The organism is Nonomuraea jiangxiensis (genome assembly GCF_900099965.1).
Lineage (GTDB): Bacteria > Actinomycetota > Actinomycetes > Streptosporangiales > Streptosporangiaceae > Nonomuraea > Nonomuraea jiangxiensis.
In genome coordinates, this window is record NZ_FNDJ01000007.1 from 210,338 (window position 1) to 266,911 (window position 56,574).

Below are 56,574 nucleotides of genomic sequence, written 5' to 3' on the forward strand. Positions count from 1 at the left end.
TGAAGCCGATCCTGCCGGTCTTCAGGAACGCCTTCGAGGAGCTTGAGGGCTGGGTCAGCTGAGGTAGCGGTGCTTGCCCGCGCGCGCCAGGCGTACCAGGTGGCGCGCGCCGGGCAGCCGCCGGCCGATGCGGTGCAGCACGCTGTCCCGGCCCAGCGGCGAGCGCCGCCGCCTGGGGTCCACGGCGGCGGCGGGACGCGCCTGGCCCCTGCCCCTGCGCACGTCCAGCGAGAACCGCAGCCCGACCTCCTCGTCGGTCGTGCGCAGCGACGGCAGCCAGCCACCGGAGCCCAGGTGGTCGCCGCCCGCCTCCAGCCGCCTGACCGGCACCTTGGCCACGAGCTGCCCGGCGAGCCGGCCCGGCACCCCGGCCTCGACCAGCGCGGGCGCGGACACCTCCCGGCGCCACCGCCGTCCGGCGCCGCGCAGCACCAGCTCCAGCGGCGGCCCGCCGCTCGGCGGCACGTACGGCACCGGCAGCACCACGTACAGGTACCCGTCGAGCTGCTTGACCATGACCCCCGGCGAGACCAGCGCGATCGACTCCGAGAACGAGCGCGGCTCGATGGCCAGGCCGAGCTCACCGTCGTCGCTCCAGCACGGCAGCACCAGGCGCGTCTTGGGCCGCTGGGCCAGCACACCCAGGCAGTTGAGCGGGCCCTCGGGCCGGCCGACCCGGCTCCTGGCCTGGTTGGCACCGCCGAACATGCGTACGTGCACCTCCCACTGGCCCTGCTCCAGCGGCCCGCCGAACGCGGCGGTCGCCACGTCCACCCGGGACTCGGCGTTGATCAGCACCCGGGCGCGGTCGTCGCCGTCAGCCACGCGCTCCACCCGCTGGGTCAGCGGCAGGAAGTGGATGACACCGGTCTCCATGTGCCGCACGTAGAGCTCGATACGGGCCCGCTCGACCGCCTCCGTGACGTCGGTGACCTCGTCTGCCAGCGACTCGGTGTCGATCGAGCGCGGCGGGATCCAGTGCAGACGGTCGCCGTCCATCCGGTAGTGGTCGGGGGTGCCGTCGCCCGACATCACCTCCACGGTCAGCCCGAGCACCAGGATGTGGGCGTCCCAGCGCACCTCGGTGAGCTCGGCGCGCAGCCCGGCGCGCTTGGTGGAGTTCGCCAGGAGCACGATCTGGTCCAGGCGGCCCGCGCGGACGTACGCGGCCACCACCCGCAGCTGGACGGGCAGGTAGCGGTCGAGCCGCTCGGGGAACCGCTCGGAGACGAGCTTCTGCACGACCCGGAAGTGCATGCCGCGATCGACGGAGGAGTCGGCGAACCTGGTGGTCACCAGCGGGCGCAGGACGGCCGTGCGGAACCAGTAGCCATACAGGCGGTCGCGCTGGCGTCCCTCGCCGATGAAGGCGTCGATGTCGTCGAGGAGTGACCGCAGCTCCTTCGCCATCGCCCGCGGCTCCTCGGTGCCCGGCCGCTCGCCGAGGTGGCAGCAGACATGCTCGGCCAGCACGGCGACGACCTTGGCGTGCAGGTAGGCGCGCAGCACGAATGCCTGCTCGGCCATCCGCCCGCCGGACACCGCGAAGCCGAGGTCGTGCTCCTCCAGGAAAGCGCGGCGGTAGAGCTGCTGCGGGACGAGCACGGTGAGCAGGCGGTCGCGCAGGACGTCGGCGCGGGGGACGCTGCGCTCGAAGGCGGTCATCGGCGGCCCGGAGTCCCGGATCAGCCGGCCGACCAGCACGTCCGCGTCGGTCTCCACGGCGCGCTCGTGCATGCGTTCGAGCGCGTCCTTCTCCAGGCGGTCGCCCTGGTCGAGGAAGTAGACGTAGTCCCCGGTGGCCGCCGCCAGGCCCACGTTGCGGCCGCGCATCGGCGAGCCCGTGTGCGGCAGGTGCAACGCGCGTACGTTGTCGCGGACGGAGGCGATCGCGTCGAGGCGGTCCCCGATCCCGTCGGTGGACCCGTCGTTCACGAAGATCACTTCGTAGTCGCCCGCGGGCATCGTCTGCTCCAGTGTGGAGCGCATGCACGCGTCGGCGGTGCCACCCGGATTGTGGACATTGACGATCACACTGACCTTCACACCCATGCGGCCAGCGTGCGCCCGCATATCGCAAAGGGCGCGGCGGCTTGCCGATTGGAGAAGGAAAGTTGACCTGTTAGTACCAGCCCACCGACTGTGAGTGGCCCCAGGCGCCGCAGGGGGTGCCGTAGCGGCCCTTGATGTAGCCGAGGCCCCACTTGATCTGGGTGGCGGCGTTGGTCTGCCAGTCGCTTCCCGCGCTGGCCATCTTGCTGCCGGGCAGGGACTGCGGGATGCCGTACGCGCCGGAGTAGCGGTTCATCGCCCGCTCGTTCCAGCCGCTCTCCTTCGTCCAGAGGGCCTCCAGGCAGCCCCACTGGTCGCCGCCCCATCCCATGCCGGCGAGCATGGCCTTGGCGGTGGCCTTGTTGCTGCCCGGCGAGGGGTTGCTGCCCGGCGGGAAGTTGGCCGCGGGGAACCCGTCGCCGCCCGGCGCCTGCTTGGGGACGACCCAGCTCAGCTTGTCCTTGCCGTCGCCCTCGCGGTTCTCCTTCAGCCGGTCGGCGCGGTAGGCCTGCTCGGCGGCGTTCTTGAGCTGGTCGGTCTTCGGGTCCGGCGCGGACAGGTCGCCGCCGGCCAGCATGCCGAGCTCCTGCATGGTGAAGGCGTGGCTGGGCGGCTTGTTGGCGTTCTCCACGGCGCGGTAGGCGACGTATCCGCCGCCGCCGAAGACGACCACCAGCGACACGACGGCGATGAGAACGCGTTTCGGGGTGAAACGCGAGGGCCGGCGCCGCACGGGGACTTCGTCCCGTGGGGGGCGCTCGCGCGTCTGCTGGCGTGGGCTCACGATCCATGAGCTTGCCCTGTCATGGGGGGTGGTCCGCAACCGAAACGCGGTAATCGCTTTACGCTGGTTTGGCTAACCAGCAGGTTAGCGTGGCCTTTCGAACGTTATGTGACATTGATCACACGAGGTGGGCTCCCTCTTCGTGCCCCCGCCGGCCGAAGGGAAGCCCCCTTCAGGCTCCCTTGCGATCTTTGTGACCACATCTGGACCATGTCACAGTTTGGTGACTTAGTTCGGGCAATCAGGACATGGAATAATAATGTGCGCGTGGCTGGCATCCTTCTTGTTGAAGACGACCCCTCGGTCCGTACGGCTCTAGAGCTGGCGCTGACCCGGCAGGGGCATTCAGTCACCTCATATGCGACCGGCGAGGAGGCCCTCGACCACATCCGGGCGCGCCGCCCGGAGATCGCCATCCTGGACGTCATGCTCCCCGGGATCGACGGGGTGGAGGTGTGCCGCCGCGTGCGCAAGCTGGACCAGCTTCCCGTCATCCTGCTCACGGCCCGCGGCGACGACCTGGACGTGGTGGTCGGGCTGGAGGCCGGCGCCGACGACTACGTGGTCAAACCGGTCGAGCCGCGGGTCCTGGACGCGCGCATCCGCGCCGTGCTGCGCCGGGCCGAGTCCGCCGCCTCCGACCGCATCACCTTCGGCGACCTCGTGATCGACCGGGGCGCGCTCAAGGTCACGCTGGCCGGCAAGGAGATCCACCTGACGCCGACCGAGCTGCGGCTGCTACTGGAGCTGGTCCGCCACCCCGGCCAGGTGCTCAACCGCCGCTACCTGCTGCGCGTGGTGTGGGACCACACGCACATCGCGGACTCGCGGCTGGTGGACGCCTGCGTGCAGCGGATCAGGGCCAAGATCGAGCCGCGTCCCGCCGAACCCGTGTTCATCCACACCGTGCGGGGATTCGGCTACCGATTCAGCCCGCCATGATACCGCTGCCCACCGGGTTGCGGGCCCGGCTCGTCTTCACCTTCACCCTCGTCGCCGTGGCCGCCTCGACGCTGGTCGCCACCATCGGCTTCGAGCTGGCGAAGACGGCGCTCGTGACCCGTACCGAGACCTCCTCCCTCAACCTGGTGACCAGGGAGCTGTCCGCCATCAACTTCCCGGTCGGCAGGCTCGCGCCCGGGGAGGCGCCGCCGACGACCAAGGAGCTCCAGCGGGTGGCCAACTCGCTGTACGGGCCGGGCCGCGGGGTGCTCGTCGAATACCACGAACTGCTCGCCAGCGACGGCCCGATGACGATGAGCGACGTGCCCAACGAGCTGTACGGCCGGGCCAAGCAGAGCGTCGTCACCCAGCGCAAGATCATCCGAAACGAGCTCTGGCTCATCGTCGGCACCGAGGTCTACCGGAAGTCCGGCGCCGTGGCCGAGGCCACGGGACTGCGGGCGTTCGTCTTCTTCCCGATGCGCGACGACGAGCAGCAGCTCGCCACGCTCAGGAGCAGGTTCGTCCAGGGCGGCGTGGCGATCGTCCTGATCGCCCTGGTCGTGGCGCTGCTGTCGGCCCGCCGGGTGCTGCTGCCGGTCAGACGGCTGAGCGCGGCCGCGCAGGCGCTCGGCCAGGGCAGGCTCGACACCCGCCTGCCCGTCCACGGCCAGGACGAGCTGGCCGAACTGACCGCCAGGTTCAACGACGCGGCGGCGGCGCTGGAGCTGAGCGTGTCCGAGCTGCGCTCGCTGGAGGCCATGTCACGCAGGTTCGTGGCCGACGTCTCGCACGAGCTGCGTACGCCGCTGACCGCGATGACGGCCGTGGCCGACATGCTCTACGAGGAGGCCAACCGGCTGCCCGAAGCGCCCGCGGAGGCCGTACGGCTGGTGCTGCGCGAGATCGTCCGCCTGCGCGAGCTGGTCGAGCACCTCATCGAGATCAGCCGTTTCGACGCGGGCACGGCCACGCTCAACATGGAGCCGGTGAACGTGGCCGATGCCATCCAGGACTGCCTGGAGGTCCGCGGCTGGAGTGACGAGGTGACCGTGCACGCCTCCCAGGGCCTGACCGCCAACCTGGACCCGAGGAGGTTCGACGTGATCGTGGCCAACCTCGTCGGCAACGCCCTCAAGCACGGCAGTCCCCCGGTGCTGGTCAACGCCAGGGGCACGGAGAACGGACTGGAGGTCAAGGTGCGCGACCACGGCAAGGGCATCCCGCGCGACGCGCTGGCGCACGTCTTCGACCGCTTCTTCAAGGCCGGCGCGGGCCGGGCCCGCAGCCAGGGCAGCGGGCTGGGCCTGGCCATCGCCAGGGCCAACGTCCACCTGCACGGCGGCACGATCTCCGTACGGCAGCAGAACCCCGGCACCCTGTTCACCGTCTGGCTGCCGCACTCATGAGAACCGTCCGCGCCCTGGCGATCGTTGCCCTGCTGGCCGTGGCGGGCTGCGGCATCTCGCCCACCGACGTACAGGACCGGAACAACGCCCCCACGATCACGATCCCGCCGCCGTCGAAGACCTTCTTCCTGATCAAGAACGGCAGGCTCTCCCTGGAGCCGGCCGACGTCGAGAACGACACCGTGGGCAGCCTGCTGGGAGCGCTGTTCGCGGCCTCGGCGCAGCCGCTCGGCGACCGGGACACCGCGTTGCGCGGCTTCACGTACATCGGGATCAAGGACTCGGTCAACCCGGTGACGCGCGACGAGATCCCGCTCCCGCGTACGTTGACGCTGACCGTCTACCTCAGGGGTGAGGGCACCCTGAGCAAGCTCGCCAAGGCCCAGATCGTCTGCACGGCTCAGCAGGACGTGGTGTTCGAGCAGGTCGAGATCGTCCGGGAGAACGAGGGCCGCCCCTCCGAGTCGGAGGGGCGGTTCACCTGTGGCGAGCTCAAACCTACATCGTGATGTCCTCCAGCATCTCCGTCACGAGGGCGGCGATCGGGGAGCGCTCGGAGCGGGTCAGCGTGACGTGCGCGAAGAGGGGGTGACCCTTCAGCTTCTCCACCACCGCCACCACGCCGTCATGCCGGCCGACCCGCAGGTTGTCGCGCTGTGCCACGTCGTGGGTGAGCACGACCCGGGAGTTGGCCCCGATCCGGCTCAGCACGGTCAGCAGCACGCCGCGCTCCAGCGACTGCGCCTCGTCCACGATCACGAAGGCGTCGTGCAGCGATCGGCCGCGGATGTGCGTCAGCGGGAGCACCTCCAGCATGCCCCGGTCGAGCACCTCCTCGATCACCTCGGGTGAGGTGATCGCGCCCAGCGTGTCGTAGACCGCCTGCGCCCACGGGCCCATCTTCTCGCCCTCGGTGCCCGGCAGGTAGCCGAGCTCCTGGCCACCCACGGCGTAGATGGGGCGGAAGACGATGACCTTGCGGTGCTGGCGGCGCTCCAGGACGGCCTCCAGGCCCGCGCACAGCGCCAGCGCCGACTTGCCGGTGCCGGCCCTGCCCCCGAGCGAGACGATGCCGATCTCTGGGTCCATGAGCAGGTCGAGCGCGATGCGCTGCTCCGCGGAGCGGCCGTGCAGCCCGAACACCTCACGGTCGCCGCGGACCAGCCGCACCGACTTGTCGGGCTGCACCCTGCCGAGCGCCGAGCCCTTGGCCGACAGCAGCCGCAGACCAGTGTGCGCCGGCAGGTCCCTGGCCTCCTCGAAATCAGCGGTGCCCTGGTCGAAGAGCGTCTCGACGTCCTCGGCGGTCACCTGCACCTCTGCCATCCCCGTCCAGCCGGACTCATCGACCAGCTCGGCGCGGTATTCCTCCGCGGTCAGGCCGATCGAGGCCGCCTTGACGCGCAACGGCAGGTCCTTGGACACCAGGACGACGTCGCACCCCTCGGCGGCCAGCGAGCGGGCCACGCTGAGGATGCGGGTGTCGTTGTCACCCAGGCGGAAACCCACAGGCAGGATGGACGGATCGCTGTGATTGAGCTCAACCCTGATCGTGCCATCCCCCGTCGGCATCTGCTCGTCCAGTCTGCCGTACTGGATGCGCAGGTCGTCGAGGTAGCGCAGGGCCTTCCTCGCGAAGTAACCGAGCTCGGGATGGTGCCGCTTTCCTTCCAACTCCGTGATGACCACGATGGGAAGGACGACGTCGTGCTCAGCGAATCTCGTCATGGCCGCCGGGTCGGCGAGCAGGACGGAGGTGTCCAGCACGTACGTTCGCTTGGTCGGCTTGGTCGAAGGGTTGCTCGAGGACACTGCCACACGTTCTCCCCCGGGTGCCCGATGGTGCGGCACCCTGCAGACGAGGCGGGAATCGGACCGGACCCGCGTCCCCGACCACGAACTGCCGGCGGTGCCGGGGACCGGCCCCCCTCGGCAGGTCTTGGTGCAAGGGCGGACCCTTTCCGAAATGTCCACCCTGTGGGCGGACATTTCCAACGTTACGTCCTGAATACCCAGATGTCGCGTCAGGAACCGTAACGTCGGTGTCTCGCAGCGTAGTCACGCAGCGCTCGAAGGAAGTCCACCCTGCGGAAGTCCGGCCAGTAGGCCTCGTGGAAGTAGAACTCGGAATGAGCGCTCTGCCACAGCATGAAACCCGACAAGCGCTGCTCGCCCGAGGTCCGGATGAGAAGATCCGGGTCAGGCTGGCCGCGAGTATAGAGATGCTCCGCGATGTGCTCGACATCGAGCACCTCAACGAGGTCCTCGATGCTGGCCCCCATGCTCGCTTGCTCTTGAAGCAGTGAGCGCACCGCATCGGCAATCTCACGCCTTCCTCCATACCCAACTGCAACGTTCACAATCAGGCCAGGACGGTGTGATGAAGCTTCCTTTGCGTTTTTAAGGACATTCGCCGTTCTATCCGGCAGTAGATCAAGCGCGCCGACCGGGCTGATCCGCCAGCCCTCGGCCACCAGCTCCTGCGTCACGTCCTCGATGATGCGCAGCAGCGGCTCCAGCTCCTCGCGCGGGCGGTTGAGGTTGTCGTTGGACAACATCCAGACCGTCACGACCTCGACGCCGGTCTCGCGGCACCAGCTGAGCAGCTCGGAGATCTTGTCCGCGCCTTTGCGGTGCCCGGAGGCCACGTCGCGCATGCCCATGGCGCGCGCCCAGCGGCGATTGCCGTCGATGATGACCCCGACATGCCGGGGGATGCTGTCCTTCGACAGCTTGGCCTCCAGCCGGTGCTCGTACAGCCGGTAGACCAGATCGCGCAGGCCCACGAAGCGCCTCCCCACAGCGGTGCTGTGCCTTTGGTCGAATGACCCAATAGGCAATTATCACCGCGATTCGCCCGTGCCTGCTCCCTCTCCCGGATTCCTGGCCAGTTCTCTACCTTCCAGACACCCCTCGGCCTCGTGTACGAGACCTCGCATGAACATGGACAACTCCGCCGACGTCAGCACCGCCCGCATGCCCACGCCCGTACTGCCCCACGCCTCCACATAGGCCCGCCTGATCAGCCGCCACCGGCGGGAACCCGGCTGCCAGACGGGGATGGTCCGCAACTGGCAGCGCAGCTCGCCCCCGCCCACCAGCCCGGTCCGCGTGCGGTAGCGGAACGAGAACAGCTCGCCGTCCGGCTCCTCGTCGGGGAACCTGTCGTCGGGATCGGTCCATCGCCTGGCCGCTCCCCGGCCCTGGCGAGCCTCGTCGACGCCGCGCGCCAGGCGGGCCAGCAGCCAGCCGCACCGCTCCCCGACGCTCCCGTACGGGGTGCCGTCGCGGTGCAGCTCAAGGGTTATCTCGTAGGGCATGCCGACACTGTCCGTGCACGCGACAGGCGTGACGGTCAGACAAGACCCATCGACACAACGTAGCTGCCCCACTTTCCACACCGTTTCCGGACCTAAAGTGGGTTAAACACCCCTATGTCGGGGGTCGCCAGCCGTGTTCTTGCCAGCCGGGGGGCTGGTGCCATTCGGTCCAGCCGTACCCCGTGCGCCCGTCCTCGGCCTCGAACCGGCACATCGCCCTGGGGAACTCGGCCACCGCGCCCTCGGCGGACGTCAGCGTCACGGGGGCGAAGGCGAGCGGCCGCACCCGCGTGGCGAGCCCGGGGAAGCGCAGCACCGTCTCGACCGGGCGGTCCCCGTCGAACTCGGTCGCCGCCGAGAAGTCCGCGACGTGCTCCAGCTCACCGCCCGGCGGCACCCGGAACGCGGGCCAGGGCAGGGCCACCCCCAGGTTGGCCTGCATGCCGTGCAGCTGCGTGCCGTCCGCCAGCCGGCCGCTGCTCCACAGCCAGGAGATCGACCACCAGTCGCGTACGCCCCAGCTGTGGTCGCGCTCGCCGTGCCCGTGGAAGGCCCCGCGGAAGCCCAGGCCCTCGATCGTGCCGTTGACCTCGCAGGGGACCTCGTAACGCGGGGTCAGGGCGTAGCCGTAGACGCCGCCGCTCGTACGCCATTCGAGGTCCAGCGACAGGCCGGCGGAGGACAGGCGCACGCGCGCCGAACCGAACGGCTCGGGCGTGTGGCAGGAGGCCGTGTAGCCGTCGCCCGCCACCACCAGGCCGGGGCCGGGCAGCGGGGCCTCGTGGTCGATCACCTCGGCCCGGCGGCCGTCCCCGGTCACCAGGCAGGCCCAGTACCAGGCCCGCTTCCAGTTCGGATAGAGGCCGAGCCGGACGTAGCCGCCCAGCTCGCCGTCCTCGGACACGAAGTCGAAGTAGTGGGACTCGTTCCACAACGGCTCGCCGCCGGGCTTGTGCGCCTGCTCGTCCTCCTGGCTCAGTGGCCAGTCACCCATGTTGACGATCCGCATCCTGCCTCCCAAGCGCTTGCTACGATCAGCTTAGGGCAGGAAGCGGGACCACCAGCGGGGCCTGCGGGGCGGATCCGGCAGGCGTCCGCGCTCGCGCAACCAGGCGGCGAAGTCGTCGGCGTCGGTGCGGTAGCCGGGCGCCGGGGCGGTGCGGGCCCGGGCGTAGGCGGCGAACTCCGCGGCCAGGTCGGCGCCCGCCGCGGCGGCGACGTCCGGGCGGATCCTGGCCACTATGCCGCGCCGCTTGGAGACCAGGCTCGCCGCCTGCGCCCTCATCCGCTCGGGATCGAACCCCGCCGGCGGCTCGGCTCCCCCGACCAGGGCGGCGACCACCCGCCCCTGCGCCTCGGCCAGCCACCGCTGGGCCACGGCCAGCTCCACCGCCTCGTCCGCCGCCTGGTCCGTAGCCGCCTCCCCTGTCCTGTCCGGCCCCTCGTCCGCCGTCCTCTGCGGTGCCTCGTCGGACGTCCTCCGGGTCACCGGGGGATCTCCGCTCCCACCCGGTGCATCGCGGCCCGGATCCGTGACAGCTCGGTCGCCAGAGCGGCGTCGCTCGGGTACTCGTCGTCCCACTCCAGCAGCACGCCCGAAGGACTGACCCGGGCGCACAGCTCGCTGAGCACGTCGAGGACCGCCTGCGGCGCCGCGGTGGTGTGCGTGTCGTGCCAGATGCCGTGGTGCTCGTATCCTCCGGCCACGTGCACGTACGCCAGGTGCTCCAGCGGCAGCGTGTCGAGCGCCGCCACCGCCGACAGGCCCAGGTTGAACTGGTTGGTGTAGAGGTTGGCCACGTCGATCAGCAACATGACCCCCGTACGCTCCACCAGCTCGGCGAGGAACTCGGCCTCGGTCAGCTCGTCGTCCGGCCAGCCGAAGATGGCGGCGACGTTCTCCAGGGCCAGCGGGACGGGCAGGGAGTCCTGCGCCCGGCGTACGTTCTCCGTGATGACCCGCAGCGACCAGCGCGTGCGGGGCACCGGCAGCAGGTGCCCCGCCTCCATGCCGCCGCCCCTGACGAACGCCAGGTGCTCGCTGACCAGCGGCGAGTCCAGCGCCTGCGCGCAGGCGGCCAGGTGGGCGAGCCGGTCCGCCGAGGGCCGCTCGGCGCCCCCGACCCCGAGCGACACCCCGTGCGGAACCACCGGCAGCCCCCGGGCACGCAGCACCCGTAAGGACTCGGGCAAGTCGGCGGGCCTGACGTTCTCGGCGACCACCTCAAGGAAGTCGACCCCGGCCATGCGCTCGATCGTCAGGTCGAGCTCGGCCCGCCAGCCGATGCCCACCCCGAGATCCGGCAGGTCACGCTTGGAACCCGACATGTCAGCCTCCACCGCCGCCACACCCGCCTCCACCGCCGCACGAGCTCGACCCGCCGCCGCACGAGGACAGACCGCCCTCGTACCTGCTCGACGTGCCGGCGCAGCTGTAGGAGGTCACACCGGCACCGCAGGAGGACGAGCTGCTCCCAGAGGACGAGCCGCCCCTGGAGTACGCGGACCGCCGCCGGCTCGGACTAGCGGGAGCGCCGACCCCGAGAAGTTCGGCCCGCAGGCCCGGATTGCGCAGCTCGTCCAGCCCGTAGAGGGCCATGGCCACCGGAAGGTCGGCGTCGCCCCGGAGGGTCGCCCGCCTGGCCGCGTCCAGCACCTCCTGACCCAGCGGTGTCAGCGGCCCCCGCCCGGCACGACGGTTCCACCAGGCCCCCACCGCGGTGGTCACCATCGTGCCCACGAAGACGAGCATGGCCGGCAGCAGCAGCAGGCGCTCGCCGCCCAACACGAGCAGCACCACGGAGCCGGCCGCCCCGGCGAATGACGCGATCGCCAGCGCCCCCAGCCAGGTGCCCAGCCGCTCGGCCCGGGCGAGGGCGCCGTCCGCCGGGATCATGCCGGTCCTCGCGAGATACTGCTCGATCGTCTCCACGGCCAGGCTCCTGGCGACCATGCGCCTGAGCGAGCCCGCCGCCATGCCGGAGTGGGTGGCGACCGTGCCCAGCACCGTCTCCTCGACGGGCTCGCGCGACCTCCTGGCCCCCTCGACGTGGTGCACGCGGCCCCCGCGTGCCACCCGGATGTCCCCAGAGTTCGCCAGCAACCCCACCGCTGTGTCCGCCACCCGGTCCGCACCGCCCGCCAGATAGGCCAGCTCGTAGCGGCCGGGGGCGCGAAGGCGGGAGTGTCGCGTGACCGCGCGGGTGGCGGCGTGCTCGCGTTTGATCGCTCGTGCGGTGACGGCGGCCCCCGCCGCCAGGACCACTGAAAGAATCAGCAGGAACAGGTCCATGAAACGGCCTCCCCTCGTGCGGTCGTTCAGGCTGGATGCCGGAATGACGCCTTGAGGGAGAGCGTAAATAGTCCGTTACCCGGACAGCGGGTTTCGCTCGATTAGCTCACGCACAAGTCATGTTCCCTGTGCGGTACGGCGCTGTACCGCACAGGGGTCCTCCGCTCAGCCGAGGCGGTCGACCAGGGCGTTGTACTCCTCCCACAGCCGCTTCGGCAGGTGGGAGCCGAACTTCTCGAAGTGGGCCGGGATCAGCGCGGCCTCCTCGCGCCACACCTCGCGGTCCACGCTGAGCAGCGTGCGCAGGTCCTCGTCGGACAGGTCGAGCCCCTCGGTGTCGAGGTCGTCCGGCAGCAGGCCGATCGGCGAGGGCACGGCCTTGGCGGTCCCGTTGAGCCGCTCGACGATCCACTTGAGCACGCGGCTGTTCTCGCCGAAGCCGGGCCAGATGAACTGGCCGTCGGCGTTCTTGCGGAACCAGTTGACGTAGTAGATGCGGGGCAGCCGGGCACCCTCGCGGCGGCCGATGTCGAGCCAGTGGCCGAAGTAGTCGCCCATGTTGTAGCCGCAGAACGGCAGCATGGCGAACGGGTCGTGGCGCAGCTCGCCCACCTTGCCCTCGGCGGCGGCGGTCTTCTCGGAGGCGACGTTGGCTCCGAGAAAGACGCCGTGCTCCCAGCTCAGCGACTCCGTCACCAGAGGTACGGCGGTCGCGCGGCGGCCGCCGAACAAGATCGCTGAGATGGGCACGCCCTTGGGGTCCTGCCACTCGGGTGCGATGGTGGGGCACTGGGCGGCGGGTGTGGTGAAGCGGGCGTTCGGGTGGGCGGCCGGCTCGTCGCTGTCAGGCGTCCACGAGCGGCCCTTCCAGTCGGTCAGGTGGGCCGGCGGCTCCTCGGTCAGCCCCTCCCACCACACGTCGCCGTCGTCGGTCAGGGCGACGTTGGTGAAGATGCTGTTGCCCCAGAGAGTTTTGATCGCGTTGGCGTTGGTCACCTGGCCGGTGCCGGGCGCGACGCCGAAGAAGCCGGCCTCCGGGTTGATCGCGTAGAGGCGGCCGTCGTCGCCGAAGCGCATCCAGGCGATGTCGTCGCCGATGGTCTCGACCTTCCAGCCCGGGATCGTGGGCTGGAGCATCGCCAGGTTGGTCTTCCCGCAGGCGCTCGGGAAGGCCGCGGCGACGTAACGGGTCTCGCCGTCCGGCGGGGTGAGCTTGAGGATCAGCATGTGCTCGGCCATCCAGCCCTCGTCGCGGGCCATGACGCTGGCGATGCGCAGGGCGTAGCACTTCTTGCCGAGCAGCGCGTTGCCGCCGTAGCCCGAGCCGTAGGACCAGATCTCGCGGGTCTCGGGGAAGTGGCTGATGTACTTGGTCGAGCTGCACGGCCAGGCCACGTCGTCCTGGCCGGGCTCCAGCGGCGCCCCGACGGAGTGCACGGCCTTGACGAACTCTCCGCGCTCCTCGATGAGGCGCAGTGCCCGGTCGCCCATCCGCGTCATGACGCGCATGGACACGGCCACGTACGCCGAGTCGGTGATCTCGACGCCGAGCTGCGAGATCTCGCCGCCCAGCGGGCCCATGCAGAACGGCACGACGTACATCGTGCGGCCGCGCATACAGCCCTTGAACAGCTCGCCGAAGGTCTGGCGCATCTCGACCGGCGGGATCCAGTTGTTGGTGGGCCCGGCGTCCTCCTGGCGCTCCGAGCAGATGAACGTACGGTCCTCGACCCTGGCCACGTCGCTGGGATCGGACTTCGCGTAGAAGCTGTTGGGCCGGGCGGCCAGGCGCGTGAGCGTGCCCTGCTCCACGAGGAGGTTGGTCAGACGCGTCCACTCCTCCTCCGACCCGTCGCACCACTCGATCCGGTCAGGCTGGGTCAGGGCTGCGATCTCCTTCACCCACGCAGCCAATTCTCTATTGCTGGTCGGCGCGGGGACTTCCACGGAAACGGACACGACTGCGACTCCTCCACTCTCTCAGGGCCCAGTCATCATTAACGACGAAGCGGCGTGAAAGCCAATTGGCATAGACCTGTTGGCATGGCCGTCGCCGCAGGCAGCGGCCCTGACGATTGGGGGAGCCTACCCAAGCCGAGCGGTTTTAAAAGAATGAATTCCGCGCAGTGGTCCAGTCCAATACCGCTGGTCTAAACCAATTTCCCCAGTGGTTTAGTCCATTCGTCGCGCCGTTTCCGCTGCGTGGTCTCAGGAATGGACGTCGGGGCCCTCCGAGCGGACTCTGTCGACGTGCTGGAGAGCATCCCGCAGGTCGGCGAGCCACGTGTCGGTGTTCTTCCCGACGAGGCGGACGCACCAGGCGAGGGCGTCGCTGCGACTCCTGGCCACGCCGGCGGCCACGAGCGTGTCGAGGACCTGGCGCTCCGCCTGCCGCAGCCGGGTCATCACGGGCACGGAGAGTGTGGTGAACATCACAGTATGGCCACCACAGACGACACCCCACGACACCTTCTGCCGGAACTTGTGCTCGGCCTCCCTGGCGATCTCGATGCGCCGCTCGCGCGTCTCCTCCCTGAACCGCCGGGCCAGCCCTTCGACCATGGCGGCCCGCTCGGCCTCCGGGACGTCCTCCGACAGGTCGGGCAGCGTGCCGAGCACCGCGATCTCCTCGCGGTCCCTGACGATCTCCGGCGCGCCGGTGAACCACCCCTCGGGCAGCCGGCCGGCGAACCACCCATGCACCTGTGCCGTCGTATCATCTATTGCCATGTAATTATGATTACACGGTTGCGCGCCCAATGCACTCTCCAGATCAGTGCGCTGTGCGCGAAAAGCCGGCCGGTCAGCGGACTCGGGCGGCGGCTATCGGGCTCACCCGGACGACTCCGGCCAGATTGCGGGTGTAGACCGAGGAGATTTTGACCACGTCTCCGGTACGTGGGGCCTGGATCATTTTCCCGTTGCCCCAGTAAATCGCCACGTGCGAGATGTAATCCGGATTTGTCGGGTCAAGGCGCCAGAAGATCAGATCGCCGGGCTGGGCGTGCGCCAGGTCGACCTGCGGGCCGGTCACCCACTGCTGGTGCGTCACCCGGGGCATCCGCACCCCGGCCTGGGCGTAAGCCCACTGGACCAGCCCCGAGCAGTCGAAGGTGTCGGGGCCCTCGGCGCCCCACACGTACGGTCTGCCGAGCTTGGAGGCGGCGGCCTTGAGCGCGGTCGTGATCTGCTCGGCCGTCATGAACGAGCCCGAGGGCCAGTTCTGCGTGGCCTTCTGGGCGGGCGGCAGCACCGGGTTGATCGTGGCCACCTGCGTGCCCTTGGGCAGGTTCTTCAGGATGAGCCCGCGCAGCTTCGCGGAGTCGGTCTTGGGGGCGCTGATGATGAGCGCGTTGTCGTGCGGCAGGCCCAGCCTGCGGCCGACGTCCCTGGACACCAGGGCGTCCACGGCGCCGAACCCGGTGGTGGCGTACGCGCCGATCCGCAGCGGCCCGGCCGGGCCGTTCACCTGCCGGTGCAGGCTCAGCCCGCCGTCGTTGCCCAGCACGAACGAGACCGCCACGTCACCGGCCGCGACGTTGTGCCACAGCGCGTCGGACGAGGCGGTCACCTTGGGTGTGAAGGCGCGGAAGGTGGAGGGATTGACGGCCAGCGTCTGCACCCGCTTGCCGTCGAGCGTGATGGACGCGGCGTCGGCCAGCTCCAGCGCCCGCACGCCGCGGAGCTTGGCGACCTTCTGTAAGAGCTCGTTGGTGAACGGCCTGGTCGTGAGCACGAACAGGTTGGGCTTGTGCAACTGGCCCAGCGGCGCCACCGGCTGGAGGGTCGCGCCCGGCTGCTGGACGGCTCCGGCAGGTTGCTGGACGGTCCCGGCCGGCTGCTGCTGCCGCTGGTCCGCCATCAGCGTCTGGCGGGTCACCGGCTGATCGCCGCGCCCCGCCACCGGCAGCGCCCCCTTCTCCACCTCCGCCAGCAGCAGCACGTCCGCGGTCAGCACCGCGACCAGCAGCACCACGATGAACGGCACCAGCTTGTACGTGTTACGCCGCTTACGAGACTGGACGAGGAAGCTCAGGTCCTGCCGGATTCCGGACCCATGCGAAAAATCCGCCGGGCCGACGTGGGCCCGGCGGTCGTGGTCCAGGGGGCTCAGTTCCCGATGTACGGGACTGCCTCGAGGATCTCGACGGTGTTCTGGCGCCCGTTCGGCAGGGAGTAGGTCGCCTTCTCCCCGATCTTCTTCCCGTTGATCGCCGACCCGAGGGGGGACTTCGGCGAGTAGACGTCGATGGGGGCGCCGCTCTCCTCACGGGAGGCGAGCAGGAAGGTGACCTCGTCGTCGTCGCCGACGAACCGGATCGTCACTGTCATGCCGGGACCCACCACACCCTCGGCCTTGGGTGCCTCTCCCACCTGGGCGTTGTCGAGGATCTGCCGAAGGTGGAAGATGCGGGCTTCCATCTTGCCCTGCTCGTCCTTGGCGGCGTGGTATCCGCCGTTTTCACGCAGGTCGCCCTCTTCGCGGGCGGCCTCGATCTTCTTGGCGATGTCGACGCGCCCGGGGCCAGAGAGATACTCGTACTCCGCCTTCAGACGGTCGTACGCCTCCTGCGTCAGCCATGTGACGTTCTCATCACGAGAGTCGGCCACGGGTTCTCCTTGCTTGCCTAGGGGGCCCTGTGATCACTTGGGGTTGCGCCAGGTTGAATTGCGAAAGGCTAACAAGTTAACCGCTCCAACGCTTCCCCAAATGTCTCACTATACGAGATTGCAGTACTGGACGTGGACGGAAGTGGCCTCGCCACTCGTGTCGAGGCTTTCCTTGAGCTGCTTACTACCCTCACCTGGCGGGATTCTTACTTCCTTGCTGCCCACTTCCGCGTGATTGACGTCGAGCGCCCTGATCCGGCAGACGGCCACCCTATCGTCCGGCTTGTACACCTCGAAAGTGATCTCAGCCTGGCTCGGGCTGTTCACCTGGAACGTCACTACCTGTGACGGCACCTCCGCGCCGCCCGCCGTCATCGACCACATCACGTAGCCCCAGCCGCCGGCGATGATGGCCACCAGCACGCCGATCACGACGTGCACGACCAGCCGACCACCTCGCCTGGGACGGTCGGGGAAGTCGTCGGGTGTGCCGAGAACGGGCCCGTTCTCGGCATCTCTGGTGACCATGGCGGAATCTCCCTGCACTCCCTCGGCGTTATCCGAGACAATTGTCGCTCGCGGGGGGAGTGCCCTCGCGACCGCCCAGCAGAAACTAACCTCTCTGGGCGACTGACTGGTCCAATGAGGAGAGCTCTCCCGTGAGTGCACCGCTGAGACTGATGGCCGTCCACGCCCATCCCGATGACGAGTCGAGCAAGGGCGCCGCCACAATGGCGCGCTACGTGCGCGAAGGCGTGGAAGTGCTGGTGTGTACGTGTACGGGCGGTGAACGCGGATCAGTGCTCAACCCCAAGATGGACCGGCCTGAGATCGTCGCCAACATCGGCGAGGTGCGCAGGGCCGAGATGTCGCGGGCGCGCGAGATCCTCGGCGTCGAGCAGCGTTTCCTGGGATTCGTCGACTCCGGCCTGCCGGAGAGCGAGGAGGAGGAGCTGCCCGAGGGCTGCTTCGCCGTGCAGAAGCTCGAGGACGCCGCTGCGCCGCTGGTGGCGGCCGTACGCGAGTTCAGGCCGCACGTCATCATCACCTACGACGACGACGGCGGCTACCCGCACCCCGACCACATCATGACCAACAAGGTCTCCGTGGAGGCCTTCGAGGCGGCCGGCGACCCCGACCGCTACCCGGGCACCGGCGACCCCTGGCAGCCGCTGAAGCTCTACTACCACATGGGCTTCACCAAGGAGCGTTTCGAAGCCCTCCACGAGGCCATGAACTCGCGCGGCCTCGGCTCCCCCTACTCCGACTGGATCGCCCGCTGGGAGGACCGACCCGCCAAGTGGCCGGTGACCACGCGGGTGCCCTGCGGCGACTACTTCCAGATCCGCGACGACGCGCTGCTCGCCCACGCCACCCAGGTGGACCCGGAGGGCTTCTGGTTCGTCTGCCCGCGCGAGCTGCAGCAGGAGATCTGGCCGACGGAGGACTACCACCTGGCGCGCTCGCTGGTGGACACCGAGCTGCCGGAGGACGACCTGTTCACCGGCATCCACGCCGAGGACGTCTCACCGGCCTGTCACTGACGGCGGGGCCTTTGCCCGCCGCTGACCCGGACCCGCCTCACCCGCCGCCGGCAGGGATCGCGTTTACCCGCCGATGGCAGGACCGCTCCCACCCCCACCTGCCACTGGCAGGACCACCACCCCCTGGTGGCAGACTGGAGGGGTGACAGTTCTAGCAGCGGGTGAAGTCAGTCCGGGTCTGCTCGGCTTCGTGGTGGTGGCCCTGCTGGGCCTGGCGCTGTTCGTCCTGATCAAGTCGATGAACAAGCAGATGTCGAAGATTCAGGTGCCGCACGAAAGCGACCAGGACAACAAGAAGGCTGATGTAGATGCCGATTGAAATAGTCGACAACTCGACCGAAAACCGCTTCGAGATCCTCGTCGACGGCAAGGTCGCCGGGTTCGCCGACTATCGCCTGTTGCCCACCAAGATCGCTTTCACGCACACCGAGGTGCTGCCCGCGTACGAAGGGCAGGGCCTGGCGAGCCGGTTGGTCGAATACGCGCTCCAGGCCAGCGACGACACCGGGCTGGGCGTCGTGCCGCTCTGCCCCTACGTGAAGAAGTACATCGAGCGGCACCCCGAGTTCCAGCACCTGGTGGACGACTCCTCAGTCCGCGGGAGTTGACCAGGCGCGTTCGAGCGCCTTCGGCAGCCCCCACCAGCCCAGCGGGGTGAGCACCTCGTCCCCGTCCACGATGCCGAGATGGCCCCACAGGCTCACCACCGGCGTGAACAGCCCTTCCGTGGCGACCAGGTCGTCGGTGTCCGACTCGTCGACGTAGATGTCCTCCGACTCGGCGATCAGCCGGGCCATGCGCTCCGGCGAGGCCAGCACCCCGGGTCCCAGCCGGGCCAGCGCCGTCACCCCGGCCAGCCAGTCGGCGTACTGGATCGCGCAGAGGTTGGCCAGCGTCGCGTCCTCCACGCTCAGCTCCCCGTCGAGGTCGGTGAACTCCTCCAGCAGGTCGCCGTCCTCCGACAGGTCCGAGACGGGCCCCGCCACGCCCGCCGCCACCGCCAGCCACAACTCCTGGTCGTCGTCGGGGAGCGGCCGGTCCTCGAAGCCTGCGCAGGCCCGCAGCACGTTGCCGGGGTAGTCGGGCAGGGCGAGCAGCTCGCGCAGGCGCGTGGCGGCCACCTCAAGCTCGCCCAGGGGCAGGTCGGGCTGCTTGGGCAGGCCCGCGATGATGCGCCGCAGCTCCGAGAGCGCGAACGCCTCCTCCTCGTCCCAGGCCGCGAACGGCTCCTCGTCCTGCTCGTCGGTGACCGCGAAGCGGGGCACCCTGCCGTCCGGCAGCGGCATGGAGAGCCAGCGCTCCTGCAACTCCTCGTACGCGCTGCGGGCGGCGGCGTCCCCGGTCACCAGCGCGTCGGGGTCGATCTCCCCGGCCCGGACGCGCTCCTCCAGGTAGGCGACCAGCCGCCCGAACATCTCGGCGGCCACGGGCCCGCGCTCGTCCTCCTCCGGCCAGACGAAGTAGCTGGGTGTCAGCAGGATCGGCTCGGTGCCGGTGGACTCGATCCAGCGCTGCACGTCGCCGACCGTGGCCAGGCCCGCCTCGATCAGGCCGAGCGTCGCCTTGGCCGAGTCCCAGAACGCCGGGGAGAGCGGGTTGCCCGCCGCGATCATCGCCCGCCGCAGGTCGGGCAGCGCCACGAGCGCCACCCCCGACGGCACGGCCAGCAGAGCGCGTGCCACGTCCCTGCGCGTGAGCGCGGTCGCCGGGCGTCCGGCATGAGTGCAGACGAAGTCCCTATCCACGGTACGTAACCTACGCCGTCCGGCGTCGGCGAGTCAGCCGCGGCCCGCCCGTGCCCCGGCGGTCTAGGGTGAAAGGGGAGGTCCCGATGAACCGCTTGAAAGACGCCACGAGCCCCTATCTGCTGCAGCACGCGGCAAATCCGGTCGACTGGCACCCGTGGGGCGAGGAGGCGTTCGCGGAGGCCCGCCGGCGTGACGTACCGCTCCTGATCAGCGTGGGCTACTCGGCGTGTCACTGGTGCCACGTCATGGCCCACGAGAGCTTCGAGGACGCCGAGACCGCGCGGCTCATGAACGAGCACTTCGTCAACGTGAAGGTCGACCGCGAGGAGCGGCCCGACGTGGACGCCGTCTACATGGGCGCCACGCAGGCCATGACGCGGCAGGGCGGCTGGCCGATGACGGTGTTCGCGACGCCCGAGGGCCATCCGTTCTTCTGCGGCACCTACTTCCCGCGCCCGCACTTCCAGCGCCTGCTCAGCGAGGTCCACAAGGTGTGGACGGGCGACCGGGAGTCCGTGGTGCGGCAGGGCGCCGAGGTGGTGAAGGCGCTCAACGCCGCCACCACGCTGCCCGCCGGGGCTCTGCCGGACGCGGACACCCTGGCGACGGCCGTGCGGAATCTGCGGAGCTCCTACGACGCGGCCAACGGCGGGTTCGGCGGGGCGCCCAAGTTCCCGCCGTCCATGGTGCTGGAGTTCCTGCTGCGTTCCGGCGAGCGCGAGATGAGCGGGCACACGCTGGCGGCGATGGCCCGCGGCGGCATGTACGACCAGCTCGGCGGCGGGTTCGCCCGCTACAGCGTGGACGCGGAATGGGTCGTGCCGCACTTCGAGAAGATGCTCTACGACAACGCCCTGCTGCTGCGCGTCTACACGCACTGGTGGAAGGCCGGCGGCGGCGACCTGGCGCGGCGGGTCGCCCTGGAGACGGCCGACTGGCTGCTGCGGGAGATGCGCACGCCCGAGGGCGGGTTCGCCTCGGCGCTCGACGCCGACAGCGAGGGCGTGGAGGGCAAGTTCTACGTCTGGACGCCCGAGGAGCTGGACCGGGTGCTCGGCCCGGACGACGGGCGGTGGGCGGCGGAGCTGTTCGAGGTGACCGGCACCTTCGAGCACGGCACGTCCGTGCTCCAGCTCCCGCGCGACCCCGACGACCCCGAGCGCTACCGCGCCGTACGCGAGCGCCTGCTCGCCGCCAGGGAGCGCCGTGTACGCCCGGGACGCGACGACAAGGTCGTGGCCTCCTGGACCGGGCTGGCCATCGCCGCGCTGGCGGAGACCGGCGTGGTGTTCGAGCGGCCCGACCTGGTGGCGGCGGCCACGGCGGCGGCCGAGCTGCTCGCGGACACCCATCTGGCGGACGGCAGGCTGCTGCGCACCTCGCGGGACGGCCGGGCGGGCCCGAACGCCGGGGTGCTCGACGACTACGCCAACGTGGCCGAGGGACTGATCTCCCTCTACGGCGTCACCGGCGAGGCCGGCTGGCTGCGGCTGGCGGGCACGCTGCTGGACGCCGTGCTCGACCGGTTCGCCGACGGGGCGGGGGGCTTCTACGACACGGCCGACGACGCCGAGCGGCTCTTCCAGCGGCCCCAGGACGCCACGGACAACGCCACCCCCTCCGGCCAGTACGCGGCCGCGGGCGCGCTGCTCTCCTACGGTGCGCTGACCGGCTCGGCACGCCACCGGGAGGCCGCCCACGCCGCGCTCGGCACGGTGTCCGTGCTGGCCACCGGGCATGCCCGGTTCGCGGGCTGGGGCCTGGCGGTGGCGCGGGCGGCGCTGGCGGGGCCGGTCGAGGTGGCCGTCGTGGGCCCGGCCGGCGACGCGCGCACGACCGAGCTGCACCGGACCGCGCTGCTGGCCGACGTGCCCGGCCTGGTGGTGGCGCTCGACTCGGGGGACGGCCACGCGCCGCGCACCGGTGATCCCCTGGTGCCAGGGGAGGCGTTCCCGAGCCTGCTCGAAGGACGCGGCCTGGTCGGCGGGGCGCCCGCCGCCTACGTGTGCCGGAACTTCGCCTGCCGCATGCCCGTCACCACCGCCGAGGAGCTGAGGGCCGAACTGGCCGGGTGACCCCGGACAGGACCACGCGGAAACGGCCGCTCATTCAGGCGCCGTCACTCGAACCCGGAGCGGCCGGTGCCGTCACTGCCGCGGCCGCCCCGGGCCGGCCCCTGGTCGGGCCCCCGGCCGGAGTCCGAGGGCGGCGGCTGCTGCTGGTCGGGGACCTCCACCATCGGCTGCTCGCTCTCCTGCGGCCGGTCCTCGGACCGGTCATCAGGCCGGCCGGAGTTCGGCACGTCCGTCGAGGGCTGGTCGGTGTACGGAGGCTCGGTGACGTCGGGCTCCTGCGTCCCCCAGTCGTCCGGGTACGCCGACGGCGACTGCTCCACGTCGGCCACGTCCCGGTCCCGCTCCGGCGAGGAGTAGCCGCTGTCGTAGCCGTAGTACTCGGACGGCTCGGGGAACTCCTCGACCGGCTTGCCCGCCATCGCCTCGGTCATGAACTCCCGCCAGATCTCCGCGGGCAACTGGCCGCCGAACTGCGTGCCGTACCCGGGGATCGTGACCGTCGCGTTGTCGTCGCGGAACATGTCCACCGCCACCGCGAGCTGCGGTGTGAACCCGTTGAACCAGACCGACGCCGACTCGTCCGTGGTGCCCGTCTTGCCGGCCACCGGCCGGTCGTAGAGCCGGGCGGCGGTGCCGGTGCCGTATTTGACGACCTGCTCCATCGCGTAGGTGGTGTCCGCGGCGGCCTGCTCGTTGACCACCCGCGTGGAGGCCGGGTCGACCACCTGCTTGCGACCGGCGCCGTCAGTGACCGAGCGCACCACGTGGGCCTCCATGTGCACGCCCTTGTTGGCGAAGGTGGCGAAGCCGGAGGCGTTCTGGACGGCGCTGACGGAGGCCACGCCGAGCGGGAAGGAGGCGGCGTTCTGGTGCTGCTGGAGCTGGCCGGCGGGGATGCCGGCGGCCTCGGCGGTCTCGGCGACCTTGTCCAGGCCGACCTTCTGACCGAGGTCCACGAAGGCGGTGTTGACGGAGTTCTCGGTGGCCGTGACCAGGTCGATCTCGCCGTACGAGCGGTCGCTGTCGTTGGGGATGGGCTTGTCCGCCGAGGCGACCTTCAGCGGCGAGTTGCCGTTCACCCGGGTGGACAGGTCGAAGCCGTTGTTGAGCGCCGCGGCCAGCGTGTACGGCTTGAATGTCGACCCGGCCTGGACCTTGGCCGAGAACGCGCTGTCGTAGTAGGCCGACTGCGAGGGACGGCCCCCGTAGAAGGCCACGACCTCGCCGGTGGCGGGATCGACGGCCGCCAGCCCGGTGCGTACCTTCTCCGGCGTGGACTTCGGCAGCACGTCCTTGACGGCCCGCGCGGCGGCGTCCATGAGCTTCTTGTCGAACGTGGTGACGACCTTGAGCCCGCCGCCGTTGATGTCCTCGTCGCTGTAACCGCGCCGGTTGAGCTCGGCGGTCACCTGCTCCAGCATGTAGCGCGACTGGCCCTTGAGCTCGAACGGCTTCTTCGGCGTCTTGAGCTCGGGGAAGTGCTGGGCCGCCACCTGCGCGGGGGTCAGCGCGCCGGTCTGCCCCATGGCGTTGATCACCGCCTGCCAGCGGTATTGGACCGCCGCCAGGTCCGAGCCCTTGGGGTCGGCGAACCGGCTCGGCTGCTGGATCACCGAGGCCAGGTAGGCGCCCTCGGCCACGGTCAGGTCTCCGATGTCCTTGCCGAAGTAGGCGCGGGCGGCGGACTGGACGCCGTTGGCGCCGCGGCCGAAGTAGATCGTGTTGAGGTACTGCTCCAGCACCCAGTCCTTCGACTTGGACTGGTCGACCTTCATCGAGATGAGGATCTCCTTGAACTTGCGGGTGATGGAACGTTCCTGGCTCAGGCCGCTGTAGTAGTTGCGCACGAGTTGCTGGGTGATCGTGGAGCCACCCTGGAGCTGCTGGCCGGTGATGGTCGACCACAGGGCCCGCGCGGTGCCCTTGAGTGAGACGCCGGCGTCCTGGTAGAAGGAGCGGTTCTCGGCCGCGATGACGGCGTCGCGCACGTGCTTGGGCACCTGGGACAGCGCCACGTTCTTGCGGTCGACGCCCTTGCGCGCCAGCACGGTCTTGCCGTCCCGGTAATAGATCACCGAGCCTTGTGCGGTCGCCTGTTTCTGGGTCGTGTCAGGAATAGGAGTGATGGCCCATGCGATGGCGAAAAGCCCGACCAGTACCAGGATCCCGGCACCAAAAGAAATCAGTAGAAGTCGAAGTATTCGCCGTTTTCGCACCATGTTTGCACCACCGATCCGCACCCTCGACCCCCTAGCCAAGCGTCGCCCAACCCCCGCAAGCTGGGCGAATGCCAAGGGTAAACGATCGACAATGGTGCCTCGTCCCTCAGGCGATAGTACGGCTTAGCGCGTCCCCCGACGTGGTACATCGGCCACCAATGGCAACACACGGTAGGGAACCGGAGTGTCGAGGGCGATGATCGAATTTGTCCTGCGCACACCCGGAACTTCGACGATCTGGTCAATAACCCGTTGCAGATCGGCATTTGTGCGAGCCACCACCCGGCAGAGCAGATCGCTGTCGCCGGTGATCGTGTGCACCTCCAGCACCTCGGGAATGAGGGCCAGCCGATCGGCCACCGGGTCGTGCCCGGCGACCTGCCTGATCTCCAGGGTGACGAACGCGGTGACGTCGTAGCCGAGCGCCTCCGGCGACACGTCGGGGCCGAACCCGGTGACCACTCCCCGGTCGAGCAGCCGGTCGAGCCTGGCTTGGACCGTGCCACGGGCCACGCCGAGCCGGCGCGAGCATTCGAGCACACCCAGCCTGGGCTCGGCGGTCAGGAGGGCGATGAGCCGGGCGTCCAGGTCGTCGATCGTCATGCTGTACAGATTTACCCGAGATTTCGCTGATCAGCTAGGCAATATGTCTACTCAGCCAGGTAGCTGTTGCGCAACTCGTCCAGATAAATCGAGAGTTGGTGCTATGAGTGATGTCTTTCCAGTCAATGGCATGGACGCCGTGGTGTTCGCCGTGGGCAACGCCAGGCAGGCAGCGCACTACTACTCGACCGCGTTCGGCATGCGGCTGGTGGCCTATCGCGGTCCCGAGACCGGCACCCGCGACGAGGTCGGATATGTCCTCACGTCGGGCAGTGCCACCTTCGAGTTCCGGGCCTCGGTCCGCCCGGGCACCGAGCTGGCCCGGCATGTCGCCGAGCACGGTGACGGGGTGATCGACCTGGCCATCCAGGTGCCCGACGTGGAGGCGGCCCACTCCCACGCCGTCGCGCACGGGGCGCGGGAGCTGGCGGAGCCGTACACGCTGGAGGACGAGCACGGCAAGGTGCAGCTCGCGGCCATCGCCACCTACGGCCAGACGCGGCACACGCTGGTCGACAGGACCAACTACCACGGCCCCTACCTGCCCGGTTACGTGGCCGCGGAGCCGCTGGTGGCGCCGCCCGCGACGCGGACCGGACGGCTGTTCCAGGCCATCGACCACTGCGTCGGCAACGTCGAGCTGGGCAGGATGGACGAGTGGGTGAAGTTCTACCGGGACGTGATGGGCTTCACGAACATGGCGGAGTTCATCGGCGACGACATCGCGACCGAGTACTCGGCGCTCATGTCCAAGGTCGTGGCCGACGGGACGCGCAAGGTCAAGTTCCCGCTCAACGAGCCGGCCGTCAGCCGCAGGAAGTCGCAGATCGACGAATACCTGGAGTTCTACGGCGGTCCGGGGGTCCAGCACATAGCGCTGGCCACCAACGACATCCTCACGACGGTCGACCACATGCGGGCGGCCGGGGTGCGGTTCCTGGACACGCCCGACTCGTACTATGACGACCCCGAGCTGCGGGAGCGCATCGGCGAGGTGCGGGCGCCGATCGAGGAGCTGAAGAGGCGCAAGATCCTGGTGGACCGGGACGAGGACGGCTACCTGCTGCAGATCTTCACCCAGCCGGTGCAGGACCGGCCGACGGTCTTCTTCGAGCTGATCGAGCGGCACGGCTCGCTCGGGTTCGGCAAGGGCAACTTCAAGGCGCTGTTCGAGGCGATCGAGCGGGAGCAGGAACGCAGGGGCAACCTTTAGTTTGTCGTTACCAGGCGGTGGTGATCAGGATTTCATGGGATCGCCGCCACCGGGGCTGGCGGGGCGCTGGCGGCGGTTGTTCGCCGGCGCTCTCGACTGGCTCATCATCAACCTGCTCTCCACACCCTTCGGCTGGACGACCTGGCAGGCCGCCTGGGACACCGGCAGAGGCTTCTGGGACGGCTACACGGTGCAGCACGTCTTCACGGCCGGGCTGGTGGGATTCCTGTACTTCTGGCTGCTGCACTCCTTCTGGAACGGCCAGACGCCGGGCAAGAAGGTGTTCGGCATTAGAGTGGTGCAGGACAACGGGGCGAAAATAGAGGCGGGGCAGACCGCGGTCAGGCAGGCCGTGGCCAGCGTGTTCCAGTGGCTGTGCGGTTTCGGCCTCCTGCTGGACGTCGGGTGGATGATCTTCGACCCCCGCAAACAGTGCCTGCACGACAAGGCGGCCAGGACGGTCGTCGTCTACGCCTGACCCAGCGTAATATCCTGGTCACGAATCGAAGGGGGCTGCAACGCCGATGCGTTCCAACAGGCGCGGGATGGCAGTGGTGGCGGCGCTGATCAGCGTGCTGGCCTGTGCGCCCGCCGGCGGCCTCGCGGTCCCCGCCGAGGCCCGTCCCGGCGCGGCCGGCATCGGCGACGCCGACTTCCCCACCGACGGCAACGGCGGCTACGACGTGGCCCACTACGACCTGGCGGTCGACTACACCCCCGCGACCAGGCGGCTCGACGGCGTGACCACCATCCAGGCCGCCGCCACCCACGACCTGTCCAGCTTCAACCTCGACCTGGCAGGGCTCGACGTGGGCGGCGTCACCGTGGACGGCTCCCCGGCGAAGTTCGCCCACAAGGGCGACGAGCTGACCGTGACGCCCTCAGAGGCGATCCCGGACACGAGCCGCTTCACCGTCAAGGTCACCTACTCCGGGGTGCCCGCACCGGCCAAAGATCGGGCCAACCTGGGCTCCTACGGCTTCATGGCCACCTCCGACGGCGCGTTCGTGGCCTCCGAGCCCGACGGCTCCAAGACCTGGTTCCCCAACAACGACCACCCCTCCGACAAGGCCACCTTCGACTTCACGATCACCGTGCCCGCCGGGGTGACGGCGCTGGCCAACGGCGAGCAGGTCGGGCAGCCCAAGACCGCCGGGGGCAGGACCACGTTCAGGTGGCGTGAGAGCCACCCGATGGCGACCTATCTCGCGACCGCCACGCTCGGCAGGTTCGAGCTGCGCCAGGGCAGGACGCCCGGTGGCGTGGTCAACCTGGCCGCCGTCGACCCGGCCTTCAAGGGCTCGCTCGACAAGCTCTACCGGACCTCCGCCGAGGTGACCGACTACTGGTCGACGGTCTTCGGCCCCTATCCGTTCTCCTCGACCGGCGGCGTGATCGACGACTACACGGCCGGCTACGCGCTGGAAAACCAGACCAAGCCGCTCTACGGCGGCTTCGACCCCGACGCGACCATCATCGCGCACGAGCTGGCCCACCAGTGGTTCGGCGACAGCCTGACGATCAACCGGTGGAAGGACCTCTGGCTCAACGAGGGCTTCGCCACCTACGCGGAGTGGCTCTGGTCGGAGCACAAGGGCACGCGGACCACCGACGCGATCTTCAACGACTATCACGGCCGCCCGGCCACCGATCCGATGTGGACCTACCCGCCGGGCCAGGCCAGGCCGCACGACCTGTTCAACCAGTCGGTCTACGTGCGCGGCGCCATGACGCTGCACGCCCTGCGCGAGGCCGTGGGCGACGAGACCTTCTTCCTGCTGATCAGGACGTGGGCCGCCGAGCACCGCTACGGCAACGTCACCACGGAGCAGTTCATCGACCTCGCCCAGCGGCTGTCCGGCCGAGACCTGCGGCCGCTCTTCGACGCCTGGCTCTTCCAGCCCCGCCGTCCCGCGTAGGCCGCGCTCGGGCGCCCCGGCGTGTCAGTGGGCGCCCGCGGCGCTGGAGAACACCAGCACCGAGGCCGTGAACCCGTGCACGTGGTTGTGGCCCGCCACCGGACCGACCTCCCCGGCCGCGAAGAAGCCCGCGATGCCGATGGGGCCGAGGGTGTCCCGCAGCGCGATCGGGTCGTGGTCCGCCGTGCCGAACATGGCCGAGCCCCGCCCGTTGCAGGAGAACAGCAGCGCCCCCTCCACCTTGCCGAGCTCCTCGCGGTGGGCGTCGAGCAGGTCGTACAGGTCCTCGTCCGCGGTGGCCGCGTCGCGCACCTGGAACCGTACGGTCCTGCCGACCTCCACGATGTCGCCGATGGCCACGGCCTCGCGTTCGGGGTCGATACCGATGACTCCCCTGATGAGGAAGTCGCCGCGTTCGTGGCGTTCGGCATATTCGTCCATGGCCAGGCCGATCTGCAGGCCGGAGGCGACCAGCTCGCGGTCGTCCTCGTCCAGCTCGCTGACGATGTCCTCCAGCCGGGCCAGCGCGGGTTGCCCGGCCAGCTCCAGCAGCAGGTTCTGCTCGGCGGCCGTGACCACCATGCTGGGGCCGATCGGCCGGCAGCCCTGGCTGACCACAGTGCTGATCTTGATCGGGCCGCTGATCAGTACGCCGATCGCTCCCTCGGTGTAGATCTCGCCGTCGGCGAACAGCCGTACGGAGCCCCGCCCCTGCAATCCGTTGGCCAGCCCGCCGATCAGCGGCAGGTCACCGAGCACGTCCACCGAGCGCTCGACGAACGCGTCGGTCGGGAACGAGTACGGGTCGGCGAGCAGGATCGCCACATGGTCGTCACCTCCGCGCTCCGGAAGCCCCACCACCACGAACCTGTCCTCCGCCGCCAGCGTCTCCAGCGCGAACGTGGTCAGCCGAGCCCCGTCCAGGGTCGCCGCCCAAGCGCTCACGGCAGGCGTCAACTCCACACCCTGCCCGTCGCCGATCACCCCCGTGGCGCTGCACCCGATCACGTGCGCCTCGGGCGCGATCCTCATCGCCGCCTGACCGGCCTTGGCGACGTCCTCGGGATCGTCGCCGCAGATGAAGAAGCAGACCAGGTCGGCTTGGCCGCTGAGCCTCGACAGTGCCCGGCCGACGGCGTTCTGTGCGGCCTCCACCAGGTCGGAACCCACGGCGAGGCCGTCGGAGAAGCGGCTTGTCATCAAGGCCACGCGTCTCGCCTCCCTCGACATGTCCAAGTTCCCTAGGCCCGATTCTCCCCCGTAAAGGGACAAGCACGCACACGAACCGTCACGCAATCGTCAAGATCCGAAATCTCCGCCAGGTGCGAAACTCTCTGCCACATTTCCCTCAGGGGACGTAGTCTCGATCCCGTGCATCAGCCACGTATTCTCCGCGAGTTGCGAGAGAGCGGCCACGTTCATCGCACCGTCAAAGCCGAGGTCAGGGAAAACCTGCTGGCCAAGCTGCGGGCGGGTGAGCCCCGCTTCCCCGGCATCGTGGGCTTCGACGATTCCGTCCTGCCCCACTTGGAGCGGGCTTTACTGGCCGGCCATGATCTGGTCCTGCTCGGTGAGCGCGGGCAGGGCAAGACCCGGCTCATTCGCACCGTCACCATGCTGCTGGACGAGTGGACGCCGGTCGTCGAGGGTTGCGAGATCAACGATCACCCGTACGCGCCGGTCTGCACCCGCTGCCTCGCGCTGGCGCGGGAGCTGGGCGAGGAGTTGCCCGTCGCGTGGAAGCACCGCGACGAGCGCTACGGCGAGAAGCTCGCCACTCCCGACACCTCCGTGGGCGACCTGATCGGCGACGTCGACCCCATCAAGATCGCCGAAGGGCGCACGCTCGGTGACCCGGAAACCGTGCACTACGGCCTGGTCCCGCGCACCAACCGGGGCGTCTTCTCGGTCAACGAGCTGCCCGACCTGGCCGAGCGCATCCAGGTGTCGCTGCTCAACGTGCTGGAGGAGCGCGACATCCAGGTGCGCGGCTACAACCTGCGCCTGCCGCTCGACATCCTGCTCATCGCCAGCGCCAACCCCGAGGACTACACCAACCGGGGCCGGATCATCACGCCGCTGAAAGACCGGTTCGGCGCCGAGATCCGCACCCACTACCCGCTCACGGTCGAGGACGAGCTCACGCTCATCCGCCAGGAGTCCGTGCCGGACATCGGGGCCGACATCCCCGAGCACCTGGTCGAGGTGATCGCCAGGTTCACCCGGCTGGTGCGGGAGTCGACCGCCGTGGACGCCCGTTCCGGCGTGTCGGCGCGCTTCTCGATCGCGGCGGCCGAGACCGCCGCCGCCTCGGCGGTGCGCAGGGCCGCGATCACGGGCGAGGAGCAGGCCGTCACGCGCGTGGCCGACCTGGGCCCGATCGTGCACAGCCTGCGGGGCAAGGTGGAGTTCGAGGTCAGCGAGGAGGGCCGGGAGACCGAGATCCTCTCCCACCTGCTGCGGCGGGCGACGGCCGAGACGTTCAGGAGCCGGCTGGGCGGGATGGACCTGTCGCCGGTGACCGACAAGTTCGCCGAGGGCAACCAGGTGGAGTCCGGCGAGCTCGTGCCGGCCGGGGAGCTGCTGCACCGGATCGGTCCCGTCGCGGGCCTGGCCAAGGTCATGGCCCGGCTCGGCATGGGCGCCGGGGAGGAGTCCCCGGGGCACGCGGCGGCCGCGCTGGAGTTCGCGCTCGAAGGGCTTTACCTGATGCGCCGGCTGTCGAAGGACGATCTTGACGGAGTGACGGTCTACCGGACGTGAACAACCGGGCGGCTTCCAGCGTCATAGTGATTGCTGATCGCTCCATCGGGGGAGGCCGCCCATGCGTCCGCTTGCCTATGCCATCACTTTCGCCCTGAGCACGTCCGTCGTGCCCGCCCAAGCCGCGAGCGCGCCGCCGGCGCCCGTGTACGGCTACGCCTGGCCGGACGGCCAGGGCCACCTGCGGATCATGCCCAGGTCGGCGACCCCGCTCCACGGCCGGGGGCACGTCCAGTACACGATCAAGTCCCTCAACGGCGCCAAGGAGCTGCGGCTCGACTACACCGGCGCCTCCTACGGTCGCGTCACGGTGGCCTGCGACCTGAAGGAGACCGAGGGCCGGGTCGCGGTGGACCGCGAGGGCCTCGGCCGCACGCGGTGCGAGCCCGCCGATCTGGCCGACGCGCTGGCGCGCGGGCCCGTCCCGGTACGCGTCGAGCACCAGGACGGGAAGGCCACCAGGATCAACGAACTCCTGGTCGCCGAGCGGCCGGATCCGCGCACGGCCCGCGGCACGATCAGCCGGATCAACGACACCACGGTGTTGTTCGCGACCGGCGCAACGCGGATCAGGCTCGGCTACACCTATGCCACGGGCTTCCAGCGCACCACGGCCCGGTGCGGGGACACCTGGCTGGCGGGCCGCCCGGTGAACGCCGACAGGAACGGCCTCGGCAAGAAGAACTGCACGTCAGCGGAGCTCACCAAGGCCCTCAAGACGGTCAAGCACCCCGTGCTGGTGAAGATCGACTACACGCCCGGCGCCGACTCGCTGAACCACGTGTGGGAGATCTACGGGGACGCGTAGCCCGCGCGAAGTGCGGCACGCGCGGGCGGATCGGGTTAGCTTGGGTTCGTGATGGCCTACCGCTATGGCGAGTACCACGACGGCCCCGACCCTCTCGCTCCCCCCTACGACGTGCGGGCCGCCCTCGACGAGATGGGCGATGCGATCCTGTCGGGCTCGACGCCGGTCCACGCCCTGCGTGACCTGCTCAAGCGCGGCCTGCCCGGCGCGCAGGACCGCCGGGGGCTGGACGACATGCTCAGGGAGGTCCGGCGGCGCCGCCGTGACCTGCGCGAGCGGGGACGGCTCGACGGCACGCTGGAGAAGGCTCGGGCGCTGCTGGACAAGGCCATCGGGCAGGAGCGGGCCGAGTTGTTCCCCGATCCCTCCGACGACGCCCGGATGCGCGAGGCGGGGCTCGACGCGCTGCCCGAGGACACGGCCAGCGCCATCCAGGAGCTGAGCACGTACGAGTGGCGTTCGTCCGCGGCCCGCCAGACGTTCGAGGAGCTGCGCGCCCTGCTGCGCCGGGAGGTGCTGGACAGCCAGTTCAAGGGGCTGCGGGACGCGCTGGCCAACCCCGATCCGGAGGCCATGGAGCGCGTCCGGCAGATGATGTCGGACCTGAACGACATGCTGGAGAAGGACGCCCGCGGCGAGCACACCCAGGCCGACTTCGACGCTTTTATGGGGAAATATGGCGATTTGTTCCCCGAAAAGCCGCGGAACCTTGACGAGCTCGTCGACATCCTGGCCCGCCGCGCCGCCGCCGCGCAGCGCATGCTGGCCTCCATGACCCCGCGCCAGCGCGAGGAGCTCGGCAACCTCATCAACCAGACCCTCGAACAGGCCGGGCTCGCCGACCAGATGCGCCGCCTGGGCGAGTCCCTCTACGCCCGCCGCCCCGACCTGGCCTGGAACGCCCCCGAGCGGCTCACCGGCGAGGAGCCGCTGGACATGGGTGACGCCGTCACCGCCCTGGAGGAGCTGGCCGACCTCACCCAGCTGGAGACCGCCCTGCGCCAGGACTACCCGGGCGCGCGGCTCGACGACATCGACGAGGCCGCCGTACGCCGTGCGCTCGGCCGCTCGGCCGTCGACGACCTGGAGGCGCTCAAGCGGATCGAGCGTGAGCTGGAGGAGCAGGGCTACCTGCTGCGCCGCCGCGGCAAGCTGGAGCTCACCCCCAAGGCGGTGCGGCGGCTGGGCGAGACGGCGCTGCGCCGGGTGTTCGCCTCACTTGACGCGGGCCGGCGCGGCGACCACGACCAGCACGACGCGGGCTCGGCCGGCGAGCTCACGGGCTCGTCCCGCCCGTGGCGCTTCGGCGACGAGCAGCCCCTCGACGTCGTACGGACCCTGGTCAACGGTGTCCGCAGCGGCGGCGTGAGCCCGGCGGGGCGGCCCGACCAGCGGGCGGCGGTGCGCCTGTCGGTCGACGACTTCGAGGTGGCCGAGACCGAGCGCCGCAGCGCCGCGGCGGTCTGCCTGCTCGTGGACCTGTCCTACTCGATGGCCCTGCGTGGCACCTGGGCCGCCGCCAAGCAGACGGCCCTGGCCCTGCAGGCCCTGGTGGCCTCCAAGTTCCCGCAGGACGCCGTGCAGATCATCGGCTTCTCCAACTACGCCAGGGTGCTGCAGCCGGACGAGCTGGCCGGCCTGGACTGGGACATGGTCCAGGGCACCAACCTGCACCACGCCCTGCTCATCGCGGGCCGCCACCTCGACCGCCACCCCGACTTCGAACCGGTGGTCCTGGTGGTCACGGACGGCGAGCCCACCGCCCACCTCATGCGCAACGGCAGATCCGCCTTCGAGTGGCCGCCGTCGCACGAGACGCTGGAGTTGACCCTGGCGGAGGTGGACAAGATGACCCGCCGCCGGGCCACGATCAACATCTTCATGCTGGCGGCCGACGACCGGCTGAAGGAGTTCGTGGACGAGGTGGCCCGCAGGAACGGCGGGCGCGTCTTCTCCCCCAGTGCCGAACGCCTGGGCGAATACGTGGTCAGCGACTTCCTGCGCCTCCGCCGTACCCGCTGATCGCCGTCCCGGGTGAGGCGCGGATTCTGTCGGTGCGCTCGGGCAGAATCGCCGGCATGAGCGACGGTGACGTGCGGCTGAGAGACGTCGTGGAGGCGGACCTGGAGGTGTTCCTGGCGCAGGAGCACGACCCGGAGGCGGTGCGCCGGTCCAGGTTCGCCCCCAGGCCGCGGGAGGCGTTCCTGCGCCACTGGACCACCCGGATCCTCGGCGATCCCACGGTCCACGTGCAGGCGGTCATCGCCGACGGCGCCCTGGCGGGAAATCTGGTGGCCTGGTGGGAGGCGGACAAACGGTTCATCGGCTACTGGCTGGGCCGCGAGTTCTGGGGGCGCGGCGTCGGCGGCGTGGCCCTGGGGCTCTTCCTGGAGCAGGAGAAGACCCGTCCCCTCCACGCCGACCCCTTCCACGCCAACACCGCCTCGGTCCGCCTCCTGGAGAAGCACGGCTTCCGGCGGACGGGCACGATCCGGCACGGCGAGGACGAGCACATCCTGCTCGTCCTGTCCTGACCCACTTGGGAGCGCCCATCGGCGGGGACTCGTCCAGGAGACCCCGAAGGCCACCGGACGCGCCCTCTCCGTAGGGGACCTGGGACGGGTCAGGCGCTGCCCTCGGTTCCGGGATCAGGGGTCGGGCGGGGAGGGGCGGCGCGAGGGGTCAGGCGTCGACCAGCGAGGAGTAGAACGTGAGACCGACGTCGAAGCCGTCGCGGCAGTTGCGGTGGGAGCGGTAGCAGGGGCGCCAGGCCGAGCTGGCGCCGATTCCCGCCCTGGCCTCGCTCAGGGCCATCGGCACCCGCTCCGGCAGCGGCAGCAGGCCGTGGCCCAGATAACGGATGCCGGCCAGCTCGGTGTGCTTGCCGCGCCCTCCGGAGACGAACCCGCCGAATCGCCAGCCGCTCTCCTCGTCCCACACCAGCGCGTTGCCGTCGGCCAGCCGGAGCGTGACGCCGCGCGGATCGCACGGGCCGTCCCACCAGTCCGCCACCTCGGCTCCCAGCACGTCAACGACCTGCTGCGCATAGCCGATCGGCTGCTGCAGCCATTCGTCGGAGTACGGCTCGACATGCCTGACGGCCACTGACGGCACCTCCTTGTGCCCTGTGGGTAAGAAAAGAGCGACGGCCACCAACCATAGCGCGGCCGAACTTATTCCGTTGCACCACCGTCTAGTCATTAAGGACGATATTCAGGTCCGATCGGGGGAAGGAGGGGTGCCCATGATTGCCGCGATAGCCACAGTAATTCTCCTCGTGCTGATGATCGTCGCCATAGCAGCACGAGAGCTGATCATGCGATGCCCCCCGGAGGGCAAAGAGAGTGTCGACTCCCCCACCGAGATCGCTGGGGACTAGTCTCTGCGGCATGTCGTCCCTGCTTCTCTGGCTGCACATCGGCTTCGCGATCTTCACCATCGGCCCGGTCACCGCCGCGACGATGACCGCGCCCCGCATCATCCGTGAAAAGAACGTGCCCGCGCTGCGGATCATCCAGCGCATGACGAGGATCTACAGCCTCGGCACCCTGGGCGTCTTCGTGTTCGGGGTGGTGCTCGGTGTGGTCCTCGGCAACGGGCTGCTCGGCAAGTGGTACATGACGGCCTCGATGACACTGTTCATCGTGGCCGCCGTGCTGCTCGTCATCATCGACCGCGACCTGCGTACCGCCGTCCGGGTGCTCTCCAGCGAGAGCACGGACGACGACGCGAAGGTGCAGAACGGGCGGATCGCCGCGATCAGCGGGCTGCTCGGGCTGATCTGGCTGGTGATCCTGTTCCTGATGGTCTTCCCGACCGGCTGAGCCAGGCTCCCGGGCGCTCCGACCGAGTGCCCGGTGGCCTGGCACGAACGCCCAGGTGGGTCAGCCCAGTGCCTGGGTGAGGTCGGCGAGCAGGTCGTCGATCGTCTCGATCCCGACGGACAGCCGCACCAGATCGCCGGGGACCTCCAGGGGCGACCCGGCCACCGAGGCGTGCGTCATCCTGCCCGGATGCTCGATGAGCGACTCGACCCCGCCCAGCGACTCGCCCAGCGTGAAGAGCTTGGCGCGATCGCACACCGCCACGGCCTCCGCCTCGCCGCCCGCGACGCGGAACGACACCATCCCCCCGAACCGCTTCATCTGCTTGGCCGCCACCTCGTGACCGCCGTGCTCGGGCAGCCCCGGGTAGAGCACCTGGGTCACCCGCGGGTGCGCGGTGAGCAGGCCGACGACGCGCTCGGCGTTGTCGCAATGACGGTCCATGCGCACGCCGAGGGTCTTGAGCCCGCGCAACGTCAGCCAGGCGTCGAACGGCCCGGCCACCGCGCCGATGGCGTTCTGGTGGTAGGCGAGCTCCTCGCCCAGCCCGCGGTCGGCGGTGATCAGCGCCCCGCCGACCACGTCGGAGTGACCGCCCACGTATTTGGTGGTCGAGTGCACGACGACGTCCGCCCCCAGGGACAGGGGCTGCTGCAGGTATGGCGACGCGAACGTGTTGTCCACCACCAGCAGCGCCCCGCACTCGTGGGCCAGTTGCGCCAGCGCGGCGATGTCGGCGACGCCGAGCAGCGGATTGGTCGGCGTCTCGACCCACACCACCTTCGTCTTCTGCGTCATCGCCGCGGCGACGGCGTCGAGGTCGTTGAGCGTCACCGGGTCGAAGTGCAGGTCCCAGCGCTGGTTGACCTTGGAGAAGAGCCGGTAGGTGCCTCCGTAGGCGTCATTCGGGATGATGACGTGGTCCTGCGGCTTGCACACCGTGCGCAGCAGCGTGTCCTCGGCGGCCATCCCCGAGGCGAACGCCAGCCCGCGCACCCCTCCCTCCACCGCCGCCAGCGCCTCTTCGAGCGCGGTCCTGGTGGGATTGGCCGAGCGGCTGTACTCATATCCCCCGCGCAACCCGCCCACGCCGTCCTGCTTGTACGTGGAGGTCGCGTAAATCGGCGGCACGACCGCACCCGTCACCGGGTCGGGCTCCTGACCAGCGTGAATGGCCAGGGTCTCAAAACCGTTGCTCATAAAGGCCACGTTAACGGAAGTCGGCCCGCGATCCGTCCCCTCCGGATCGCGGGCCGCTCGCGGACGACCGTCCCCACGGCGCCCGCGTGGCTCGCGCCTCGTTCCCCGCGCGAGCCGGGGCGGTCAGGCCGCCTCGAACTCCCGGTCCCCGCCTGACCGGGGCGGGAGCCGTACCACGTCGGCCTCCGGCCGGCCGTCTTCCGCGCGCGCCCCGCCGACGCGGGAGAGCAGCACGGGATCAGCGAGCGCGAGTAGCACTCCCATGACCAGTCCGGCGCCCAGTAGTAGGAATCCGATGGCAACCATTTCCTGTCCCCCTTCCGACACATCCCAGCATGGGCGACGCGGCCGCCCGCCGCCTCCGCTGAAGGACGGGTCTCTGACGAGCCCTCTCGGCCGAACGGTTGATACGACATGTCCGACTTCCGGCCTAGGCTCGGGCCGTGGGGGATTCCAACCGCCTCGTGTACTGGATCCGCCGGCTGAGCGAGATCGCGATGCTCGGCTGGCTGGGCCTGCTGCTCATGTTCGACCTCGCGCTCGCGGTCTCCATCGGAGGACTGCAGTGGCTGGCGTTCGCCTGTGGCATCGCCGGCATCGTGGCCGTGGTGCTGCGGAGGCGGCGCCGGCTGGAGGGGTTCGTCCTCATGCTGGCCCTGTCGTTCAGCGTGTCCGCGGCGATCGGGAGCACCCACCTCAACGGCGCCCCCGGGCTGGTGGAGACCGGGGCGCTGCTCATCCTGCTCGTCGGGGTGCTGCGGCACGTCGAGCCGGTACGCCGGGCCGCGCAGCTGGCGTGCGTGAGCCTGGTGGTCCTGATGGCGGAGTCCCTGGGCCGCGACTACAACTCCTCGGGGCTGGCGCTGTCGTTCCTGCTGTTCGTGGGGTGGTCGACGGCGGCGGGCATCGGCGGTTACCTGCGTTTCCAGCAGGAACGCCGGGCGGAGGCGGTGCACTCCGTACGCAAGGCCGAGCGGCTGGAGCTGGCCAGGGAGCTGCACGACCTGGTCGCCCATTACATCACCGGCATCGTGGTCCAGGCCCAGGCCGCCCGTACGGTCGCGGAGACCAGGCCGGAGGCGGTGGCCCCCGCGCTGGACGCCATCGCCACGGCCGGGTCGGAGGCGCTGACCTCGATGCGGCGCATGGTCACGGTGTTGCGTACCGAGGACGGCGCCGACCGCAGACCCGGGGTCACGCTGGCCGACCTGCGCCTGCTGGCCGACCGGTTCTCGGCCGAGGGGCCGAAGGTGGCCTTCGAGATCGGGCAGGGGCTGAACGACCGCGCGTTGCCGCCGGAGGTCATGACCACCCTGCACCGGGTGCTCCAGGAGGCGCTGACCAACGTGCGCAAGCACGCCGCCCGTACGGCCTGGGTCGAGGTGACCCTGCGGCGCCACGAGAAGGCGGTGGTGCTGCGGATCCGGAACTTCGGCGCCGCCGCGGACCCGCGGGTCTCCCGCCTGGGCGGCGGCTTCGGACTGGTCGGGATGGCCGAACGGGTGGAGGCGCTGGGCGGCCGGCTCCACGCCGGCCCGACCCCCGAGGGCGCCTGGCAAGTGGTCGCCGAATTCCCCCTCCCCTGAGCCGGTCTCCCACCCCCTGAGCGGACCCCTCACGTCCTGAGCCGGTCTCCCACCCTCCTGAGCGAACCCCTCACCTCATGAGCCGGTCTCCCACCCTCCTGAGCGGACCTCTCACGTCATGAGCCGGTCTCGCACCATGGGAGCCGGCCCCCACCCACCAGCAGCCCTCCCAACCACCCAGGCGGCCTCCCGGCCGCCCCGGAGTACCCCCCAGGAGAGCCCCCAGCACGCCAGGGAGGGCTTCCCGGCGCCCGGCGGTAGGCCGGGGTGGCTAGTGGTTGGCGAGGAAGGCGAGCAGGTCCTGGCGGGTGATCAGCCCCGAAGGCTTGCCGTCCTCCAGGACCACGGCGGCGTCGGCCTTCTCCAGCGCCTCGACCGCCCGCGCCACGGGTTCACCGCTGCCGATCATGGGTAGCGGTGCCGACATGTGATCGGCGATCGAGTCATCGGAGGAGAGCCTGCCGTGGTAAAGGGCTTCGAGGAGGTCACGTTCGACGATGGAACCGACCACTTCGGCCGCCATGACCGGCGGCTCCTCCTTCATCACCGGCAGCTGGGACACCGAGTATTCCCGCATGATCGAGATCGCCGTGCCGACGGACTCATGCGGATGCGCGTGCACGAACTCCGGCAGCCCCGGCCGCTTGCGCCTCAGCACGTCGCCGACCAGCCCCTCCTCGGAGGTGGTGGTCAGGAAGCCGTAGTCGGCCATCCAGTCGTCGTTGAAGATCTTCGACAGGTAGCCACGGCCGCCGTCGGGAAGCAGCACGACCACCACCCCGTCGGGCCCGGCCTTGGCCGCCACCCGCAGCGCCGCCACGACGGCCATCCCGCAGGAGCCGCCGACCAGCAGCGCCTCCTCGCGGGCGAGCCGGCGGGTCATGTTGAAGGAGTCCTTGTCGGACACCGCGATGACCTCGTCGCAGATCTCGGTGTCGTACGTGGCCGGCCAGATGTCCTCACCGACCCCCTCCACCAGGTACGGGCGGCCGGACCCGCCGGAGTAGACCGAGCCCTCGGGATCGGCCCCGATGATCTTGACCCGGCCGTCGGAGACCTCCTTGAGGTAGCGGCCGGTGCCGCTGATCGTGCCGCCGGTGCCGATGCCCGCCACGAAGTGGGTCACCCTGCCCTCGGTCTGCTCCCAGATCTCGGGGCCCGTCGAGTGGTAGTGCGAGGCGGGGTTGTTGACGTTGGAGTACTGGTCGGGCTTCCAGGCGTTGGGCACCTCGCGGGCCAGCCGGTCGGACACCGAGTAGTAGGAGTCAGGATGATCGGGCGAGACGGCCGTCGGGCAGACCACGACCTCCGCCCCGTACGCGCGCAGCACCGCGATCTTGTCCCCGGCCACCTTGTCCGGCACCACGAACAGGCACCGATAGCCCTTTTGCTGTGCCACGATCGCCAGGCCCACGCCGGTGTTGCCGGACGTCGGCTCGACGATGACGCCGCCGGGACGCAACTCCCCCGACTTCTCGGCGGCCTCGATCATCCGCACCGCGATGCGGTCCTTGACGGAGCCGCCCGGGTTGAAATATTCCACCTTGGCCAGCACCGGGGCTGGCACGCCCGCCGTGACCTTGTGCAGTCTGACCAGCGGAGTGTTCCCCATCAGGTCGACCAGGGAATCGTAAACGCGCACCGAGGTGTTCACCTTCTTTGCCGAAGCTTGATCAGCTTGCCCGTGGCCGAGATCCAGTGGGGGTGGCAGGCGCTCGGCTAGTTTTCAAGCAAACGCTACCGCCGAGTGGGACAAGGAGGGCACTTTCGTGGTTTGGGCACCTGGCATGGCGCGGGCGGCGCGCAAGATCGCCGCAGCGGCGGCGCTCGGAGGGGGCGGGCTGACCGCCCTGGGAGCCACCGCGTACGGTCTGCTGGTCGCGGAGGGGCTACTCGCGCGCAGGGCGATCGGACGCCCCCACGGCATGGACGGCCCACCCTCGGACGGTATGTACGGCGAGTTCCCCGGCACCCCGCTCAAACTGGCCATGCTGGGCGACTCCACCTCGGTCGGCCTCGGCCTGACCGACCACGGCGAGACCCCCGGCGTCCTGCTCGCGAAGGGCCTGGCCGAGGCCGCGGAACGCCCGGTGCACCTGCTGGTCGCCGGGAAGTCGGGCGCCTCGTCGGCCGAGCTGGCGGAGCAGGTGGACGCGGCCCTGATCATGATGCCGGACGTGGCGGTGATCTTCGTGGGCGCGAACGACATCATCACGCAGACGCCGCCCGCGTTCGCCGTACGCCATCTGTCCAAGGCCGTGCGACGGTTGCGGGAGGCGGGGATCGAGGTGGTCGTGGGCACCTGCCCCGACCTCGGCACCGTACGGCCGATCGCGCAGCCGTTGCGCTGGGTGGCGCGGCGCTGGAGCCGTCAGCTGGCGGCGGCCCAGACGGTGGCCGTGGTGGACGCGGGCGGGCGGACGGTGGCGTTCGCCGACGTCCTGGGGCCGGAGTTCGCTACAAATCCGACAGAAATGTTCGGACCCGATCGTTTCCATCCATCTGCCCGAGGTTACGCGCAGGCCGCTCACGCGGTGCTACCGTCGGTGTGCGCTGCGTTGGGGCTGTGGCCTGAGCCGGAGCCCGCGCGCGAGGAAGCACTGCAACCGATCTACCTTGCGGCGGCCACGGCCGCGGAGGAGCCCGGCACCGAGGTCACCGCGACCCGGGTCGACGGGCGGGCGACGGGCCTTTACGGCAAGTGGGTGACGTTGTTCCGCCGACGGCTCGGCGCGACGGTCAACGACGCCTGACTTCGGCCAGCACCGGTCACTCTGCGCGCCGAAGCCGCCACTCTTCGTCTCCTTGGAGTGGATTGCCCGTGCTGCGGCCCCGCTGGAAACCGTCCTTCGCTCTCGTAGGTGTCCTCGCCGCGACCGCCTGCTCCGGCAGCGACGCGGCCACCTCGAAGTTCCCCACCTGGGAGAACACCCAGGTCAACGCGGTCAGCCGGATGGCCGTCGCGGGCGGGGTCGTCGCCGTCACCTCCATGAAGTCCGACGGCACGCTCGAAACCGTCGCCATCGACCTGCGCGGCGGCCGGCGGCTGTGGGCGTACCCGGCCACGATGGCGGGGCGGCTGCCCGGCATGGGCGTCTCGGCGCCCGCGATCGTGGAGACCGGCAAGGGCTCGGGCGTCGTGGTCGCGCTCGACCCGGCCAAGAAGGGCCGCTGGAACGCCACCCTGATCGCCCGTGACGCCCACTCCGGGGCGCAGAAGTGGGCCAGACCGATGCATTCGACGTTCGGGCCGCAGCGCTGCGGGCCCTACATCTGCGTGTCCGAGCACACCGCGCTGGCCAAGGCCCGCATGGTGGTGCTGGAGCCGGACACCGGCAAGCAGCTGTGGATGCTGCCGGGCATCTCCGAGGTGGAGTGGTCGGATCCGCGCCGGGTCCTGCTCCTCAGACTGGCCGCCAACCCCACGATCGAGTCGTACGAGATCAAGACCGGCAAGCTCCAGTGGCAGCAGCCGATCGAGCAGGCGCTCGGGCCCGGGCTGGACATGTCGGGCGGCTGGGCCTTCGGCGCGACGGGCGACAACCTGGTCGGCTACGTCGCCCCTTACACGAACCCCCAGTCCAAGAAGCTCTCCACGTTCGGCCTCTTCTCCATCGAGATGGGCAGCGGGACGGTCAACTGGATGCGGCCCTCGGTCGTACGGGTCTATCCGAGCGGCAACCCCGGCCACGCGCCTGTCGTGCGTCCGGTGGACCGTCAGGGCGCCTACGGCGGCTTCGCCCGGCTGGACCCGGAGAGCGGCCGGGTGCTCGGCCAGATCACCGCGTCCGACGTGCCAGGGTCCGGCTGGTGGCTGGCCTTCCCCGACCGCATGGACAAGCTGGGCTTCCTCCAGCACAACGCCCAGGGCACGGCCTTCGACCTGGCCTCCGGCAAGGCGGTGCCGGTTGAGGGGCAGCGCGGGTGGTCGTTCTGCATCACCGACCCCAAGCCGCTGCCGCTGCGCGGGCAGGCCCCGGGCTTCTACCCGACGGCCGCGCTCTGCGAATACGACCTCGCCACCGGCAAGCGGGCCTCCGCCGCGACGGCGCCACCGCCCTGGTTCACCGGCAGCCAGGACGGATGGCGGTTGTGGCGCGACGAGAAGGGGGCCATTCACGCCGTCAACGACCAGACGGCAACCGCGCCGGGCATGTACGGGTAGAGGGGCTTGCGGGTAGAACTGGAATATAGTTCTACTATTAGCGCCGACAAAGGAGGAGTCATGCCCGAGGCAGTCATCGTCGCAACCGCGCGTTCCCCCATCGGACGAGCCTTCAAGGGATCGATGAAGGAGATCCGCCCTGACGACCTGACCGTGCAGATGATCCAGGCGGCGCTGGCCAAGGTGCCCCAGCTCGACCCCTCCTCGATCGAGGACATCATGCTGGGGTGCGGGCTGCCCGGAGGTGAGCAGGGCTTCAACATGGCGCGGGTGGTGGCGGTGATGCTCGGGCTCGACAACGTGCCCGGCACCACTGTGACGCGCTACTGCTCGTCGTCACTGCAGACCACGCGCATGGCCTTCCACGCCATCAAATCGGGCGAGGGGGACGTGTTCGTGTCGGCGGGGGTGGAGACCGTCTCCCGGTTCGCGAAGGGCAGCTCCGACTCGCTGCCTGACACGCACAACCCGATCTTCCTGGAGGCGCGGGACCGGACCAAGGAGTTCGGCGAGGGCGGCCACGTCTGGCACGACCCCCGCCAGGACGGGAACGTCCCCGACGTCTACATCGCCATGGGGCAGACCGCCGAGAACGTGGCCCAGCTCAAGGGGATCTCCCGGCAGGAGCAGGACGAGTTCGGGGTGCGCTCGCAGAACCTGGCCGAGAAGGCGCTGGCCGACGGGTTCTGGCAGAAGGACATCACGCCGGCGACCATGCCGGACGGGACCGTGGTGAGCAAGGACGACGGGCCGCGGGCGGGGACCACGTACGAGAAGGTCGCCGGGCTGCAGCCGGTCTTCCGGCCGGACGGGACCGTCACGGCCGGCAACTGCTGCCCGCTCAACGACGGGGCGGCGGCCGTGATCGTGATGAGCGACGTCAAGGCGGCCGAACTCGGGATCACGCCGCTGGCCCGGATCGTGTCCACCGGGGTGAGCGGGCTGTCGCCCGAGATCATGGGGCTGGGGCCGGTGGAGGCCTCCCGGCAGGCGCTGTCCCGGGCGGGGATGGCGATCGACGACATCGACCTGGTGGAGATCAACGAGGCGTTCGCGGCCCAGGTCATCCCTTCCTACCGGGAGCTCGGGATCGAGCTGGACCGGCTCAACGTCAACGGCGGGGCGATCGCGGTGGGGCATCCGTTCGGGATGACGGGGGCACGCATCACGTCCACACTGATCAACAGCCTGCAGCACCACGACAAGAGCATCGGCCTGGAAACCATGTGCGTCGGCGGCGGCCAGGGCATGGCCATGATCCTCGAACGCCTCGGCTGATTTCATCTTCATCCGTTACGGCATGCCGTGGTCTGCCACCCGCCGCACATGGCTGAGGGCCTCCAGGGGAACGGCCGCTGACCGGGTGACGGTGGCTCGCCGTTACGCGAGCCATTGTTGCCCGGCTTCCGTGGCCCAACCCGACCGCCGCACACACAGCGCCACCCACCACGGCGCCCCCAAAGACGACCTTGGGACTCCGGAGCCAGGGCCCCCACGGCTCCGGGGTGCAGGGTCAAGGCTCCAGGAGCCCGAGAACTCAAGGCCCGCCACAGCGGCGGCACGCTGGCGGTGCGGTCGAACGCGCATATCCCGGGTGAAGGGGTGGGTGGTAGCCGGGGAATCTCTACCCGTGGCCGTCCGGGCGAGGGTTGGCCATGGAGACCGGGCAACGGGGGCTCGCGTAGCGGCGGCCCGCCGTCATCCGGTCAGCGGCCGTTTCCCTGGAGGCCCTCAGCCCCGTGCGGCGGGTGGCCGACCACGGCATGCCGTAACAGAGGAATGTGTATTTCACCCGTGACGATCAGGACCCGCCTTGGTGGGGGTGATGCGGAGGATGACGCGGCGGTCGCGGATCATGGAGGCGCGGTAGTCGTCCCAGTCCGGGTGCTCGCCCGAGATGTCGCGGTAATACCGCACCAGCTGATCCATCGCCTCCGGCAGCGAGATGACCTCGGCCGTGCCGTCCACCTGGATCCAGTCGCCGTAGAAGGCGTCCGTGAACACGCACAGCGAGACGGCCGGGTCGCGGCGGACGTTGTGGGTCTTGGCCGCCGTTTCGCGGGTGCTGATGACGATCCGCCCGTCATCGACCCCCGCGACCACCGGCGACATCTGCGGGCGCCCGTCGCGATGCCTGGTCAGCAGGACGGCGCGGTGGCTGGTGCGGAGAAAGGCCAGTGCCTTGTCGAGATCCATCCCCTCATGATGCCGCGCCCGCACTTGGAGCACGGGCGCGGGGGATGGATGGGCCTAGATGAAGCCCATGCGGTTACGGCGGTGCCGCTCGTGCTCGTGCACGATCGCTGCGGCGTAGCCGTGGGTCAGCCCGTGCTCGTCGGCAAGCCAGTTGGCCCGCTCGTCGCACCTGAGGAAAGCCGGGCCGTTGTCGATGGCTTGGAACCACTCGGGGAGTTCGCGTCCCGTTATAGTTGGGACCCTTGCGATGAGCTTCGTCTGCGTCTCCGGTGAGTGGTTCAAGGACATGGGCACCTCCGCGGATAAAGGTCCTTTGCTAGACACTGCAACACCCACGTCCAGATGGCAAGCCCCTAATCAGGCATCATTCGGTGACGGCACGTAGATTTTCGGTCGCAGACAGAGAGGGCCCCGCCGGGATCGGCGGAGCCCATGGAGATGACCGGCGGCTGAATGATCAGTCGCTGCTGGTGAAATAGCTGATGAAACGCAGCACCTCAAGGTAGATCCAGACGAGGCTCAGCGTCAGACCGAACGCGCACTGCCACGCGAACTTCTCCGGCGCCCCCTGCCGCACGCCCTGCTCGATCGAGTCGAAGTCGAGGAGCAGGAAGAAGCAGCCGACCAGGATCATGATGATGCTGAAGATCCAGCCGATCGGGCTGTCGGTGCGCAGGCCGAGCCCGCCGTCGTTGAACAGGCCCACGAGCATGTTGACGAGCAGCAGCCCGATCACCGAGATGGCGGCGGCGATGCCGTATTTCACGAGCTTCGGCGTGACGCGGATGATCCGCAACGAGTAGACGGTCAGCACGGCGCCGAAGGCGAATGCCGTGCCGAGCACCGCCTGGAGCACGATTCCGCTGACGGTTCCCTCGAAGACGGAGCTGATCTTCCCGAGGAAGACGCCCTCGAAGAGCGCGTAGCCCAGGATGAGCGCCGGGTTGGTGCTCTGGGTGAACGAGGCGATCAGGCCCAGGATCAGCGCGACGATCGCGGCGCCGATGGCGAACATGGGGGGGACGTCGAGGATCCATGCCCCGGCCGCCGCCACGACGAGCGTGCCGAGGGTGAGGAACCCGCGCACCACCACGTCGTCGAGCGTCATGGTCCGGTATGCGGGCCCGGTGGGGGGTGCGTACGACGGGGCGTCGTACATGTTCTGCAGCTGGGCGGGGGACGGGGCTGGCGCCGCCCAGCCACCGGCCTGCTGCCGCGACCTGCTGAATACGGGGTTCTTGCTCTCCATCGCTGCCTCCTGTGGCGCCGAGCCTACGGGGCCTGGCGGCACCTTGGTCAACTGACGCGTCAGATCGATGTTCATTCGGAACTTCGGCAGCGATCCCAACGAACGGGTGCGCCGTGGAGTTCCCAAGGTCATCCGACCACGGCCGCGACCCCTCCGGCAGGCGCCCCGCCGGGGTTGCCCCACGGTTTCCCGGCCGCCGGCCACCGGTCACGAATAGGAGGTATGACTTCTGTAGTCGACCATTCACAGAATGGAAACTCCGAGAAGGCAGAAACGGGGCGGGTTGTCAATATGCGGGAGCGAGTTCGGCCACAAGAGGACAGGAGCGGTCCGTCCCCCGACATCGGGCCGGCGGCCCGTCGGTAACGACTCGATATCGGCCGTGAACAGGGGATGCGGACTCCGCCGGACGATCGCGGTAAATCTCCAGGTCAGTGACCTAAAGCCAATGAAGATGGCAAGTGCCCCCGGCGGGATTCGAACCCGCACGTCAACCCTTTTAAGGGGTTTGCCTCTGCCATTGGGCTACGGGGGCGCCGCAATCATACGAAACGGACCATGCTTCCGAGGAGCACAACTTCGCATCAGGCGTCACAAGTGTGAAGTCTGCGGTGAAGAGATAGGGCTCCGGGGACTCTGTCCAAGAAGAGTAGACCGTCCAGATGGTCCAGTTGGTGCTGAATGCAACGGGCTTCGAAGGCATCAGCCTCGATGGTGACGGGCTCGCCGCTGCCTGGCAAATGCCCATGTACGGTGATACGTGTGGCGCGGCGCACATCCGCCGTCAGCCCCGCGATCGACGCGCACCCCTCCCTGGCGTGGTCCCAGTGAGAGGCGGCCGCGAGGCGAGGATTGACCACGACGAGCTCTCCGGCCCATGACCGGCTCCTGGGGTGGCGCCGGGCGTCAAAGGCGATGAGACGCCAACTCAGGCCGATCTGGGGGGCGGCCAGCCCGGCCGTGGACGGCTCACTGCGCAGGGTCGCCAGGAGATCGGCGGCGGCGACCACGACCTCGGGGGCGGTCGGGTCCACCGGCTCGGCCACGACGGACAGCAGCCGGTGCGGCGCCCCCAGCACCTCACGCGGCGTCCCCCCAGCCGCCTCACCGGGCGTCCGCTCGGCATCCGCAGAGGAAGTCCCCCCGGGGTCCCGGCATCCATGAGGAGGCTCTCCCCCGGCGCTCTCCTGCCTTCCTGGCCGCTTCACCGAATGCCCGCAGGGTGAAGGCCCCGTTGTCGAGCTTCGAGGCGGACAGGCGGCGCGGAACGGTGGGTCATGAGGGTTCCCCGATTCTGTCGGTGACGTTCGGTAGCGTGCGCTGTCCACCGGCGACCCGCCGACGGCGCCAGACGCACCCCAGAAGGAGAAGCAAGCCGGGTCGCGCCCGCACGGGAGGGCCCGCCGTGGGGTGGGCCGGCGACCCGTGAGCCTCAACACGCCCTCCTCCTCGTGGGGTGAGTGTGGTCGGCATCCCTGGCCCATCCGTCCTGAGGCGGGGAGGGAGGATGTCAGATCAGATCCGGTTCGACGGGGCGAAAGGTGATCTCGGAGTCGAGGCTGGCCCCGACGGCCGCCAACTGGCGCATGAGCGCCGCCACGTCCACCTCTTTCGGCAGCTCGACGTCGGCGATCAGCACGTACAGGCGGCCGGAGAGCCTGGTGCTCATGCCGGTGATGTTCCCGCCGTCGGCCGCGAGCACGGCGCTGACGGCGGAGACGATGCCGGGCCGGTCCGGGCCGTGCACGGTCAGCACGTAGCCCAGGCCGTCGCCCTCGTCGCAGAAGTGACGGCGGGCCTCGATGGCCGACGCGGTCACCACCAGGTCGGAGGCGCTCAGACGCTTCAGGAGCTCGGTGGAGTCCAGTTCGCCCGACACCAGCAACATCATCGCCACGTGGCCGCCGAGCAGCGTCATGGTCGAGTCCTGGATGTTCGCCCCGCAGTCGGCCAGCGAACCGGTGACCGCGGCGATCACACCGGGCCGGTCCACGCCGAGCACGGTCACCGCTGAGAGCCCCACCGTGGTTACCCCTTCCGCATGACGACCAGGAGCGCCGAAACGCCCCGGCGATGATCGCCGGGGCGCTGCCGTGGCCGGGCTAGCGGTGGGTCGTCGCCACGGCCGCCCTGAAGCCCTCGCGCGGGTGCTCCATCTCACCGAGTGAGATCGTCTCTCGCTTGAAGAACAGGGCCAGGGTCCAATCGACGACGACACGGACCTTGCGGTTCAGCGTCGGCACCCGCGACAGATGGTAGGTGCGGTGCATGAACCATGCAGGAAATCCGCGAAGCTTGACGCCATAGACGTTGGCGACGCCTTGATGAAGGCCCAACCCGGCGACCGATCCGACATATTTGTGGCGGTATTCGACCAGTTCCTCGCCGCGCAGGTGGCGGACGATGTTGTCGGCGAGCACCTTGGCCTGGCGGACCGCGTGCTGGGCGTTCGGGGCGCAGAACTGGCCGGGGTTCGTCACGTCGGGCACCCCGGCGGCGTCCCCGGCCGCAAAGGCGTCGGGGGTGCCCGCCACGGTGAGCCGGGTGGTGCCCTTGATGCGGCCGCGCTCGTCCAGGGGCAGATCGCTGTCCTGCACGACGGGGCTGGACTTGACGCCCGCGGTCCACACGAGCGTCTCGGCGTCGAACTCCGCGCCGTCCGACAGCACCACGTGCCCGTCCACGCAGGACTCCAGCCGGGTGTCGAGCCTGACGTCGATGCCGCGCTCGCGCAGCTGCTCCAGCGTCCACTTGCCCATCTCGGGGCCGACCTCGGGCAGCACCCGGTTCGTCGCCTCGACGAGCACCCAGCGCAGGTCGGACGGCCCGATGTTGCGGTAGTAGCGCGTGGAGTCCTTGGCCATGTCCTCCAACTCGGCCAGCGCCTCGACGCCCGCGAAGCCGGCCCCGACCACGACGAACGTCAGCGCCTTGCGCCGCACGTCCGGGTCGTCGGTCGACTCCGCCACGTCGAGCTGGCGCAGCACGCGGTTGCGCAGCGCGATGGCCTCGCCCACGGTCTTGAACCCGATGCCGATGTCGGTGAGACCCGGGATCGGCAACGTGCGCGAGATCGATCCCGCCGCCATCACGATCACGTCGTACGTCAGCCGCCGCGGCCCACCCTCGGCCGGCTGGAAGGTGACGGTGCGCTCGGCGTGGCTGACCTGGGTGACCCTCCCGTTGAGTATGCGCACCTTCGGCAGGATGCGCCGGAGAGGAGCCACCACGTGCCGAGGCGACAGGTTACCCGCGGCCGCCTCAGGCAAGAAGGGCTGGTAGGTCATGTAGGACTGGGGGTCGATGATCGTGATCCGAACCTCGCCGCCGCGCAGCTCCCGGTGGAGCCTGCGCTGCAGCCGAAGCGCGGTGTACAGGCCGACGTATCCGCCGCCGACGATCAAAATGTGCTTCTTCATCCTGAGGCCCCATCCCTCGTGGAGTGCTTGTGAAAGCATTCACAAGCTTACGTCAAGCGCGCTCGACGAATCCAATCCGGGCGTGGTGCAACGCGTCACACAGCCAGTGACCTGGCCCTGGTGAAGATGTCGTCCAGCATCTGGGCGGTGACGCGGCCGGTGAAGGTGTTCTGCTGGCTGGGGTGGTAGCAGCCGATCAGCGTCACCGGCGTGTCTCCGTACCGGACCTCGGTCTCGGCGCCGTGGCCGAACGGCGGCCTGACCCGCGGCAGGTCGTATCCCGCCTCCTTGAGCGCCGGCCACATGGCCTGCCAGGCGTAGCCGCCGAGCGCCACCACCACCCGCACGTGCGGCGCGATCAGCTCCACCTCGCGCGACATCCACGGCAGGCAGGTGGTCTTCTCCTCCGGCGTGGGCTTGTTCGCCGGGGGCGCGCAGCGCACCGGCGCCACCACCCGCACCCCGAGAAGCCGCTGCCCGTCGCCCGCGTGCGTGCTGGTCTCCTTCTCGGCCAGGCCGCAGCGGTGCAGCGAGGCGAACAGCCAGTCGCCGCTGCGGTCGCCGGTGAAGATCCGCCCGGTCCTGTTGCCCCCGTGCGCGGCCGGCGCCAGCCCGACCAGCAGGATCCGCGGCCGCTCGTCGCCCCAGCCCGGCACGGGACGGCCCCAGTAGGTCTCCTCCGCGAACGCGCGCCGCTTCACCGTGGCGACCTCCTCGCGCCAGGCCACCAGGCGGGGACAGGCGCGGCAGACGGACTGCGCGGCCGTGAGCTCCGCGAGGGTACCGCAGGAGGCGGCCAGGCGGCGCACGTCCGCGGGGTCGTGGGCGACCGGGGTCTCGGCGGTCGCCGGGTCGCCGGGCCAGCCGGTGCCGGGAGGTACGAAGCTCATGACATCGATGGTGCCCGATCGCCCAGGCCGGCTCGGACCGGGCGCGGGCTTCTGAGCGGCCGATCAGAACGAAAAACCGGGTGGCGCCCACGGGCGCCACCCGGTCAGGTCACTCGACCTTCGGTTCGCCTACTTGGCCGGCAGCGTGATCGCCGGAACACTCGGCGTCGCGGTCGCGGTCTCCTTCGGAGCCGGCACCGTGTCCTTCGCGGGCGGTTCCGGGGTCTTGCAGGCGGCGAAGAACGCCGTGACCGTCTCGCTGTTGCGCGGGCCAGAGACCGCCAGGGTGACACTGCCACCCTTCGTGGCCGCGCCGTTCAGCGCCTTGGTGAGGCTCACGCTCTTCGAGCCGCCGTGGCGGTCGAAGGAGACCTCGCCGCCGCCCACCGTCTGCCCGTTGAGCAGCCAGGAGTAGCGGGCCTTGGCGGCGCCCTTCGTGAAGATGGAGCCGCTCGCGCTGACCTTGCAGTCGCTGGTGGTGGACGCCGACACGCTGGCCTTCACCTCAGCGCCGTAGGACGGGGCCGAGTGCTCGTCCCTGTCCTTGTCCTTGCACCAGACCTTGTACTCGGCCCGGTTGGAGGAGGCACGGTCGGGGCTCAGCACCTGCAACTGCGCATAGCCACGCCCGCTGTGCCGCGGGGAGATGGAGAAGCCGACCCTGCGGCTGTCGTTCACCTTGATCTTGCCGTAGTCGACGGCGTCACCGTTGAGAACCCAGCGGTAACGCACCCACGCCGGCCGGTTCGAGGAGATCACACCGCTGAAGCTGATCCTCTTGCCGGTGGTGCAGGAGCCGACGTACGTGCTGGGGCTGGCCCAGGCACGCGCCGACACGTTGAGGTGCGTACGCGCCTCGCGCAGCTTCATCGGCTCCTTGCAGGAGACCGAGAAGTAGCCCTTCTTGGACGTGAACGACTTCGGACCGAGGACCTGTACGGCCTCCCAGCCCTTGACGTCGTCCTTGAAGGTGATGGACTGCTTGACCGTCACCGACTTGGTGCCCTTGCCGGTGAGCGTGAGGGACCGAACCTTGCCCTTGGACCCGTCGCCGTGCAGCCAGCGGTAGGAGAGCTTGGTCTTGCCCTTGACCGGCACCTTGATCGTGGCCGAGAAGTCGACCTCGGTCGGACAGGATCCCTCGTAGTCGCGCACGGCGGCCTTCGGCGTGGAGACCGAGACCTTCGCGGTCTTGGAGGCGGCGGCCGTGGCCGAGGTCGCCGCCTGAGCGGGGCTGGCGACCAGTCCCGCGCCCAAAGCGGCCAGCACGGCAGCGGACGCGCCGGCGGCCGCCGCCTTACGTGCTAAACCAACAGACATCATGTGAGAGTGCTCCATTCCGTGAGAGGAAGAGACGCGCTCGGGAACGGTCGCCACGCCGGCACCTTCTGTGCATGGCTATATGGCAAAGCCCCCGTAATGCCCCTTTACCTAATCACAATACTGATTGCACGCTCAACACGACTCATGTGCGGGAAATGTCCGGATTTCTTCAGGTATCGCGGGCGATGGCCCATGCAATACCGTCGAGGATGTCGTGTTCACTGACAATGACCTGCGAAAACGCGAAACGGCGAACGATCCTGTCCAGAATTAGCGCGCCGGCGCCAATCACATCGACCCTTCCCGGATGCATGACGGGGACCTGCGCACGCTCACCATGGGTCATCGCGAGCAACCTGCGGGTCACCTCGTGCACCTGCTCGGCCGAAATCCGCGAATGGTGGATCCGGGCCGAGTCGTAGGCCGGCAGATCGAGCGCCATGCCCGCGATCGTCGTCACCGAACCCGCCAGCCCCACGAGCGTGTGCGCCCGCTCGACCGGCACCTCGGCCGCCACCCGGTCCAGCGCCGCCTCGATGTCGGCCACCACGGCCTCCAGGGCGGGCGCGGCGGGCGGGTCACCCGCGCCGCGCAGATGCCGCTCGGTGAGGCGTACGCAGCCGATGTCCACCGACAGCGCCGCCTCGGCGTGCTCGGTGCCGACCACGAACTCGGTGGACCCGCCGCCGATGTCCACCACCAGGTAGGGAGGCAGCGGTCCCTGCGGCACCTCGGTCTCCGGCGACAGCCTGAGCAGGCCCCTGGTCGCGCCGACGAACGACAGCTCGGCCTCCTCGGCCCCGGCCACGACCTCCGGCTCCACCCCGAAGATCTCGCGGACGCCGTCCACGAACTCCTGCCGGTTGGCCGCGTCCCTGGTGGCGCTGGTGGCCACCACCCGCGTCTCGGCGGCGCCGTGCCGGTCGATCAGCTCGCGGTAGCCCCGCATGGCCTTGAACGTGCGTTCCAGGGCCTCAGGGGCCAGTCTGCCGGTCTCGTCGACGCCCTGGCCCAGGCGGACGATCTCCATCAGCCGCTCGACGTCGTCCAGCACGTCGTCGCGAACGTCCGCGATGAGCAGCCGTACGGAGTTGGTACCGCAGTCAACGGCGGCTACACGCATGGTCCGTCACTCCACCACTCGGGGAGCGCGTCGAGCGCCTCCCTGCCGATCGGGTTGGCGCCGGGCACCGCCAGCTCGTGCGCGACGAGCGCGTGCAGGCACTTGACCCGCCGCGGCATGCCGCCCGTGCTCTGCATGTCGCGCGGCAGCGGCGCCAGCCCCTGGTCGTGTGCCGCCTTGTCGCGCCTGGCGACGTAGTCGTCGTGCGCGGCCTCGTAGGCGGCGGCCAGCTCGGGCTCGGCGGCGAGCCTGGCCTGCATCTCACGCATCAGCCCCGAGCCTTCGAGCGTGCCGATGGCCGAGGCCGCCTTGGGGCAGGTCAGGTAGTAGAGAGTCGGGAACGGCGAGCCGTCCGGCAACCGTGGCGCGGTCTCCACCACGTCGGGGTGGCCGCACGGGCAGCGGTGCGCGACCGCGCGCAGCCCCCTGGGGGGCCGCCCGAGCTGCTTCCGCACGACCTCGACGTCATCACTGTCCAACGGTTTCCTTCCCGGTGACCGCCCTGCGTCCGGTGCCCTTGTCGGCGGCCTCCACGGACTCCCAGAGCGTCTGGTACCACGGCGGCACCGCCACCGGCTGCTTCACGGCCTTCTGTTCCTTGCCCTGCTGGGGCTCCATCACCACGTAGCACTTCTCGCCCGGCCCGCAGTAGTGCAGCCGCTCCTTGGCCGTCTTCTTGATCCAGTTGGGGTCGCGGCTCTGCCGGTCACGGGCCAGCAGCGCCTGCTTCTCCGCCTCGACCGCGGCACGCTCGGCCCGCAGCTCGGAGATGCTGCGGCGCAGGCTGATGTACTCGCGCACAGGGTAGGCCAGGCTCATCGCGATCGCGCACACCACGACCGCCAGAATGGCGGCCCGCCCGGTAAGCTGCGGCCTCTTCGCCAATTGCTGCACCCCCTAAGTACGGCTCCCGGCCGATTCGGGGCGCCGAGAGCCGTACTCGAAACTAGCGCCGAAAACGCGGGAATGCCGCGCGACCCGCGTAACGGGCGGCGTCGTCGAGGAGTTCTTCGATGCGGAGAAGCTGGTTGTACTTCGCCACCCGGTCGGAACGGGCCGGGGCGCCGGTCTTGATCTGACCGCAGTTGATCGCCACCGCCAGGTCGGCGATCGTCGTGTCCTCGGTCTCGCCGGAGCGGTGGCTCATCATGCACCGGTAGCCGCTGCGGTGGGCCAGGTCGACCGCGTCGAGGGTCTCCGACAGCGTGCCGATCTGGTTGACCTTGACCAGCAGCGCGTTGGCGGCGCCCGCCTTGATGCCGCGCTCCAGCCGCTCGGGGTTGGTGACGAACAGGTCGTCGCCGACGAGCTGCACCTTGTCGCCGAGGGCCCGGGTGATGGCCTGCCAGCCGTCCCAGTCCTCCTCGTCGAGCGGGTCCTCGATGGAGACCAGCGGGTAGTTGGCGACCAGGTCCTCGTAGAACGCGATCAGCTCCTGCGACGACAGGCCCTTGCCGTCGATCGTGTAGACGCCGTCCTTGTGGAACTCGGAGGCGGCCACGTCGAGCGCCAGCGCGACGTCCTCACCCGGGGTGTAGCCGGCCCGCTCGATGGCGACCAGGATCAGGTCGAGCGCGTCGCGGTTGGAGGGCAGGTTGGGCGCGAAGCCGCCCTCGTCGCCCAGGCCGGTGGCGTAGCCCTTCTCCTTGAGCACGCCCTTGAGCGCCTGGTAGACCTCGGTCCCCATGCGTACGGCCTCGCGGAACGTCTCCGCCCCGATCGGCGCGATCATGAATTCCTGGATGTCGACGTTGGTGTCGGCGTGGGCGCCGCCGTTGAGGATGTTCATCATCGGCACGGGCAGCACGTGGGCGTTGGGGCCGCCGACATAGCGGAAGAGCGGCAGGTCGGCGCTGTCGGCGGCGGCCTTGGCCACGGCCAGCGAGACGCCGAGGATGGCGTTGGCGCCGAGCTTGGACTTGTTGGGCGTGCGGTCCAGGTCGATCATGATCTGGTCGATGATCCGCTGGTCCTCGGCCTCGACCCCGCCGATCTCCTCGAAGATCTCGTCGGTCACGGCGAGGACGGCCCTCTCCACGCCCTTGCCGCCGTAACGCTTGCCGCCGTCACGCAGCTCGACCGCCTCGAACTGGCCGGTCGACGCGCCGCTCGGCACGGCCGCCCGGCCGGTGCTGCCGTCGTCGAGCACCACCTCGACCTCGACCGTCGGGTTGCCCCGGGAGTCGAGGATCTCGCGAGCGTATACGACCTCGATGGTAGCCACGGGATGCGCTCCTCAATCGGAAAGGCAATATGCCGTCAGAGCCTATCGGTCACTGCTGGTCACGCGTATGCACGGCCCCCTGGCCGGCCTCCCAGGCGCGTACGCGGTCGCGGTAGGACCGCGCGGCGGCGCGCAGCTCGGCCTCGGCGTCCAGCCCGCCCTCGGCGGCGCGGCGGACAAGGTCGAACAGCTCCCTGGCCACCCCCTGGCCCACCCCGGCCGCCAGCGCGGCGGGCGCCCCGGCCCGCTCGGCCCGGCGCAGCAACTGGCCGGCCAGCGACAGCGCGCCCTGCCCCATGGGCACGCCGTCCAGCACCGACTCCCTGCCCTTGGCCGCCCGCTCGGCCGCCTTGATGGCATCCCAGTTGGAGCTGACCTCGTCGGCGCTCTCGGCGCGCACCGAGCCGAACACATGGGGATGGCGGCGGACGAGCTTGTCCACGATCCCGGCCGCGACGTCGTCCATGTCGAAGTCCTCGGCCACCCGCGCGTGGAAGACCACCTGGAGCAGCAGGTCCCCCAGCTCCTCCCGAAGGGCCGGGTAGTCGGCCTCCTCGATGGTCTCGAGCACCTCGTAGGCCTCTTCGAGCAGGTACGGCGCCAGCGTCTCGTGGGTCTGCTTACGGTCCCACGGGCACTCCGTACGCAGCCGGTCCATCACCCCGACCAGGTCGAGCACCCGCGCGCCCGGCAGGTCGTAGGACCCCGGCACGACCTCGATCAGCGGCGGCTCGTCGAGCGCGACCGCCGCGTGCCCGAGGGCGCGCATGAAGTCCTCGTCGTCCGCCGCGAGCCACACCACGGTCTCGGCGACCGCCCGCCGGGCCAGCCCGGCCGGGTCCGGCTCGACGACCTCGACGTCGATCCCGGCCTCGGCCAGGTAGGGCAGGTGGGGATGGGCCGCCGAGCCGGTCAGCACCGGGCCGGAGCCCAGCGCCTGCCACGCCTGGTGGCTCAGCAGCCCGGGGGCCACCCTGGGCGAGGTGGTGACGACGATCAGTGGCACGATCAGCCCTGCGGCTGCTGTGCCGGCGGCTGCGCCGGCTGCTGGGTGAGCTTGCCGAACCTGCCGGTGTCCACGAACAGGCCCGGGCTCTCCTGCGACGGCTGCGCGTTGAGCGCGCCGTAGCGGGGGTTGAAGATCGGCTTGATCGAGTTGAGCTCCTGCACCAGCCGCTGCTGGCCGCTCTGCCCGCCGAACTGCTGCTGCAGCTTCGTGAGGCCGACCACCGCCCGGCCGTAGTCACGGGCGGACCGCGGCGGGACGCCGGAGGCCAGCAGGTTGATCTCGGGCGACTCGAACTGGCCCGGGTTCTTGAGCGCGGCGTCGATCTCGGCCGGGGTCACCTGGATCTTGTAGCGATCGACGAGCTGCCTGGAGCTGCTCACGTTGACCAGGCCGCGCAGCACGAACTGGCTGGCGGGGATGCCGCCCAGCGCGGTCTGCTCATCCAGCTTGGCCCGCTTGAGCGCTGCCAGGTAGTCCTGCGTGGCCTCGTTGAGCTGACTGGTGGAGATGCGCTCGTTGCCCACCAGGGCCGCGGCCCCGGCGTGCATGGGGGATGAGCAGGCGGTCAGCGCGATGCCCGCCGCTGCCGTGGCCACGGCCACTCGTATCGACTTCACGTACGTCCCTTTCCAACCAAAAAATCGCCGCTAGCTTACCCGTGCGGGCTCCAGGAACATCGCCTCGACCAGATCACCGCACCATTTGAGCAGGTCGAGATCGCGCAACGGCTGCCCGCCCAGGGGCTTGGTCTTGGGAATCGGCACCAGCAGCGTCTCAGCCGCCTGCTTGTATATCGCCTTCTTGTACAGCCGGTCGAGCCGGACCTGCTGCGACTCCCTGAGCCGGGCCGGGCCGAACTTGATGTTCTGGCCCTGCAGCGTGACGTCCGTGAGCCCGGCCTGGCGTGCCCTGATCCGGAACCTGGCCACCTCCAGCAGGTTCTCCACCTCGACCGGGGGCTTGCCGTAGCGGTCGGTCAGCTCCTCGCGCACCTCGTCGATGTCGGTCTGCGCGGTGATGCCCGCGATCCGCTTGTACGCCTCCAGCCGCAGCCGCTCCGAGGT

The 56,574-nt window shown here is 69.7% G+C and carries 57 protein-coding genes and 1 tRNA gene (2 of these 58 only partly in view); 20 read left to right on the top strand and 38 right to left on the bottom strand.

The annotated features are described in order from the left end of the window. On the top strand, positions 1-62 hold the 3' end of the coding sequence (locus BLS95_RS17445; protein WP_090932419.1) for an alpha/beta hydrolase family protein. 1,081 nt of this gene lie to the left of the window's left edge; the window shows 62 of its 1,143 coding nt (coding positions 1,082-1,143); its start codon lies off the left edge, out of view; the stop codon is at positions 60-62. On the opposite strand, the gene BLS95_RS17450 is transcribed toward BLS95_RS17445, so the two are convergent. Next, the gene (locus BLS95_RS17450; RefSeq protein ID WP_176993240.1) at positions 55-2,052 is read right to left on the bottom strand and encodes a glycosyltransferase; all 1,998 of its coding nucleotides are present in this window, start codon (positions 2,050-2,052) and stop codon (positions 55-57) included. The genes BLS95_RS17445 and BLS95_RS17450 overlap by 8 nt on opposite strands. Positions 2,053-2,122: 70 nt before the next feature. Next, complete coding sequence (locus tag BLS95_RS17455) at positions 2,123-2,734, bottom strand: aggregation-promoting factor C-terminal-like domain-containing protein (RefSeq protein WP_483869876.1); 612 nt, start codon at positions 2,732-2,734, stop codon at positions 2,123-2,125. A 369-nt stretch (positions 2,735-3,103) separates the two neighbouring features. Between BLS95_RS17455 and BLS95_RS17460 the strand changes: the two genes are divergently transcribed. Genes BLS95_RS17460 through BLS95_RS17470 form a run of 3 tightly spaced genes read left to right on the top strand, consistent with a single transcriptional unit; the run spans position 3,104 to position 5,696 of the window. Next, positions 3,104-3,778, top strand: a complete 675-nt coding sequence (locus BLS95_RS17460) for a response regulator transcription factor (protein ID WP_090932423.1) — start codon at positions 3,104-3,106, stop codon at positions 3,776-3,778. Next, on the top strand, positions 3,775-5,187 hold the full coding sequence (locus BLS95_RS17465) for a sensor histidine kinase (protein ID WP_090932425.1): 1,413 nt from the start codon (positions 3,775-3,777) through the stop codon (positions 5,185-5,187). The genes BLS95_RS17460 and BLS95_RS17465 overlap by 4 nt, the downstream gene beginning before the upstream one ends. Further along, entirely contained in the window at positions 5,184-5,696 is a 513-nt protein-coding gene (locus BLS95_RS17470) for a hypothetical protein (RefSeq protein WP_090932427.1), read from the top strand. Before BLS95_RS17465 ends, BLS95_RS17470 begins: the two co-directional genes overlap by 4 nt. Here BLS95_RS17470 and phoH2 read toward each other — a convergent pair. From phoH2 to BLS95_RS17535, 12 genes are all read right to left on the bottom strand, one after another. Continuing rightward, complete coding sequence (phoH2, locus tag BLS95_RS17475) at positions 5,686-7,005, bottom strand: RNA 5'-3' helicase PhoH2 (RefSeq protein WP_281250009.1); 1,320 nt, start codon at positions 7,003-7,005, stop codon at positions 5,686-5,688. The genes BLS95_RS17470 and phoH2 overlap by 11 nt on opposite strands. Positions 7,006-7,211: 206 nt before the next feature. Continuing rightward, on the bottom strand, positions 7,212-7,973 hold the full coding sequence (locus tag BLS95_RS17485) for an isoprenyl transferase (RefSeq protein WP_090932435.1): 762 nt from the start codon (positions 7,971-7,973) through the stop codon (positions 7,212-7,214). Between the two features lie 57 nt (positions 7,974-8,030). Beyond that, entirely contained in the window at positions 8,031-8,507 is a 477-nt protein-coding gene (locus tag BLS95_RS17490) for a hypothetical protein (protein WP_245765108.1), read from the bottom strand. A gap of 112 nt (positions 8,508-8,619) precedes the next feature. Further along, positions 8,620-9,516 carry a DUF7064 domain-containing protein gene (locus tag BLS95_RS17495; RefSeq protein WP_090932440.1) on the bottom strand — a complete coding sequence of 299 codons (897 nt, stop codon included), beginning with the start codon at positions 9,514-9,516 and terminating at the stop codon, positions 8,620-8,622. Between the two features lie 30 nt (positions 9,517-9,546). After that, positions 9,547-9,996 carry an SCO6045 C-terminal-like domain-containing protein gene (locus BLS95_RS17500; RefSeq protein WP_218135816.1) on the bottom strand — a complete coding sequence of 150 codons (450 nt, stop codon included), beginning with the start codon at positions 9,994-9,996 and terminating at the stop codon, positions 9,547-9,549. Continuing rightward, positions 9,993-10,835 carry an MbnB/TglH/ChrH family RiPP precursor modification enzyme gene (locus BLS95_RS17505; RefSeq protein ID WP_090932764.1) on the bottom strand — a complete coding sequence of 281 codons (843 nt, stop codon included), beginning with the start codon at positions 10,833-10,835 and terminating at the stop codon, positions 9,993-9,995. Before BLS95_RS17505 ends, BLS95_RS17500 begins: the two co-directional genes overlap by 4 nt. A 1-nt stretch (position 10,836) precedes the next feature. Next, entirely contained in the window at positions 10,837-11,799 is a 963-nt protein-coding gene (locus BLS95_RS17510; protein ID WP_090932442.1) for a TIGR04222 domain-containing membrane protein, read from the bottom strand. Positions 11,800-11,964: 165 nt separating this feature from the next. Continuing rightward, positions 11,965-13,758 (bottom strand): phosphoenolpyruvate carboxykinase (GTP), encoded by a 1,794-nt coding sequence (locus BLS95_RS17515; RefSeq protein ID WP_090932444.1) that lies wholly within the window; start codon positions 13,756-13,758, stop codon positions 11,965-11,967. A 249-nt stretch (positions 13,759-14,007) separates the two neighbouring features. After that, positions 14,008-14,529 (bottom strand): hypothetical protein, encoded by a 522-nt coding sequence (locus BLS95_RS17520; RefSeq protein ID WP_090932446.1) that lies wholly within the window; start codon positions 14,527-14,529, stop codon positions 14,008-14,010. Between the two features lie 73 nt (positions 14,530-14,602). Further along, entirely contained in the window at positions 14,603-15,787 is a 1,185-nt protein-coding gene (locus tag BLS95_RS17525; protein ID WP_245765109.1) for a C40 family peptidase, read from the bottom strand. A 122-nt stretch (positions 15,788-15,909) separates the two neighbouring features. Next, positions 15,910-16,410: a transcription elongation factor GreA gene (greA, locus tag BLS95_RS17530; RefSeq protein WP_090932450.1), complete on the bottom strand. Its 501-nt coding sequence runs from the start codon at positions 16,408-16,410 to the stop codon at positions 15,910-15,912. Positions 16,411-16,518: 108 nt separating this feature from the next. Next, entirely contained in the window at positions 16,519-16,938 is a 420-nt protein-coding gene (locus BLS95_RS17535) for a DUF4307 domain-containing protein (protein WP_090932452.1), read from the bottom strand. 131 nt (positions 16,939-17,069) lie between these two features. On the opposite strand from BLS95_RS17535, the gene mca reads away from it, so the two are divergent. From mca to BLS95_RS17545, 3 genes are all read left to right on the top strand, one after another. After that, positions 17,070-17,954 (top strand): mycothiol conjugate amidase Mca, encoded by an 885-nt coding sequence (gene mca / locus BLS95_RS17540; protein WP_090932454.1) that lies wholly within the window; start codon positions 17,070-17,072, stop codon positions 17,952-17,954. A 142-nt stretch (positions 17,955-18,096) separates the two neighbouring features. Continuing rightward, positions 18,097-18,273, top strand: coding sequence for a hypothetical protein (locus tag BLS95_RS55720; protein WP_176993241.1), 177 nt, complete (start codon positions 18,097-18,099; stop codon positions 18,271-18,273). Further along, positions 18,263-18,562 (top strand): GNAT family N-acetyltransferase, encoded by a 300-nt coding sequence (locus BLS95_RS17545; RefSeq protein ID WP_090932457.1) that lies wholly within the window; start codon positions 18,263-18,265, stop codon positions 18,560-18,562. Before BLS95_RS55720 ends, BLS95_RS17545 begins: the two co-directional genes overlap by 11 nt. Here BLS95_RS17545 and BLS95_RS17550 read toward each other — a convergent pair. Next, entirely contained in the window at positions 18,545-19,699 is a 1,155-nt protein-coding gene (locus BLS95_RS17550; protein ID WP_090932460.1) for a hypothetical protein, read from the bottom strand. The two genes, BLS95_RS17545 and BLS95_RS17550, sit on opposite strands and share 18 nt — an antisense overlap. A gap of 86 nt (positions 19,700-19,785) precedes the next feature. Here BLS95_RS17550 and BLS95_RS17555 point away from each other — a divergent pair, with 86 nt between their 5' ends. After that, on the top strand, positions 19,786-21,777 hold the full coding sequence (locus BLS95_RS17555) for a thioredoxin domain-containing protein (protein WP_090932462.1): 1,992 nt from the start codon (positions 19,786-19,788) through the stop codon (positions 21,775-21,777). A gap of 44 nt (positions 21,778-21,821) precedes the next feature. On the opposite strand, the gene BLS95_RS17560 is transcribed toward BLS95_RS17555, so the two are convergent. Together BLS95_RS17560 and BLS95_RS17565 are read right to left on the bottom strand one after the other, a co-directional pair. Further along, positions 21,822-23,852, bottom strand: a complete 2,031-nt coding sequence (locus tag BLS95_RS17560; protein ID WP_090932464.1) for a transglycosylase domain-containing protein — start codon at positions 23,850-23,852, stop codon at positions 21,822-21,824. A gap of 267 nt (positions 23,853-24,119) precedes the next feature. Next, a complete protein-coding gene (locus BLS95_RS17565; protein ID WP_090932466.1) occupies positions 24,120-24,599 on the bottom strand; it encodes an Lrp/AsnC family transcriptional regulator in 480 nt (159 codons plus the stop codon). Positions 24,600-24,729: 130 nt separating this feature from the next. Between BLS95_RS17565 and hppD the strand changes: the two genes are divergently transcribed. Genes hppD through BLS95_RS17580 form a run of 3 tightly spaced genes read left to right on the top strand, consistent with a single transcriptional unit; the run spans position 24,730 to position 27,731 of the window. Beyond that, a complete protein-coding gene (gene hppD, locus BLS95_RS17570) occupies positions 24,730-25,812 on the top strand; it encodes a 4-hydroxyphenylpyruvate dioxygenase (protein ID WP_245765110.1) in 1,083 nt (360 codons plus the stop codon). Positions 25,813-25,846: 34 nt separating this feature from the next. Beyond that, positions 25,847-26,290, top strand: a complete 444-nt coding sequence (locus BLS95_RS17575) for an RDD family protein (RefSeq protein WP_090932469.1) — start codon at positions 25,847-25,849, stop codon at positions 26,288-26,290. Positions 26,291-26,336: 46 nt separating this feature from the next. Then, entirely contained in the window at positions 26,337-27,731 is a 1,395-nt protein-coding gene (locus BLS95_RS17580; RefSeq protein ID WP_218135818.1) for a M1 family metallopeptidase, read from the top strand. Between the two features lie 24 nt (positions 27,732-27,755). Here BLS95_RS17580 and BLS95_RS17585 read toward each other — a convergent pair whose 3' ends face one another. Further along, complete coding sequence (locus BLS95_RS17585; RefSeq protein ID WP_090932471.1) at positions 27,756-28,931, bottom strand: FIST signal transduction protein; 1,176 nt, start codon at positions 28,929-28,931, stop codon at positions 27,756-27,758. Between the two features lie 171 nt (positions 28,932-29,102). Here BLS95_RS17585 and BLS95_RS17590 point away from each other — a divergent pair, with 171 nt between their 5' ends. The 4 genes from BLS95_RS17590 to BLS95_RS17605 all read left to right on the top strand — a co-directional run bounded on the left by BLS95_RS17590 (position 29,103) and on the right by BLS95_RS17605 (position 33,836). Continuing rightward, the gene (locus BLS95_RS17590) at positions 29,103-30,494 is read left to right on the top strand and encodes a sigma 54-interacting transcriptional regulator (RefSeq protein WP_090932473.1); all 1,392 of its coding nucleotides are present in this window, start codon (positions 29,103-29,105) and stop codon (positions 30,492-30,494) included. Positions 30,495-30,555: 61 nt separating this feature from the next. After that, positions 30,556-31,302: a hypothetical protein gene (locus tag BLS95_RS17595; protein WP_090932475.1), complete on the top strand. Its 747-nt coding sequence runs from the start codon at positions 30,556-30,558 to the stop codon at positions 31,300-31,302. A gap of 51 nt (positions 31,303-31,353) precedes the next feature. Beyond that, complete coding sequence (locus BLS95_RS17600; RefSeq protein WP_090932477.1) at positions 31,354-33,324, top strand: vWA domain-containing protein; 1,971 nt, start codon at positions 31,354-31,356, stop codon at positions 33,322-33,324. A gap of 56 nt (positions 33,325-33,380) precedes the next feature. Continuing rightward, positions 33,381-33,836 carry a GNAT family N-acetyltransferase gene (locus tag BLS95_RS17605; RefSeq protein WP_090932479.1) on the top strand — a complete coding sequence of 152 codons (456 nt, stop codon included), beginning with the start codon at positions 33,381-33,383 and terminating at the stop codon, positions 33,834-33,836. Between the two features lie 148 nt (positions 33,837-33,984). Here the strand turns inward: BLS95_RS17605 and BLS95_RS17610 are convergent, their stop codons facing one another. Further along, on the bottom strand, positions 33,985-34,407 hold the full coding sequence (locus tag BLS95_RS17610) for a DUF6292 family protein (RefSeq protein ID WP_245765111.1): 423 nt from the start codon (positions 34,405-34,407) through the stop codon (positions 33,985-33,987). A gap of 284 nt (positions 34,408-34,691) precedes the next feature. On the opposite strand from BLS95_RS17610, the gene BLS95_RS17615 reads away from it, so the two are divergent. Further along, positions 34,692-35,126 carry a hypothetical protein gene (locus BLS95_RS17615; RefSeq protein WP_090932481.1) on the top strand — a complete coding sequence of 145 codons (435 nt, stop codon included), beginning with the start codon at positions 34,692-34,694 and terminating at the stop codon, positions 35,124-35,126. Between the two features lie 60 nt (positions 35,127-35,186). Here the strand turns inward: BLS95_RS17615 and BLS95_RS17620 are convergent, their stop codons facing one another. Together BLS95_RS17620 and BLS95_RS17625 are read right to left on the bottom strand one after the other, a co-directional pair. Continuing rightward, on the bottom strand, positions 35,187-36,326 hold the full coding sequence (locus BLS95_RS17620; RefSeq protein ID WP_090932483.1) for a cystathionine gamma-synthase: 1,140 nt from the start codon (positions 36,324-36,326) through the stop codon (positions 35,187-35,189). Between the two features lie 123 nt (positions 36,327-36,449). After that, positions 36,450-36,632: a hypothetical protein gene (locus BLS95_RS17625; protein WP_090932485.1), complete on the bottom strand. Its 183-nt coding sequence runs from the start codon at positions 36,630-36,632 to the stop codon at positions 36,450-36,452. 137 nt (positions 36,633-36,769) lie between these two features. Here BLS95_RS17625 and BLS95_RS17630 point away from each other — a divergent pair, with 137 nt between their 5' ends. Then, positions 36,770-37,912: a sensor histidine kinase gene (locus BLS95_RS17630; RefSeq protein WP_090932487.1), complete on the top strand. Its 1,143-nt coding sequence runs from the start codon at positions 36,770-36,772 to the stop codon at positions 37,910-37,912. A gap of 271 nt (positions 37,913-38,183) precedes the next feature. Here BLS95_RS17630 and BLS95_RS17635 read toward each other — a convergent pair whose 3' ends face one another. Continuing rightward, a complete protein-coding gene (locus BLS95_RS17635; protein ID WP_090932773.1) occupies positions 38,184-39,554 on the bottom strand; it encodes a cystathionine beta-synthase in 1,371 nt (456 codons plus the stop codon). 127 nt (positions 39,555-39,681) lie between these two features. On the opposite strand from BLS95_RS17635, the gene BLS95_RS17640 reads away from it, so the two are divergent. The 3 genes from BLS95_RS17640 to BLS95_RS17650 all read left to right on the top strand — a co-directional run bounded on the left by BLS95_RS17640 (position 39,682) and on the right by BLS95_RS17650 (position 43,355). Next, the gene (locus BLS95_RS17640) at positions 39,682-40,665 is read left to right on the top strand and encodes an SGNH/GDSL hydrolase family protein (RefSeq protein ID WP_245765112.1); all 984 of its coding nucleotides are present in this window, start codon (positions 39,682-39,684) and stop codon (positions 40,663-40,665) included. A 68-nt stretch (positions 40,666-40,733) separates the two neighbouring features. Continuing rightward, positions 40,734-42,077, top strand: coding sequence for an outer membrane protein assembly factor BamB family protein (locus BLS95_RS17645; RefSeq protein WP_090932491.1), 1,344 nt, complete (start codon positions 40,734-40,736; stop codon positions 42,075-42,077). A 60-nt stretch (positions 42,078-42,137) separates the two neighbouring features. Continuing rightward, a complete protein-coding gene (locus BLS95_RS17650) occupies positions 42,138-43,355 on the top strand; it encodes an acetyl-CoA C-acetyltransferase (RefSeq protein ID WP_090932493.1) in 1,218 nt (405 codons plus the stop codon). 510 nt (positions 43,356-43,865) lie between these two features. Here BLS95_RS17650 and BLS95_RS17655 read toward each other — a convergent pair. From BLS95_RS17655 to mfd, 16 genes are all read right to left on the bottom strand, one after another. Next, entirely contained in the window at positions 43,866-44,273 is a 408-nt protein-coding gene (locus BLS95_RS17655) for a PPOX class F420-dependent oxidoreductase (RefSeq protein ID WP_090932495.1), read from the bottom strand. 54 nt (positions 44,274-44,327) lie between these two features. Next, complete coding sequence (locus BLS95_RS17660; RefSeq protein WP_043628756.1) at positions 44,328-44,561, bottom strand: DUF4287 domain-containing protein; 234 nt, start codon at positions 44,559-44,561, stop codon at positions 44,328-44,330. A 169-nt stretch (positions 44,562-44,730) separates the two neighbouring features. Further along, a complete protein-coding gene (locus BLS95_RS17665) occupies positions 44,731-45,522 on the bottom strand; it encodes a Bax inhibitor-1/YccA family protein (protein WP_090932497.1) in 792 nt (263 codons plus the stop codon). Positions 45,523-45,984: 462 nt separating this feature from the next. After that, positions 45,985-46,057 (bottom strand) — tRNA-Leu (locus BLS95_RS17670). Between the two features lie 49 nt (positions 46,058-46,106). Beyond that, positions 46,107-47,006 carry a peptide deformylase gene (locus tag BLS95_RS59030; RefSeq protein ID WP_090932499.1) on the bottom strand — a complete coding sequence of 300 codons (900 nt, stop codon included), beginning with the start codon at positions 47,004-47,006 and terminating at the stop codon, positions 46,107-46,109. 26 nt (positions 47,007-47,032) lie between these two features. Beyond that, a complete protein-coding gene (locus BLS95_RS17680) occupies positions 47,033-47,545 on the bottom strand; it encodes a glycine cleavage system transcriptional repressor (RefSeq protein ID WP_090932501.1) in 513 nt (170 codons plus the stop codon). A 79-nt stretch (positions 47,546-47,624) separates the two neighbouring features. Further along, a complete protein-coding gene (locus BLS95_RS17685) occupies positions 47,625-48,941 on the bottom strand; it encodes an NAD(P)/FAD-dependent oxidoreductase (protein ID WP_090932503.1) in 1,317 nt (438 codons plus the stop codon). A gap of 95 nt (positions 48,942-49,036) precedes the next feature. Further along, positions 49,037-49,831 carry a uracil-DNA glycosylase gene (locus tag BLS95_RS17690; protein ID WP_090932505.1) on the bottom strand — a complete coding sequence of 265 codons (795 nt, stop codon included), beginning with the start codon at positions 49,829-49,831 and terminating at the stop codon, positions 49,037-49,039. 129 nt (positions 49,832-49,960) lie between these two features. Beyond that, complete coding sequence (locus BLS95_RS17695; protein ID WP_143043753.1) at positions 49,961-51,154, bottom strand: hypothetical protein; 1,194 nt, start codon at positions 51,152-51,154, stop codon at positions 49,961-49,963. A gap of 169 nt (positions 51,155-51,323) precedes the next feature. Beyond that, positions 51,324-52,277 (bottom strand): Ppx/GppA phosphatase family protein, encoded by a 954-nt coding sequence (locus BLS95_RS17700; protein WP_090932508.1) that lies wholly within the window; start codon positions 52,275-52,277, stop codon positions 51,324-51,326. After that, a complete protein-coding gene (locus BLS95_RS17705; protein WP_090932510.1) occupies positions 52,268-52,756 on the bottom strand; it encodes a DUF501 domain-containing protein in 489 nt (162 codons plus the stop codon). Before BLS95_RS17705 ends, BLS95_RS17700 begins: the two co-directional genes overlap by 10 nt. Next, positions 52,746-53,162, bottom strand: coding sequence for an FtsB family cell division protein (locus tag BLS95_RS17710; protein ID WP_090932512.1), 417 nt, complete (start codon positions 53,160-53,162; stop codon positions 52,746-52,748). The genes BLS95_RS17705 and BLS95_RS17710 overlap by 11 nt, the downstream gene beginning before the upstream one ends. Positions 53,163-53,223: 61 nt before the next feature. Continuing rightward, on the bottom strand, positions 53,224-54,501 hold the full coding sequence (gene eno, locus BLS95_RS17715) for a phosphopyruvate hydratase (protein ID WP_090932514.1): 1,278 nt from the start codon (positions 54,499-54,501) through the stop codon (positions 53,224-53,226). A 49-nt stretch (positions 54,502-54,550) separates the two neighbouring features. Beyond that, on the bottom strand, positions 54,551-55,507 hold the full coding sequence (locus BLS95_RS17720; protein ID WP_090932516.1) for a nucleoside triphosphate pyrophosphohydrolase: 957 nt from the start codon (positions 55,505-55,507) through the stop codon (positions 54,551-54,553). A 2-nt stretch (positions 55,508-55,509) separates the two neighbouring features. After that, a complete protein-coding gene (locus BLS95_RS17725) occupies positions 55,510-56,127 on the bottom strand; it encodes a SurA N-terminal domain-containing protein (protein ID WP_143043754.1) in 618 nt (205 codons plus the stop codon). 30 nt (positions 56,128-56,157) lie between these two features. Next, a protein-coding gene (gene mfd / locus BLS95_RS17730) for a transcription-repair coupling factor (RefSeq protein WP_090932774.1) crosses the window boundary here: on the bottom strand, positions 56,158-56,574 show its final stretch. Its footprint extends 3,072 nt past the window's final position; 417 of the gene's 3,489 nt are visible here — the last part of the coding sequence; its start codon lies off the right edge, out of view; it ends in the stop codon at positions 56,158-56,160.

Excerpts from the sequence above, each read along its gene's own strand:
- BLS95_RS17450 (WP_176993240.1), bottom strand. The coding sequence starts at position 2,052 with ATGGGTGTGAAGGTCAGTGTGATCGTCAATGTCCACAATCCGGGTGGC.
- BLS95_RS17465 (WP_090932425.1), top strand. The coding sequence starts at position 3,775 with ATGATACCGCTGCCCACCGGGTTGCGGGCCCGGCTCGTCTTCACCTTC.
- BLS95_RS17470 (WP_090932427.1), top strand. The coding sequence starts at position 5,184 with ATGAGAACCGTCCGCGCCCTGGCGATCGTTGCCCTGCTGGCCGTGGCG.
- BLS95_RS17490 (WP_245765108.1), bottom strand. The coding sequence starts at position 8,507 with ATGCCCTACGAGATAACCCTTGAGCTGCACCGCGACGGCACCCCGTAC.
- BLS95_RS17495 (WP_090932440.1), bottom strand. The coding sequence starts at position 9,516 with ATGCGGATCGTCAACATGGGTGACTGGCCACTGAGCCAGGAGGACGAG.
- BLS95_RS17505 (WP_090932764.1), bottom strand. The coding sequence starts at position 10,835 with ATGTCGGGTTCCAAGCGTGACCTGCCGGATCTCGGGGTGGGCATCGGC.
- BLS95_RS17510 (WP_090932442.1), bottom strand. The coding sequence starts at position 11,799 with ATGGACCTGTTCCTGCTGATTCTTTCAGTGGTCCTGGCGGCGGGGGCC.
- BLS95_RS17520 (WP_090932446.1), bottom strand. The coding sequence starts at position 14,529 with ATGGCAATAGATGATACGACGGCACAGGTGCATGGGTGGTTCGCCGGC.
- BLS95_RS17535 (WP_090932452.1), bottom strand. The coding sequence starts at position 16,938 with ATGGTCACCAGAGATGCCGAGAACGGGCCCGTTCTCGGCACACCCGAC.
- BLS95_RS17545 (WP_090932457.1), top strand. The coding sequence starts at position 18,263 with ATGCCGATTGAAATAGTCGACAACTCGACCGAAAACCGCTTCGAGATC.
- BLS95_RS17555 (WP_090932462.1), top strand. The coding sequence starts at position 19,786 with ATGAACCGCTTGAAAGACGCCACGAGCCCCTATCTGCTGCAGCACGCG.
- BLS95_RS17565 (WP_090932466.1), bottom strand. The coding sequence starts at position 24,599 with ATGACGATCGACGACCTGGACGCCCGGCTCATCGCCCTCCTGACCGCC.
- hppD (WP_245765110.1), top strand. The coding sequence starts at position 24,730 with ATGGACGCCGTGGTGTTCGCCGTGGGCAACGCCAGGCAGGCAGCGCAC.
- BLS95_RS17575 (WP_090932469.1), top strand. The coding sequence starts at position 25,847 with ATGGGATCGCCGCCACCGGGGCTGGCGGGGCGCTGGCGGCGGTTGTTC.
- BLS95_RS17580 (WP_218135818.1), top strand. The coding sequence starts at position 26,337 with ATGCGTTCCAACAGGCGCGGGATGGCAGTGGTGGCGGCGCTGATCAGC.
- BLS95_RS17585 (WP_090932471.1), bottom strand. The coding sequence starts at position 28,931 with ATGACAAGCCGCTTCTCCGACGGCCTCGCCGTGGGTTCCGACCTGGTG.
- BLS95_RS17595 (WP_090932475.1), top strand. The coding sequence starts at position 30,556 with ATGCGTCCGCTTGCCTATGCCATCACTTTCGCCCTGAGCACGTCCGTC.
- BLS95_RS17600 (WP_090932477.1), top strand. The coding sequence starts at position 31,354 with ATGGCCTACCGCTATGGCGAGTACCACGACGGCCCCGACCCTCTCGCT.
- BLS95_RS17605 (WP_090932479.1), top strand. The coding sequence starts at position 33,381 with ATGAGCGACGGTGACGTGCGGCTGAGAGACGTCGTGGAGGCGGACCTG.
- BLS95_RS17615 (WP_090932481.1), top strand. The coding sequence starts at position 34,692 with ATGTCGTCCCTGCTTCTCTGGCTGCACATCGGCTTCGCGATCTTCACC.
- BLS95_RS17620 (WP_090932483.1), bottom strand. The coding sequence starts at position 36,326 with ATGAGCAACGGTTTTGAGACCCTGGCCATTCACGCTGGTCAGGAGCCC.
- BLS95_RS17625 (WP_090932485.1), bottom strand. The coding sequence starts at position 36,632 with ATGGTTGCCATCGGATTCCTACTACTGGGCGCCGGACTGGTCATGGGA.
- BLS95_RS17650 (WP_090932493.1), top strand. The coding sequence starts at position 42,138 with ATGCCCGAGGCAGTCATCGTCGCAACCGCGCGTTCCCCCATCGGACGA.
- BLS95_RS17655 (WP_090932495.1), bottom strand. The coding sequence starts at position 44,273 with ATGGATCTCGACAAGGCACTGGCCTTTCTCCGCACCAGCCACCGCGCC.
- BLS95_RS17660 (WP_043628756.1), bottom strand. The coding sequence starts at position 44,561 with ATGTCCTTGAACCACTCACCGGAGACGCAGACGAAGCTCATCGCAAGG.
- BLS95_RS17665 (WP_090932497.1), bottom strand. The coding sequence starts at position 45,522 with ATGGAGAGCAAGAACCCCGTATTCAGCAGGTCGCGGCAGCAGGCCGGT.
- BLS95_RS59030 (WP_090932499.1), bottom strand. The coding sequence starts at position 47,006 with ATGGGCCAGGGATGCCGACCACACTCACCCCACGAGGAGGAGGGCGTG.
- BLS95_RS17685 (WP_090932503.1), bottom strand. The coding sequence starts at position 48,941 with ATGAAGAAGCACATTTTGATCGTCGGCGGCGGATACGTCGGCCTGTAC.
- BLS95_RS17690 (WP_090932505.1), bottom strand. The coding sequence starts at position 49,831 with ATGAGCTTCGTACCTCCCGGCACCGGCTGGCCCGGCGACCCGGCGACC.
- BLS95_RS17695 (WP_143043753.1), bottom strand. The coding sequence starts at position 51,154 with ATGATGTCTGTTGGTTTAGCACGTAAGGCGGCGGCCGCCGGCGCGTCC.
- BLS95_RS17700 (WP_090932508.1), bottom strand. The coding sequence starts at position 52,277 with ATGCGTGTAGCCGCCGTTGACTGCGGTACCAACTCCGTACGGCTGCTC.